This window comes from Glaciihabitans sp. GrIS 2.15, from assembly GCF_035984695.1.
Taxonomy (GTDB): Bacteria; Actinomycetota; Actinomycetes; order Actinomycetales; family Microbacteriaceae; genus Lacisediminihabitans.
In genome coordinates, this window is record NZ_JAXCHU010000012.1 from 1 (window position 1) to 57,671 (window position 57,671).

50 protein-coding genes, 1 tRNA gene and 1 riboswitch (1 of these 52 running past the window's edge) are annotated in these 57,671 nt (G+C 62.0%); of the genes, 22 read left to right on the plus strand and 29 right to left on the minus strand.

All coding sequences use genetic code 11. The annotated features are described in order from the left end of the window. Positions 1 to 562: 562 nt before the first annotated feature. Positions 563 to 727, minus strand: a complete 165-nt coding sequence (locus RCH11_RS15070) for a hypothetical protein (protein ID WP_327057841.1) — start codon at positions 725 to 727, stop codon at positions 563 to 565. 593 nt (positions 728 to 1,320) lie between these two features. Here RCH11_RS15070 and RCH11_RS15075 point away from each other — a divergent pair. Further along, a complete protein-coding gene (locus RCH11_RS15075) occupies positions 1,321 to 1,776 on the plus strand; it encodes an SRPBCC family protein (RefSeq protein ID WP_327057842.1) in 456 nt (151 codons plus the stop codon). Positions 1,777 to 1,912: 136 nt separating this feature from the next. Further along, on the plus strand, positions 1,913 to 4,594 hold the full coding sequence (locus tag RCH11_RS15080; RefSeq protein WP_327057843.1) for an NB-ARC domain-containing protein: 2,682 nt from the start codon (positions 1,913 to 1,915) through the stop codon (positions 4,592 to 4,594). Between the two features lie 573 nt (positions 4,595 to 5,167). On the opposite strand, the gene RCH11_RS15085 is transcribed toward RCH11_RS15080, so the two are convergent. The 6 genes from RCH11_RS15085 to RCH11_RS15110 form a co-directional block, all read right to left on the minus strand. Then, positions 5,168 to 6,466 carry an ATP-dependent nuclease gene (locus RCH11_RS15085; protein ID WP_327057844.1) on the minus strand — a complete coding sequence of 433 codons (1,299 nt, stop codon included), beginning with the start codon at positions 6,464 to 6,466 and terminating at the stop codon, positions 5,168 to 5,170. A 119-nt stretch (positions 6,467 to 6,585) separates the two neighbouring features. Continuing rightward, positions 6,586 to 7,353, minus strand: coding sequence for an ATP-binding protein (locus RCH11_RS15090; protein WP_327057845.1), 768 nt, complete (start codon positions 7,351 to 7,353; stop codon positions 6,586 to 6,588). After that, positions 7,353 to 8,948 (minus strand): IS21 family transposase, encoded by a 1,596-nt coding sequence (gene istA / locus RCH11_RS15095; protein ID WP_327057846.1) that lies wholly within the window; start codon positions 8,946 to 8,948, stop codon positions 7,353 to 7,355. The genes RCH11_RS15090 and istA overlap by 1 nt, the downstream gene beginning before the upstream one ends. Before the next feature lie 131 nt (positions 8,949 to 9,079). Continuing rightward, positions 9,080 to 9,532: an AAA family ATPase gene (locus RCH11_RS15100; protein WP_327057847.1), complete on the minus strand. Its 453-nt coding sequence runs from the start codon at positions 9,530 to 9,532 to the stop codon at positions 9,080 to 9,082. 884 nt (positions 9,533 to 10,416) lie between these two features. After that, positions 10,417 to 10,542, minus strand: coding sequence for a hypothetical protein (locus tag RCH11_RS15105; RefSeq protein WP_327057848.1), 126 nt, complete (start codon positions 10,540 to 10,542; stop codon positions 10,417 to 10,419). 47 nt (positions 10,543 to 10,589) lie between these two features. Then, positions 10,590 to 11,300: a Fic family protein gene (locus RCH11_RS15110; RefSeq protein WP_327057849.1), complete on the minus strand. Its 711-nt coding sequence runs from the start codon at positions 11,298 to 11,300 to the stop codon at positions 10,590 to 10,592. A 323-nt stretch (positions 11,301 to 11,623) separates the two neighbouring features. Here RCH11_RS15110 and RCH11_RS15115 point away from each other — a divergent pair, with 323 nt between their 5' ends. Both RCH11_RS15115 and RCH11_RS15120 read left to right on the plus strand, forming a co-directional pair. Beyond that, entirely contained in the window at positions 11,624 to 12,127 is a 504-nt protein-coding gene (locus RCH11_RS15115; protein ID WP_327057850.1) for a hypothetical protein, read from the plus strand. Between the two features lie 1,144 nt (positions 12,128 to 13,271). Then, complete coding sequence (locus tag RCH11_RS15120; protein WP_327057908.1) at positions 13,272 to 13,859, plus strand: acetyltransferase; 588 nt, start codon at positions 13,272 to 13,274, stop codon at positions 13,857 to 13,859. A 95-nt stretch (positions 13,860 to 13,954) separates the two neighbouring features. Here the strand turns inward: RCH11_RS15120 and RCH11_RS15125 are convergent, their stop codons facing one another. Beyond that, entirely contained in the window at positions 13,955 to 14,953 is a 999-nt protein-coding gene (locus RCH11_RS15125) for a glycosyltransferase (protein WP_327057851.1), read from the minus strand. Positions 14,954 to 16,052: 1,099 nt separating this feature from the next. On the opposite strand from RCH11_RS15125, the gene RCH11_RS15130 reads away from it, so the two are divergent. Beyond that, positions 16,053 to 16,544, plus strand: a complete 492-nt coding sequence (locus tag RCH11_RS15130) for a redoxin domain-containing protein (RefSeq protein WP_327057852.1) — start codon at positions 16,053 to 16,055, stop codon at positions 16,542 to 16,544. A gap of 234 nt (positions 16,545 to 16,778) precedes the next feature. Here RCH11_RS15130 and RCH11_RS15135 read toward each other — a convergent pair whose 3' ends face one another. Then, positions 16,779 to 17,237: a hypothetical protein gene (locus tag RCH11_RS15135; protein ID WP_327057853.1), complete on the minus strand. Its 459-nt coding sequence runs from the start codon at positions 17,235 to 17,237 to the stop codon at positions 16,779 to 16,781. On the opposite strand from RCH11_RS15135, the gene RCH11_RS15140 reads away from it, so the two are divergent. From RCH11_RS15140 to RCH11_RS15165, 6 genes are all read left to right on the plus strand, one after another. Next, the gene (locus RCH11_RS15140; protein ID WP_327057854.1) at positions 17,224 to 17,544 is read left to right on the plus strand and encodes a hypothetical protein; all 321 of its coding nucleotides are present in this window, start codon (positions 17,224 to 17,226) and stop codon (positions 17,542 to 17,544) included. The genes RCH11_RS15135 and RCH11_RS15140 overlap by 14 nt on opposite strands. 240 nt (positions 17,545 to 17,784) lie before the next feature. Next, a complete protein-coding gene (gene fadE16, locus RCH11_RS15145) occupies positions 17,785 to 18,918 on the plus strand; it encodes an Rv1679 family acyl-CoA dehydrogenase (RefSeq protein WP_327057855.1) in 1,134 nt (377 codons plus the stop codon). A gap of 7 nt (positions 18,919 to 18,925) precedes the next feature. Then, the gene (locus RCH11_RS15150) at positions 18,926 to 19,750 is read left to right on the plus strand and encodes an Rv1680 family SBP-like protein (RefSeq protein WP_327057856.1); all 825 of its coding nucleotides are present in this window, start codon (positions 18,926 to 18,928) and stop codon (positions 19,748 to 19,750) included. Between the two features lie 29 nt (positions 19,751 to 19,779). Beyond that, on the plus strand, positions 19,780 to 20,742 hold the full coding sequence (locus tag RCH11_RS15155) for an Rv1681 family radical SAM protein (RefSeq protein ID WP_327057857.1): 963 nt from the start codon (positions 19,780 to 19,782) through the stop codon (positions 20,740 to 20,742). Positions 20,743 to 20,759: 17 nt separating this feature from the next. Then, complete coding sequence (locus tag RCH11_RS15160; protein WP_327057858.1) at positions 20,760 to 21,308, plus strand: DoxX family protein; 549 nt, start codon at positions 20,760 to 20,762, stop codon at positions 21,306 to 21,308. After that, positions 21,305 to 21,697, plus strand: a complete 393-nt coding sequence (locus RCH11_RS15165) for an Rv1678 family membrane protein (RefSeq protein WP_327057859.1) — start codon at positions 21,305 to 21,307, stop codon at positions 21,695 to 21,697. The genes RCH11_RS15160 and RCH11_RS15165 overlap by 4 nt, the downstream gene beginning before the upstream one ends. A gap of 221 nt (positions 21,698 to 21,918) precedes the next feature. On the opposite strand, the gene RCH11_RS15170 is transcribed toward RCH11_RS15165, so the two are convergent. Further along, positions 21,919 to 22,476 carry a putative immunity protein gene (locus tag RCH11_RS15170; RefSeq protein WP_327057860.1) on the minus strand — a complete coding sequence of 186 codons (558 nt, stop codon included), beginning with the start codon at positions 22,474 to 22,476 and terminating at the stop codon, positions 21,919 to 21,921. 746 nt (positions 22,477 to 23,222) lie between these two features. On the opposite strand from RCH11_RS15170, the gene RCH11_RS15175 reads away from it, so the two are divergent. Then, positions 23,223 to 23,429 carry a hypothetical protein gene (locus RCH11_RS15175; protein ID WP_327057861.1) on the plus strand — a complete coding sequence of 69 codons (207 nt, stop codon included), beginning with the start codon at positions 23,223 to 23,225 and terminating at the stop codon, positions 23,427 to 23,429. 32 nt (positions 23,430 to 23,461) lie between these two features. Beyond that, entirely contained in the window at positions 23,462 to 24,172 is a 711-nt protein-coding gene (locus tag RCH11_RS15180; protein WP_327057862.1) for a phosphatase PAP2 family protein, read from the plus strand. Between the two features lie 491 nt (positions 24,173 to 24,663). On the opposite strand, the gene RCH11_RS15185 is transcribed toward RCH11_RS15180, so the two are convergent. Together RCH11_RS15185 and RCH11_RS15190 are read right to left on the minus strand one after the other, a co-directional pair. After that, a complete protein-coding gene (locus tag RCH11_RS15185) occupies positions 24,664 to 24,822 on the minus strand; it encodes a hypothetical protein (RefSeq protein WP_327057863.1) in 159 nt (52 codons plus the stop codon). Between the two features lie 531 nt (positions 24,823 to 25,353). Further along, the gene (locus tag RCH11_RS15190) at positions 25,354 to 26,721 is read right to left on the minus strand and encodes an alpha/beta hydrolase (protein ID WP_327057864.1); all 1,368 of its coding nucleotides are present in this window, start codon (positions 26,719 to 26,721) and stop codon (positions 25,354 to 25,356) included. Between the two features lie 236 nt (positions 26,722 to 26,957). On the opposite strand from RCH11_RS15190, the gene RCH11_RS15195 reads away from it, so the two are divergent. Beyond that, on the plus strand, positions 26,958 to 27,899 hold the full coding sequence (locus RCH11_RS15195; protein ID WP_327057865.1) for an SGNH/GDSL hydrolase family protein: 942 nt from the start codon (positions 26,958 to 26,960) through the stop codon (positions 27,897 to 27,899). A 404-nt stretch (positions 27,900 to 28,303) separates the two neighbouring features. Here the strand turns inward: RCH11_RS15195 and RCH11_RS15200 are convergent, their stop codons facing one another. From RCH11_RS15200 to RCH11_RS15220, 5 genes are all read right to left on the minus strand, one after another. Beyond that, entirely contained in the window at positions 28,304 to 29,773 is a 1,470-nt protein-coding gene (locus RCH11_RS15200) for a multicopper oxidase family protein (protein WP_327057866.1), read from the minus strand. Beyond that, positions 29,773 to 30,006, minus strand: a complete 234-nt coding sequence (locus RCH11_RS15205; RefSeq protein WP_327057867.1) for an SHOCT domain-containing protein — start codon at positions 30,004 to 30,006, stop codon at positions 29,773 to 29,775. The genes RCH11_RS15200 and RCH11_RS15205 overlap by 1 nt, the downstream gene beginning before the upstream one ends. 407 nt (positions 30,007 to 30,413) lie before the next feature. Beyond that, on the minus strand, positions 30,414 to 30,731 hold the full coding sequence (locus RCH11_RS15210) for a hypothetical protein (RefSeq protein WP_327057868.1): 318 nt from the start codon (positions 30,729 to 30,731) through the stop codon (positions 30,414 to 30,416). A 10-nt stretch (positions 30,732 to 30,741) separates the two neighbouring features. Continuing rightward, positions 30,742 to 32,415, minus strand: coding sequence for a SulP family inorganic anion transporter (locus RCH11_RS15215; RefSeq protein WP_327057869.1), 1,674 nt, complete (start codon positions 32,413 to 32,415; stop codon positions 30,742 to 30,744). After that, positions 32,412 to 32,792, minus strand: coding sequence for an ArsR/SmtB family transcription factor (locus RCH11_RS15220; RefSeq protein WP_327057870.1), 381 nt, complete (start codon positions 32,790 to 32,792; stop codon positions 32,412 to 32,414). Before RCH11_RS15220 ends, RCH11_RS15215 begins: the two co-directional genes overlap by 4 nt. A gap of 856 nt (positions 32,793 to 33,648) precedes the next feature. On the opposite strand from RCH11_RS15220, the gene RCH11_RS15225 reads away from it, so the two are divergent. After that, a tRNA-Arg gene (locus tag RCH11_RS15225) sits at positions 33,649 to 33,724 on the plus strand. A gap of 281 nt (positions 33,725 to 34,005) precedes the next feature. Here RCH11_RS15225 and RCH11_RS15230 read toward each other — a convergent pair. From RCH11_RS15230 to RCH11_RS15240, 3 genes are read right to left on the minus strand one after another with little or no spacing between them, the layout of a single operon-like run. Then, positions 34,006 to 34,743, minus strand: coding sequence for a CocE/NonD family hydrolase C-terminal non-catalytic domain-containing protein (locus tag RCH11_RS15230; RefSeq protein WP_327057909.1), 738 nt, complete (start codon positions 34,741 to 34,743; stop codon positions 34,006 to 34,008). A gap of 55 nt (positions 34,744 to 34,798) precedes the next feature. Then, positions 34,799 to 35,215, minus strand: a complete 417-nt coding sequence (locus tag RCH11_RS15235) for a CocE/NonD family hydrolase (RefSeq protein ID WP_327057871.1) — start codon at positions 35,213 to 35,215, stop codon at positions 34,799 to 34,801. Beyond that, positions 35,212 to 35,625 carry a hypothetical protein gene (locus RCH11_RS15240; protein ID WP_327057872.1) on the minus strand — a complete coding sequence of 138 codons (414 nt, stop codon included), beginning with the start codon at positions 35,623 to 35,625 and terminating at the stop codon, positions 35,212 to 35,214. Before RCH11_RS15240 ends, RCH11_RS15235 begins: the two co-directional genes overlap by 4 nt. 117 nt (positions 35,626 to 35,742) lie before the next feature. Between RCH11_RS15240 and RCH11_RS15245 the strand changes: the two genes are divergently transcribed. The 3 genes from RCH11_RS15245 to RCH11_RS15255 all read left to right on the plus strand — a co-directional run bounded on the left by RCH11_RS15245 (position 35,743) and on the right by RCH11_RS15255 (position 38,483). Beyond that, on the plus strand, positions 35,743 to 36,366 hold the full coding sequence (locus tag RCH11_RS15245) for a TetR/AcrR family transcriptional regulator (RefSeq protein ID WP_327057873.1): 624 nt from the start codon (positions 35,743 to 35,745) through the stop codon (positions 36,364 to 36,366). Positions 36,367 to 36,510: 144 nt separating this feature from the next. Beyond that, positions 36,511 to 37,722 carry an FAD-binding domain-containing protein gene (locus RCH11_RS15250; RefSeq protein ID WP_327057874.1) on the plus strand — a complete coding sequence of 404 codons (1,212 nt, stop codon included), beginning with the start codon at positions 36,511 to 36,513 and terminating at the stop codon, positions 37,720 to 37,722. Between the two features lie 350 nt (positions 37,723 to 38,072). Beyond that, positions 38,073 to 38,483, plus strand: coding sequence for an arsenate reductase ArsC (locus tag RCH11_RS15255; protein WP_327057875.1), 411 nt, complete (start codon positions 38,073 to 38,075; stop codon positions 38,481 to 38,483). A gap of 752 nt (positions 38,484 to 39,235) precedes the next feature. Here the strand turns inward: RCH11_RS15255 and RCH11_RS15260 are convergent. The 4 genes from RCH11_RS15260 to RCH11_RS15275 all read right to left on the minus strand — a co-directional run bounded on the left by RCH11_RS15260 (position 39,236) and on the right by RCH11_RS15275 (position 43,261). Next, positions 39,236 to 39,475, minus strand: coding sequence for a hypothetical protein (locus tag RCH11_RS15260; RefSeq protein WP_327057876.1), 240 nt, complete (start codon positions 39,473 to 39,475; stop codon positions 39,236 to 39,238). Between the two features lie 144 nt (positions 39,476 to 39,619). Then, positions 39,620 to 41,329 carry an ABC1 kinase family protein gene (locus tag RCH11_RS15265; protein WP_327057877.1) on the minus strand — a complete coding sequence of 570 codons (1,710 nt, stop codon included), beginning with the start codon at positions 41,327 to 41,329 and terminating at the stop codon, positions 39,620 to 39,622. A gap of 62 nt (positions 41,330 to 41,391) precedes the next feature. Then, complete coding sequence (locus RCH11_RS15270) at positions 41,392 to 41,958, minus strand: PadR family transcriptional regulator (RefSeq protein WP_327057878.1); 567 nt, start codon at positions 41,956 to 41,958, stop codon at positions 41,392 to 41,394. 223 nt (positions 41,959 to 42,181) lie between these two features. Then, positions 42,182 to 43,261, minus strand: coding sequence for a DNA glycosylase AlkZ-like family protein (locus RCH11_RS15275; protein WP_327057879.1), 1,080 nt, complete (start codon positions 43,259 to 43,261; stop codon positions 42,182 to 42,184). A gap of 127 nt (positions 43,262 to 43,388) precedes the next feature. On the opposite strand from RCH11_RS15275, the gene RCH11_RS15280 reads away from it, so the two are divergent. Continuing rightward, a complete protein-coding gene (locus tag RCH11_RS15280) occupies positions 43,389 to 43,925 on the plus strand; it encodes a hypothetical protein (RefSeq protein WP_327057880.1) in 537 nt (178 codons plus the stop codon). 178 nt (positions 43,926 to 44,103) lie between these two features. On the opposite strand, the gene RCH11_RS15285 is transcribed toward RCH11_RS15280, so the two are convergent. The 4 genes from RCH11_RS15285 to RCH11_RS15300 all read right to left on the minus strand — a co-directional run bounded on the left by RCH11_RS15285 (position 44,104) and on the right by RCH11_RS15300 (position 52,636). After that, positions 44,104 to 45,396 carry a magnesium transporter MgtE N-terminal domain-containing protein gene (locus RCH11_RS15285; RefSeq protein WP_327057881.1) on the minus strand — a complete coding sequence of 431 codons (1,293 nt, stop codon included), beginning with the start codon at positions 45,394 to 45,396 and terminating at the stop codon, positions 44,104 to 44,106. A 61-nt stretch (positions 45,397 to 45,457) separates the two neighbouring features. Continuing rightward, entirely contained in the window at positions 45,458 to 47,110 is a 1,653-nt protein-coding gene (locus RCH11_RS15290) for an Nramp family divalent metal transporter (protein WP_327057882.1), read from the minus strand. Between the two features lie 248 nt (positions 47,111 to 47,358). Next, a riboswitch (M-box (ykoK) riboswitch) is annotated at positions 47,359 to 47,532 on the minus strand. 226 nt (positions 47,533 to 47,758) lie between these two features. Next, positions 47,759 to 51,343 carry a hypothetical protein gene (locus RCH11_RS15295; protein WP_327057883.1) on the minus strand — a complete coding sequence of 1,195 codons (3,585 nt, stop codon included), beginning with the start codon at positions 51,341 to 51,343 and terminating at the stop codon, positions 47,759 to 47,761. Between the two features lie 72 nt (positions 51,344 to 51,415). Further along, the gene (locus tag RCH11_RS15300; protein WP_327057884.1) at positions 51,416 to 52,636 is read right to left on the minus strand and encodes a polysaccharide pyruvyl transferase family protein; all 1,221 of its coding nucleotides are present in this window, start codon (positions 52,634 to 52,636) and stop codon (positions 51,416 to 51,418) included. Positions 52,637 to 53,089: 453 nt separating this feature from the next. Here RCH11_RS15300 and RCH11_RS15305 point away from each other — a divergent pair, with 453 nt between their 5' ends. Then, complete coding sequence (locus RCH11_RS15305; protein WP_327057885.1) at positions 53,090 to 55,252, plus strand: glycosyltransferase; 2,163 nt, start codon at positions 53,090 to 53,092, stop codon at positions 55,250 to 55,252. Positions 55,253 to 55,280: 28 nt separating this feature from the next. Continuing rightward, positions 55,281 to 56,585: a glycosyltransferase gene (locus RCH11_RS15310; RefSeq protein ID WP_327057886.1), complete on the plus strand. Its 1,305-nt coding sequence runs from the start codon at positions 55,281 to 55,283 to the stop codon at positions 56,583 to 56,585. On the opposite strand, the gene RCH11_RS15315 is transcribed toward RCH11_RS15310, so the two are convergent. Then, positions 56,528 to 57,223 carry a hypothetical protein gene (locus RCH11_RS15315; protein WP_327057887.1) on the minus strand — a complete coding sequence of 232 codons (696 nt, stop codon included), beginning with the start codon at positions 57,221 to 57,223 and terminating at the stop codon, positions 56,528 to 56,530. The genes RCH11_RS15310 and RCH11_RS15315 overlap by 58 nt on opposite strands. A 284-nt stretch (positions 57,224 to 57,507) precedes the next feature. On the opposite strand from RCH11_RS15315, the gene RCH11_RS15320 reads away from it, so the two are divergent. Continuing rightward, on the plus strand, positions 57,508 to 57,671 hold the start of the coding sequence (locus RCH11_RS15320; protein WP_327057888.1) for a pseudouridine-5'-phosphate glycosidase. It continues 760 nt past the right edge of the window; only the first 164 of its 924 coding nucleotides appear in the window; it begins with the start codon at positions 57,508 to 57,510; its stop codon lies beyond the right edge, outside the window.

Below are 57,671 nucleotides of genomic sequence, written 5' to 3' on the forward strand. Positions count from 1 at the left end.
GCCGAGGACGTTATCGCCGGTCGGATCGACATGCGAAAGCGCGCAACCTCATAGGTCGAAGTTTCACACCGCAAGCCCGCAACGTCACCTCGTCTCAGATGAGCCGTGAGTTGCAGAGCATGTCAAAGGAACCGAAATTGGCGTTCACAACCGCCACGCTGATTGGCTGCACCGTGGCCTTGGTCGTGGTCGTGACGTGTGTCACCACTATTCCCCTTGGGCAACGAAGACGGCAAAGGACCTGACCTATTCAACGCGGATAAGGCCCGTGCAACTGATCGTCGTTTTCCCCGTCAGATACGCGATGTCGCACAGTCGAAGGAAGTGGGGAAGCGGTAACAAGTGCAACGCGTATTTACACGGGACCGTCTGTCTCTGCCGTTCACGCCGTCACTGCTGCCAAACGGCCGACGGTGTTAGACAGAGTTCGCTGAGGGCGGTGCAGCTCACAACTGCGCGCCGAGCGAATATCGCCCGTCGGAGAAGGCAACTATCCGCGTCACAACCTGTAGAAGGTAGGCAACTGGTCACGGTTTGCCGCGGGATCGCCGATTGGCCAGGGTTACACGCTTCGACGCCCTGAAATCATTCGAATCAGGAATGCGATCACGGCGAGAATCAACAGCACCACACCGACCCAGAGCAGGAAGTTGAGAGACTGCACGAAGCCTCCGGTGATTAAGAGCACAATCGCAATAATGGCCACAATTACAAACAAGATGTTCATCGGACCACTCTCCGTCGTCTATTTGTTTGGGTTTACCGTACTCCCCGACGCCGCGCCGGGAAAGAGGCCAATCGCCTGAGAGTGTCAACCTAAGTCGGACCCATGAGGGCAATCTAAGCGGGACCCACCTGGATCGTTTGATTCAGTTTGGCTTGTCGTGTGGCGGTGTCGGAGGACGATCAGGCGGCCCAGAATGCCGATGGCGAAAACGCCAGCCCCGATACCGATCGAGGTGGGTGGGAGAGCGCCGACCAAGACGAGACAACCATCCTTCGGCACGGAGAGCAAACATATCCTCAGACGTTTAGGTCACCCGACGTATGCCAATGATCGTTCGTGAAGACTTTTTGGATAAGTTGTGGCTTTCCCGGCCACTTCAGTTTGCTGACGGAATGAGCGCGGGACCCCGAATTTTTGGTGCCGCCTGACCTGGCCGTCGAGTGCTCGTTCGCACTGCTGAGGTTTCGAGCATGGGTAGCTTTAGGCTACCTGCCAGCTTTTTCTCATCCGGGTTGACCTTTGGTCAGCCCTCGGTAGGGTGAAAAGGGAGTCAGCAACTGGCCCATCCGTTGAATTAGCACTTGGAGATCATCATGCCCAACGCTATCGAGACTGTCGATGTTAACGTTCCCGTCACCGTCGCTTATAACCAGTGGACACAATTCGAGGAGTTTCCGAAGTTCCTGAGCTTCGTCGAATCCATCACGCAGGTGAACGACACCCTCACCGAGTGGAAGGTCAAAATCGGCGGTGTCGAGCGTGAGTTCGAGGCTCAGATAACCGAGCAGCATCCGGACGAACGCGTCGCCTGGAATAGTACCGGCGGCCAGGTCGACCACGGGGGAGTGGTCACGTTCCATAAATTAGCGGAGAACGAAACGCGCGTGACGGTGCAACTCGACTGGGAAGCCGCCGGGCTGATGGAGAAAGTCGGGGCCGCTCTCGGCGTCGATAATCATGCCATCAAGAAAGACCTGGCGAACTTTAAGGAGTTCATCGAAGCGAAGGGAACCGCCGATGGCGGATGGCGCGGAGATGTGCAGGCCTGATGTGCGGGCCTGACGTGCAGGCTTGTCGCTGCCGTCAGATCCACATACGAGTTTTGATGGGCCGTCGAAAAGCGAAGTGCAGAGAAGCGATGTGCCCTGGCGAACAATAGGATTCCTATCAGACCACAGGGGACATATGGAATTGCAGCTTCAAACCAAGGCTCAGGCTTTCGTCCTGTTGGACGCATTCGAGACCGATCTTCGTAAATGCTTCGTAGCCTTCATCGTGGACCATCTTGAGTACTCTGCTGTCCTCGGAGATAGTTACGACGACGTTCTCTCAAGAGCGATCGCAGATGAGCATGGTGACGACGACGATTTGGTCCAGTACCTATTTTTGAGACAGGTCTACGACTTGCTTATCAGGTACAAGAACGACATTCCCAGAGACTTGGGTGACGAGCTAACGACGAATGTCGGCAGCCTGCCGCACTTGGTCGCCGTTCGTAACAGGGTCATGCACGGAAGACCGCTTGAGATCGATGACCTCGAGTCGATAGCGGGGCTGCTTTCGAGATTCAGTTCACGACACTTCGAGCTCACCAGATCAACTCGGGACCGCCTGACATCAGACCCTCTCTGGGACCCGCCGTTCACCCCGCAACCTGTTCGATTCGAGCGCGTTCTCCACAACCTTCCAATGGCTGATTTCGACGAGACGGGCCTCGTTGGTCGGGGACCTGAGTGTCAGTCGATCAAAAAGCTTATAGAGGGCCGCAGGGATCGCATGGTTACAGTGACGGGTGAAGGAGGCATCGGTAAAACGGCACTTGCGTTGCAAATCGCATATTCAATCGTTGATGATCCTTCTACTTCCTTCGATTGTGTGCTGTGGGTTTCTCTGAAGAACGAGATATTGACCGCGGACGGAGTCAGGGCACTCACGGGGGCTATTCAAGATATAGCGGGCGCATCGTTAGCGATGGGGCAGGTGTTCGATACGTCATTTTCGGGATCCATCGCCGAGCTTGCAGAGTACCTAGAAGGCTTCAGCGCCCTAGTTGTGATCGACAACTTAGAGACGGCGCAGGGCACCGAGGTCCTGGAACTTTACGATGCTCTCCCAGGCACTACCTCGTTCCTTTTCACCAGCAGAGTAGGTCTCGGGCAGGTGGAGCGCCGGTACCCGTTAGGTGGACTTGACCCCAAGTCCGCAACGCTCCTCCTTAGGAAGTTCGCTTCGAGACGACGCGTTTCCGATTTAGCCTCCTCGCCCCAGCAAGTTATTGACGCGACGCTCGTGTCGCTTCGTTTCTCTCCATTAGCAATTCGCTGGTACGTCCTAAGCGTGGAAGCAGGCGGTACGCCGACTGACGTCATTCGGAATCAGGGTGAACTGCTGCGCTTTTGTGTGGATAACGTTTACGAAGCGCTGCAGCCCAGCGCGAAGCTGCTCCTAGTGATTCTTCGTTCACTTGATCGACCGATCTCGTTCGATGAATTAGCTGTGATCGCGGAGTTGCCTATTGATGAACTCCGGGCGAGCTCGCAGGCGCTATCCCGCGGGTCCTTGGTTGTTCGCCAGCCTCCTACAGAAGACGTGGGAGAGAAACTTCAAATTAGTGCTACCGCTCGCGCTTATCTCCCGCGTGTCGACTACGCATCGCCCGTCCTTCGGGGCGTTGCGGACAGGGAGGCTGCTTACCTCAGCGACCGAGAACGCCAAAGCCTCGAGGCAAGAACACGCCGCCTAGATGCAAACACAGTCCACGTCCGCAATACGGATGATCAGCCGACTGCTCACCTTCTCCGATTAGCCCTTCGATTCGGGTGGAACGAAGAGTTCACAAAAGCCGACTCGCAAATCGAGCGCGCTCGTAGCTTGAACCCTACGTTCTACGAAGTGGATCGGGTGGCTGCGTTCATTTTCGCCAGCCAGAGAGATCTATATCGTGCTGATCTCACTTACCGTGACGCTCTGTCCCTTGCGCAGCAGCCCGCCGAGAAAGCCATAGTTGCCTATTTCTTCGCGGGATTTCTCGCACGTCAGCAACATGATTTAGAAGCAGCGATTCGACACGCGGAACAAGCTCATCGAACCCTGGAATACCATGACACCGCGCTTCTGTTAGGGAATGTCTATGTCTGGTCGCACCGGTTCGCGGAGGGTCAGGAACTCCTTGAGTTCGCCTTGGACGCGCCCAGCACCAAGATGAAGCGAATTGTCACAACCTCTATCGTCGAAAGTTGGCGGAGGTGGGCTGAAGCCTCTACTGAGAGCAGAAATCCATCCGACGGTTTTAGTAAGGCCCTCGCCGGTGTCGCAGTTGGACGACAAATGATTTCGACGGGTGTGCAGGACCAGAAACTTGCGGCTTCGGTATTGTCAGCTTTGCATCAGGCGCTCAAAGCCATGGAGCGGATTAGCGACATAAGTGCTTTGGACCAAGAGCGGCTCTCGAACGAGCTTCAATTTGTCGCCGAGTGGATATCGCTCTTTCGAACTTCGAGCGGATGGGCGCGTTTCTACGAGCAACTTGTACGCGTGGGTCGAATCCTGCCTGCCGGCAGCTCGGTTTCGACAGTGTTAGCGACGCTAACGCGTGCGGACAGATCCCGCGCGGAATCTGATTCCTTTGCCAGCACGTCCACAAATACAACCTTGGTGCTCCGAGGTACCATTCAGACGATTCGCGACAACTTCGGTTTCATCGGTCATCCGAAGTATCCGCAGGGGATCTTCTTCCATTTTGGCTCCTTACCGCAGGGGTTTATAAGGGAGTCCTTGTCGATCGGTCAGCAGGTGGAGTTCGAACTGCAACTGCAAGAAGACGGTCGATATCGGGGTGTGAAATTGTCTCCGCTTTCGTCGATGTGAAATTAACACAGGTCCGAGACTTGCCTGCTCAACCGGTTCCGCAGAGATTTTCAAGCAAAGCCGTATTGGGGCCGCACAGGCCCGGATACATCTTCGACCGGTCGCGCCGGGCGCTGCAATACCCGAGCCCCGCAGCCGCTCCTGCGTTGGTCCGACTGGAACCGACCTCCGCGCGCACTACAACGCAGCGCTGAAAACCGTCAATCGTCCGTTAGTGAATTCAACGCGAAACTGAGCCTCGCTTCCAAGGCTTTCAAGGCCGCACTGCCTTGATCGGTTTGCCGTAATGACCATCGACGTGTTGATGATCGATACCGCCGTCAGACTAACAACACTTTTCCGACTGCTTCTCGAGACTCGAGAAAACGGCGTGCTTCGGTCTCGTCTTTGGCGGCGAAGATACGAGGCGGCTGAACATTCACCGACCCAGCCTCAATCGAAGTGAATAAATCAGCCGCCCGCGTCTGGCGTTCTCCCGGCATTGTCAGCGCGTTTCGAAGGGTTCTTCCGGGCAGAGTCAGCGAGTGATCCAGGAGAAACGCCGGATCGATCGAGGGGAATGGGCCGCGTCTGCTAGAGCAACCGAGCTTCTAGCCCGGCTATGAAAGCTACGAGTTCAGCATCAAATTCACTCACCCGGATTGTCTCCGCCAGCCGCCTTGCGCTGAAGGTCTGACCGCCCGCGGTTACGACTTGAATATTCACGAGCCGCAGGACTTCTTTTGCTGGCGCGCTACTGAGTCGCCCTTCAAACGTCGACCAACGGGAATCAAACAGCTTGTTGGATATTTCGATTGTCGTCTCGACTCGTTCGCCGCTGTCGCGAGCGCTAATCGCGACCGTGTTCATTTGAGCACGAACATGACCACTCTGCGACAAAAGCGCTGTTTCCAAGAACTCCTCTATCTGATTCTGAGTCAGGCCCGTGAAGCGCGCGATCGCCGCTGGAACGAGAAGATAGCTCTCCAGCTCCTTCTTCCGCCAAACATGAGCAGAGACGGAACTTTCCGCCATCTTCTCCTCTAGATCTGACGCATCTTCAAGAGTACGAAAATCGCGATCGAGCAATAAAGCGAGGTGGACGTCATCGCCCAGGAACTGTCCCTTTAGCCAACCAAATGACTCAACGCTCGGCCAATGGGAATAACCGCCGATGGGCGTCACAGCAATACCCCGCTCGGTTGCGAAATTAGTCGCACCTAGCCTCTTTGCAATAATGCGCAGAATCTTCATATCCTGGCCTTCTACGAATAGCGCCACTCGCGCCTTCAGCGCCCGAGCGATCGAGAGATTGAATGAGCTGCCCAGCCAGTTCGCTAGTTCAGCCAGTTCAGAACTGGTCGCGATCCTTTTCGCCCGTTTCAGACGACGTTCCACCCAGGTTAGGTGCGACTGATCGGACTCAGTTGCTACCTCTGAAGCGTGCGACGACATGATGACCTGATTGCCGCTGCTTTCCAGCACTCGGACAAGCCTGCGCTGCAGGTCAGGGTGAAGAAATACATCGGGCTCGTCGAGAACGATAGATCGACCGTCTTTACTTCGCCAAATGTGGTACAAAATTTGCAACCATATCTGAAGCCCGTCTCCTGCCCAGTAAAGCTCCTTCCGGACGCGGCTTTCGGCGTCTCGAAAGTAGAGGTCCACATATGGCTCTTCTCTCCAGACCTGCTCAAGATGAATTTCAGCCAACTCGGGAGTGCTTTCAAGCGCGAACGAGATGAACTCGGAGTATTGCGCAGGATTAGAGGTTTCGAGAATCCGAAGTGCGTTTCTAAAATGTCTACTCGAAAGTTTCGACTCGACATGTTTAGCGACGTGATCATTCGACAAGACTTTTTCTTCGCTGTCGAGCGGAGTTAGCGTTGGCACCAAGCCAACTGGCGAGTAGCCCTTGGTGGTATCGCTAGTCCACTCAGGTGGTACTCGGTTTCTGGGTAGGTGGTACTGGCAGCGGGTTGCGGATCACGGCCAGCACCACCCGGGTGTGGTTATTCCCAGTGGTTCTTGTCGGCGCGGGCGTTGTCGTCGCGGAGTTTGCGCATGTCGACGCGGCCGCGGTTGATGGTGCGGGAGTGGTTCGCGAGCCGGTTCACGATAGAGTCTGCCGCGACCCGATCGGGAAGCGCTTCGACCCAGTAGGCCGGCCCGGACTGAGACGCGATCACCGTGGGCAGGCGGTGTTCCCTGTTCGCTAATACCGCGAACAGGTCGCTGGCCGCGTCGCTGTCGATGCCGACGGTGAGGAAGTCATCGATGATGAGAAGGTCGACGTCGGAGAGCTCGTTGAGGAGTTTCTGGTGGGCGATGGAGTCGCCTCGACTGATGATCAGCCGGCGGGCGAGGTCGTCCATCCGTGCGTAGGAGACCGAGTGGTCGCTCAGGCAGGCACTGATCCCAATCGCGCAGGCCAGATAGCTTTTGCCGCCCCCGCTGGGCGAGATGATGAGCAGATTCGTGGGATCTGCCCGCCAATCGTGGGCGCCGTATCGTCGCATGCGCACTGGTGTGATGCCGCGGCCGTCGCGGTAGTCGAGTTCGGCGATCGAGGCGTTGGGGATCGGGAACCTGGCCTGCCGGATCAATTTCTCGACGCGGGTGTGTCGGCGCTGCTCGAGCGCGTAATCAATCGCGGTCAAGAACAGCTGTTCCGGGGTGAGGGTGTCGTTGGTCTCATCCTGGATGAGTTCCTCGAATCGGGTCGCGACGTGGGTCACGCGCAGCGCCCGGAATTTGTCGTGATCGATGCTGGTGAACATCAGTTGTTCTCCTCGTCGCGGGTGTAATGGGAAGCATCACGGACATAGACGTCCAGGAGGGTGTCGCGGAAGGTGACAGTGCTCACGGGTTTGCGGGTCGAGGCCGCCGGAGTCACCGGGCCTGGTCTTTTGCTGTCGCTGTCGATGGCGGCCATCATTCGCTTCAGCGTTGAATACGTGGCATAACCATGCTGGTTGATGAGCGTCTGGCAGGTGGCCTCCAGCCGTCCTCGGTTCCTTTTGCCGAGGCCCTCAAGGATGTTTTGGCAGTCCAGATATCCCTGCGCCTCGATGGCCTGCCGGTCGAGGATCTGATCGATCACCGTCACCGTCGCCGGGCCGAAGGATCGGGCCCGATCCACGAACCAGCGTCTGGACCACAGCCCGTCCATATTGCGATGCTGGATGGGGACGTGCTCGGGGAAAGTGGAATACTGACCCTTCCTGCCCTGCTTTCTTGTGTGTTCGCAGACGATGTCCTGGCCGTCGAAGACCGTCACCCGCGACGACGTCAGTCGAATGCGCAGCAGTTTGCCCGCCAGGGCAAAGGGGACGGAGTAGTGCTGCGAGTCGCAGCTGAGATGGTAGTTCCGGGCGACTTTGAGTTCTTTCCATTCCACTTCCTCGAACCGGTCGACCGGCAAGGGAGCGAGTCGAGCGGCTTCCTCGGCCTCGAATACCTCCCACCGAGTGGTGTCATTGGCCCGGCGGATGTCGTGGTTGATCTCCCGCACCCGTCCTTCGATCTCGGCGTTCAGTTCGCTGATGGTGGTGAAGACGTCCTCGGCCAGGTAGCCGATGACGCGTTTGTTGACGACGTTCACCGCCGACTCGACGGCTGCTTTATCGCGGGGACGGCGGACACGGGCGGGGACGACGGCGGTGCCGTAGTGGTCGGCGAGTTGTTGGTAGCGGGCGTTGACGACTCGCTCCGTGTCGCCTTGGGTGCGTCGATGGGTGGCGGTCGTGGGGTTGTCGGGAACAAGGATCTGGGTGACGCCGCCGAAGAATGAGAATGCCCGAACGTGGGCGTCGAGCCAGGCGTCGGACTTCATGTTCGTCGTTGCGTGGCAGAACAGCGCCCCGGAATACGGCAGTACGGCGACGAAAAGATAGGCGCGGGTGATCTCACCGCTGACGCCGTCGACCAGGTCGATCGTGTCGCCGGCCCAGTCGATGAGCATCGCCCGGCCGGGCTCGTGCTGGAGGGTCGCGACCAGATCGTTAACGCGCAGGTGCTCACCGAACAGATGGCAGTACTGCGCATAGCCATACTTCTTGGCTTGCCCACCAGCGCCGACATATTTGTGCCAGCCCTGCTGCAGGGTGAAATGCCGGTTCGCTTTCATCGACCGCAACACCGCCGCGAAGTCCGTGGCCTCGTACTCCTCCGATACCCGTTTGCGGCCGTCAGGAAAAAGCGTCTGAATGTCGGTGTCAGTCATCGACACGACCGACCCAACCGTGATGCCGCGGGCGGTGACGGTTTTCTTCACTACCGAGATGTCTCGCCGGGAACACTCCGCAACCTCGACGATCTCGTTATAACTGCGCCCCTGAAGCACAAGCTCCATGATCTTTCGGTAGTTGGCCATACTGCTCCCTCTGGTTCGAAGCAGCGACACTGATATGTCGCAGCTCCAGCCAGAAGACCGCAATTACGAAGCAGTACCAACTACCCAGAACGAGGGGTACCAACTACGTGGACTGGAGATACCAACAAGGGCTACTCGCCACCCGGCCGCTCCAGCTGTACCTTCGCTCGCGCTGCAGTCGTGACATCACCCGTGGGCGAGCTAACCCAAAAAAACGGTGCATTGTCGACCGGCCAGACAAGGTGAATTAGCGCGCCCGAGCTGTACTCCAATTCAACGCGGCTCTCTTTCTCCTCAAATTCATGCCGGATGTTTTGGGAGACAAATCCATCTTCCGGAATGGATGAGACGTACCAGCCACGTACCGTTCTCGTGCCGTCTCTAAACACGTCTTTTGCGCCAACCCGCATCGCCAATTTCGCAGCCGAATTGCCTATCTTTATGGCGCTGATAATCGTGCTTTTGCCCGCGTTGTTCGGACCTATCAAAAGAGCGCCATTGCCGAAAGCAATATCAAATTTTCGAAAGCCCTTGTACTGAACGAGAGTCATTTTTTTGAGCACGGCTATGTCTACCGCAGACACTTAGCCATAAGAGCGAGGACCGGAGGTGTCTCTTGCGATCTCGTCGACCGAAATAGGCGCCGCCTCTAACGCGATATCTCGGCACTGCGGCAGCTAGCTACATCACAACCTGACCATCCCTCGGGCGGCGTGCTTCTTCTGTAGATCCCCTCCGCGGATCTCGCCACGTCCTCCGACTGCATGGTGTTGAGGTCATCGTTTGGTTCAAAAGCACCTTCGCCAAGCCCAATACGTCGAGTGTGCGATATCGAGATCTGGCCTGGGCCAGCGCCAAGACCTGGCGCTGAATCAAACGAACCGCGAAGGCGCCGCGAACAGTTGTGTGTTGAGTGTGGTCGCGGTTGTCGTCGTCGTTATCGGGCTTGCATAAATTCAAAAGACGCTGAGTCTACCCAGCAGCTTCCATGGGTTCCACGCGATACGGCAGCCTGTTTTCGACGACAAAGCGGCGGCGTTCCGGGGCCCTCAAAACGATCAAATCACGAAAATATGAAGTGCCACTAGTTGATGACGCGATGACAAGACCTGAGATGCAACATTTTGAAAGTGGATAAGGCGCTCGCTCCGCGATCGGCTTAGAGCAGTTTGAAAACTTCTTCGAAGTCAAATCGCCAGCAATAACGCGACAAAAATCTCATGCATTCTTCCGCTCATCGCGAGCGGACCGATCAAGACCCCAAGTTTGTCAGGGGATTTTTCTTATTCCTCAGGGGATTATCACTTTCAGTAGGCGACTCCATCCATGCCACAACTGGGCTGCTGGAGTACTTAGAGGAGCCCGCAAAAATACCTGATCAAAGACCCATTCCGGGATTGTTTCGATTCTGCTTCGGCTGGCTCCAAGGCTGGGTTTTCGGCCGTCGATGTCCGGATTTTTTGACGACTTACTCCGCGGTGGCCAGTTCGTCCGGTAGCGCGAGCGCGCGGAGGCGGTGCGGCGCGACTTCGTGGCCGAGCGTGCTCTGGCCGAGCGCCAGGCGCGCGCCGCACAACTCCACGACTTCACCCACCCGACTACGGGCCGACACCGACCGGCCGAGGGCTCGGGCCGTAAGCCCTACAGACCCATCCCGTCCCGTCGGACGGTATGGCCCGACGGCGCAGTACCGAACTTGCTCAGGTCTGGTAGTGCGGGGCCGAGCCGCGGCTTGCGATCTTTCGTATCGTCGTCGCCGCCCCGGTTGCTCCGCTCCGTCAAAGCCACCAGCGCGAGGTGCCGGTCGGCCGTCCAGCAGACCAGTCGGCCCTTCTCCTTCGCCCGGCCGAGGATGCCCGCCTCAGCCAGCTCGGTCAGTGCGCGGTGCGCACCCGCGGGCGACACGTCCAGCCGGGTACTTGCCGACTCGGCGGTGAGCACCGGGTCGGAGGCGAGGGTGTCGAGGATGCGCAGCACCACCGCGTCCCGGCGCGGCACCACCGGGCTCAGGCCACGGGCGCGGCGCAACCGCACCAGATCCTCGCGCACCTGAACGTCCAGCGCGGCGATGTCCTCAGAGAGCCGAACGGCATTACCGGCGGCGTGCTCGGCGGCCTGCGCGAAGCCGATCACCCATTCGTCCAGCTCGGGCGGGTCGGCCCGGTAGCCGGTGAGCCCGGCGATGTAGGAGTCGGTGTCGCCGGCGAACACGGTGCTGATCGGAATGAGGGTGTTCCGCAGCGCGTCAGCGCGGCGCAGGACGGTGTGGATGAGGGCGCGCCCGGTACGGCCGTTGCCGTCGATGAACGGGTGGATCGTCTCGAACTGCGCGTGCACGATCGCCGCCCGCACCGGGGACCAGCCCGGGCCGCCGACCCAGTTCTGCTCCTGCCGCAGCCCGCTCTCTAGGCCCGGCTCGATTAATTTAGGGCTCCTTCAGGGAGTAGTCAGATGTATTGAGGAAGCACTTTGAGTCTCTCCGACGCAGTGTCGGCGGTCGAGATGTTCGAGATAATTGGCCGCGCTAAACCGGGTAGCGAGCTGGACCGGATTGAGGAATTCTTCATTCGGCAAGAAGGTGGCCCGACTAACCTCAACAACCCGAATGGCGGTTTGGCTAACGTGCGGCACCAGATGAGTGGTCCCAGATACGTCGGAGCAGGAGGTGACCCGTGGTGATCAAGCGCCCTAGGATCGGTGACGTCTTCACGATCCCGACAGGAGATGGTCGGTTCGGCGTCGGCCAAGTCGTCGCGACCTACGGGAAGGACGCCTACTTCTTTGCTGTATTCGGACCCTTAGTGTCAGCCGCCGACTTGCCAACCCGGCTTATCGAGGTACTGGCCGGTCCCGTGGAATTGCTCGCCCTATCCTTGGACGCCAAGATCCACGCAGGCCATTGGAAGGTGGTGGACTGGATCCCCGTTCGTGACGATCTACCGCTTCCCGCGTTTAAAGAGGCGGTGGCGTCGGCCGACCATTTCGATGTAGTGAATTACTCGGGCTCTCAGCGACGGCGAGCAAACAAGGATGAGGTTGCCCGACTGCCCAACCGAAAGATCGTCGGACCCGTGCGATTGGAGCGAGCGCTCCGGGCCAGCGCGGGTATTGAGCCCTGGCTGGATGCGTTTGACGAACTCAGGCCACGTGGGCTGACCTCCAGGGAGGCCTTCCGCTGACGCGCTTCCCAATCCGCCGTCGAGGGGGGAAGCCCCACCGCCTGTTCGTAAAGATCGGGCTCCCTGGATCGGAATGACACGAACGGAGGCGGTACGCAAAACAGATCAAGCAAGAGCTTGCGCTACAAGCGTCGCCAACATCGGCTCTGGCCAAATTCGTTGACGATGGATTGCGGCTCTCAAATCAAGCGAAACGAACTTCTCAACAGCAAGTCCCGGGAAGCGACTGAATCGGTAAATCGCTGAGATGGCCTTCAACTCCACGGTCACTCCGTCAGTTGACGTTCCGCTTACGGGCATTCGATCTGGCTAGAACTCGAAAAGTTCGGTGAAGTATCCTCGTGCTAATCTCACCGCATGAGTTGGGATAATTCCGCCGTCGGATTCGTCTGGTTGACCGTCGCGATCCTCGCCGGTGGATATGCTCGCACGCGAAATCGATCTGCATGGACGTGGTTTCTTCTGACGCTGTTCCTGGGTCCCCTCGCGGCGTTCTTGCTTGTCACGTGGCCAGCCCGTGAACCCAGCACCACGGATATCACAGAGACAACCACTGGGACATCAGCCCGCTGAGGTTCCCGATATGGGAACAGGGCATGAGTTTCGATTGACCGTTTGTGTGTCCCGGCCAAGGCCTATGGCCCGATTGCGTGTCCGTTTACGAACGATCCCATGGGGTGGCTAATCGGCGTATAGTCGGGCAACGCTGGTACTACCGACTGAGCTTCGATCGGACGTTATGTTGGCCTTTATTGTCGGCATCCTTTTTGTCGGTACGGGTCTTGCGTTATCGACGCGTTCGGGGATCTTCGAGGCTCGAGCCGCAGGCGATCGACAAATCCCGCTATGGAGAAGCGATCAAAGTTACCGACGGCCGCGGGCCAGCGTGCTTATGCAAGCAGCGGCGGGACTCCTCGTCGGGATTGGGGCCGTCTTCTTATTCATCGTCTGGGGATCGGGCGCCATTCTCTTGCTCAGTTTGGTGTATGTGCCCCCATTCGTAGTCGTCGCGATTCACAACAAATCCACCCGAGGGGGCAACTAGCACGCGATTCCGTAGGAGTCCCGCTTCTGGCCTTCTGGCCCTCTGGAGAGCCTCTGCTCGGCGTGGGGGTGAACTCCAGGGTGCGAGGATTGGGCGGTGATGGAAGAGAACGCTGTGCTCAGGGGAGATGATGCGCGAGTCGGTGAGCTTCAAGGGCAGGGGTGGCGGGTTGTCGCCCGATCCTGGGGCGCACGGCTGAACGCTGCCGATGTGGATACTGTACTGCTGAGCACCATCCTCGAGCACGTCCGGATGGACGTTCTGGTGCGTGAGCTCGAACCCTCCGACAGGCCGGCAATTATGGCGCTGGACGACACGACGATTGGTGACTATCCGGGAGGTGTTGCCACCATTCACAACGTCCTAAGCCCGCAGCGGGCAACCGTCAGCGGCATCCGCCGAGGATTCGGAGTGATCACACCGGACGGCGAAGTGATTGCGATGACATTCGTCGATGTCGACGGCACACAGGTCGAGACCGACTTCACGGTCGTCGCCAAAGAATGGCGTGGGTGCGGCCTGGCCACGGCAGTCAAGGCCGCCTCGGTGCTGGCTCTGCTGCTCGACGGTGCCAAGTGTTTCCGCACAGGCGGATCGCATGACAACGTCGCAAGTTTGGCTGCTAACACCTCGTTGGGGTACACGATCGACGAGGCCTGGCTCACTCTGGCGGCACCCGCCTTGTAGCGGGTTCGACCATCGCATCCTGGTAGAAAGACCATCGTGCGTCTCGCCGTAGTGAGAAACGGTGCTCACGACCGACGGAGACTGAGTAACTGCTCTTAGACGAGTTCGATGAGACGGTTCGCAATCGACTCGGGGCTGGGCATCTCTCTGAAGGCGCGAGCAAGTGCTCGGCCACGATCTCTAAACGAACCGTCTTCCAGCAGCAACCTCAGTCGATCAGCGATCGTGGTCGGGTCCAGCTCATCCTCTTCGAGCGCCACAGCTACCCCAGCACCGACAAACGCATCAGAATTTTCGAACTGATCCGCGGCAACGGGCAGTGCGATCTGTGGCACGCCGGCGACTCCAGCAGCCAGCATGGTTCCCGCGCCTCCGTGGGAGATCACGACGGCTGCCCGCTCCATCAGAATGGCCTGAGGCACGTAGGGCTCAATCCGGATCCGACCCGGTGTGAGATCTGCGAGCATCGCCCGTAGTGGATCGAGATCTATACCGCGACCGACCGTGACGACGGCATCCACATCCACTGAAGCGAGTGCGCCGACAATCGCCCTCCAGGGGGCCTGTGGACCATTCTCCGTGCCGTACGTCGCGTAGACAAATGGCCGCTCAGTCCCGGTGGACTCCAGCCAATCCGGAAGATCACTCGACTGGCCAGCGGCCGTAAATGGCTGCATGTCGTGGATGGTTGCGCCCAGCGGGCGTTGGCCAAGCGGAGGGGCAAACGGGTGAAGGTAGGCGTGAGCGTACATTCCCAGGTCACGAGGGACATCGAGTCCGAAGCGCGACCACAGTGGCGCAACCGCCACCACACCAGCCGCAACGACCGGCCCTGGCAATTCACCGCTGAAAGCAACCGTCACGCTCGGAATACCTTTCGACGTCGCAATTGGCGAAGACGCAAGTTCTGAGGTCTCGTGCACGACCAGATCGGGCCTGAACTCCTCGAACAGAGGCACGAGGGCTTCCATCATGACTGGACCTGCAGTGGTTGCGAAGAAGCCAGCGAATGCCACCGGTCGGCGCTCACGCGGTGGGATGGCGAAGGCGTTGGGGCTGTTCTGGAGGAAGCGCCGTGCACGTTCCGCTGGCATTAGTCCGGCCGGACTGGTGGCTATCCCCACTCCTTCGACAATCGAACATGAGGCCGGTGCCGTTGCCCAAAGGACTTCGTGACCTTGACGCTGCAGTTCGAGTGCGAGCGGAATCACGGGAAAAATGTGCCCTACGCCGCCAGTGGTGCTCACCAGTACGCGCACGGCAGTCCTCTATTCCCATCGATCTAAGGTCTCAGTCATGAGATGAAATGAACCATCAGTACCAAACGGTGTCAGTACGGGCATCCGCACATACCGGCACACTCGCACCGTCGCGGACACTCACGCGTACTCTTCGGAAACAGGGCCTTCTGTTGCGGAGCAATATTGATGGTGTTCGCGATCAACGATCAAACTATGGGCGCAAAGTCGTGACCTGTCAAATGAGTACTTGAACCGATCCTTCTCGGTTGTCGTCGCGGGCGAACACGCCCATCTGTGACGATGGGCCGACACGGGCCTCCTCACCGAGAGGCCGCAACCGAACGCTATATCCGTGGTGGTTGCCCACCCGCTTCACCCAGTCGGCAAACTCGTTTTACATCCACTCGAACCGACGGCCCCGGTGGGAAACGTTGAGCAAAGGATGCCCAAGGACGACCAGTCCTTCATGATCTCCCAGTGTGATGTGCAGCCCGCCGTGATGCCGTCCGGCCAACGACCGGCTAGCGGGACGATCAACACCGGTGGTGAACAAGATCGTCAAGCGTTCCGCTGACCGTCCCCGTCTGACACAGCATCATCAGGCTCGGCAGTCGCGCGGATAAGCCCCGAATCGGTCGCGTTCACCGTCCGGCTTGCGGGCACGTGCTGCAAGTTGGCCGGAACGCGCAGCGCGGATTCCCTCATATACCTGACGCAAAATATGGCCACAAGAGCGGATCGAGGTCACGCTTGACACGGTCGAGTACACGCCGAAGACCGCGTGGGCGGCGATGAGGTCCCCGCCGTGGTGGGGCGTGCGCATAGATACGCACAGAGTCGCCGGGAGCGCGGCGGGGTGACCGGGTCGGCCTCCTGCCTGGTCCGGAATGTTTGTGCATTCCCGAAGGTTGCTGGTCTTATGGGAACTAAACCGGGAAAGCTTCCGCCTCAATTGTCACTTTCTCTGACCGGAGCAGGCTCGACGGACGACCTCTATCTGGGTACGGGCGAGGGCGGCCGTTTCACGCTTGTGGTCTTCTATCGCGGGCTGCATTGCCCGGTCTGCCGACGACAGCTGAAGGAACTGGACGAACGGCTGGCCGAGCTTCGAGCGGTCGGAGTCGGTCGAGTCGTTGCCGTGAGCATGGAGTCTGAGGAGCAAAGTGAACAGGTCGTCGCTCGCTGGGGGCTGAGCTCGTTGCCAGTGGCGTGGGGGCTCACGGAACAACAAGCGCGGGAGTGGGGGCTGTTCATCTCCACTGCGATCAAGGAGGGGGAGCCGTCCGTGTTTAGCGAACCGGGAATGTTCATCCTTGATTCCGATGGCACCGTGTATTGGAGCAACGTAGCGAGCATGCCGTTCGGGCGCCCGCCCCTCGACGACATCATCGCCGGAATCGTCTACGCCAACGATCACGACTATCCCGCCCGCGGCTCGGCCTGATCATGCGTCCTCTGCCTTCCAAATGGGATCATCGCTTCGCCCAGGGGGACACACTTGCCCCGCTTCACCGGGTCGGGGCGATCGGGGCAGCGTGACGATCCCGACCCCGCTCACGCCAACAGGCGCAAAACTCGCGAGCCCTGCGGTGGTCTTGGCAACAGTCGCGGATCGTCGTTGCGGTGAAGCATGGCTCGCATGCGGGCGATCAATTATCGGTCGATCGTCGCATTAGATTCACTGGTCTTGGAGGCGTCGCCGGAGAGCGTCCTCAATATCACCCTGTAATGGAATGCCCGCAAAATGAGCGCCGGCTCGATAGATCCGGCAAGCAAGGTCCGTTGTGCGGCCGTCACTCGGGAACAGGTCGGTTCCGTCCACCAAAATCGTCGGCGAGCCAGCGAACGGTACCTGTGAGGCATCTTCTGGTGTGCGCAATTCCACGAAGCTCACCTCCGTGTTGGATACGCCGAGGTCTTTTAGCGCGGTGCGAATCCGGGAGCCTGTCTCTGCCCAGTTCGGGCAGTCCTCAATGTGAAGTACTGAAATGTCCATGAGGTCAGTGTGCGCCGAAGCGGGACCAATCAGCGGTATCGCCCGAGGCCTGATCTTCGGAATGCTGATGGGGGTCATGGGAATGTTGGCCATGATCGCCAGCATGGTCGGTTCGAATGCTCTGTAGGTGGGCTTCGCCATCCAGATGACGATGTCCGTAGTGATTGGCATGGGACTTACCGTTCCTTTCGGCAACCGCCTGCTGACCGGCTACCTCAGAGGAGCGGTTGTGGAAATCGTCTACGGCGTTATCCGCTGGATCCTCGGACTTCTGCTAACCATCCCGATGATTTTCGAAATGCCACCGTTCAGCGTCAGTGCGACCAGCCTTGCCTGCCTGATGGGTCGCATGCTCTACGGGCTTACCCTCGGAATGCTTGCAACACGAGTACTGAGGGGGCGAGATGACCGAGGAGGTGAACATCCTCCCCAACTCGTCTCCGCCTGAGCTTAATCCGCACAATGTTGAGAAACTCCACCACTCAGCGGGACGTGACTAAGGACATACCGCGATCCCGCTGGAATCGCCCGGCCGCCAATGCGATTTCAGTTAGCGATGCGCCCACGGTGGAGTTAGAGACCTGTAACGAAATCCCCTATTGCGCTGGCATCCCTGAGGGGGATACTGGTGTGGTCGGTCCCGCGACAGCGGTGTCGAGAAACTTGAGCAACGATGCCAGGAGACCGGATGACCATGATGCAGTCGACTCTCGAAGAAGCTGTAGCGCAGGTAACGGCGATAGCCGCCGCCCACGCCGAACAGGTGGATATCGATGGCGCCTACCCCGTTGATTCAGTCGCGGCCCTCAGGTCGAGCGGGCTGCTCGGCCTGGTGATCAGCGAGGATGTCGGCGGCATGGGGGCCGGTCCAGTCGAGTTCACGGAGGTGCTGGGCGCAATCGCGGCGGCGTGCGGCTCGACCGCGATGATTTATCTGATGCATGTCGCGGCCGCGGTGACGGTCGCATCCGCCCCGCCGACCGCGATGCCGGACCTCCTTTCGCGAATGGCATCGGGCGAGGTCCTCGGCACCCTGGCGTTCAGCGAGAAAGGGTCGCGCTCACACTTCTGGGCTCCCGTGTCTGAATCTGTCGCCGACGGGGACGATCTCCGCTTCACCGCCTACAAAAGCTGGGTGACCTCGGCCGGCTACGCCGATGTGTACGTGATGTCGTCGCAAAGCGCGGTCGACCCGGAGACCGTCGACCTGTATGCGATCCCGGCTTCAACGCCAGGTTTGGACATCGCTGGTCCTTGGAGCGGACTGGGGCTGCGCGGCAACGCGTCGAGCCCGATGACAGTAGCGGTAACTATTCCGTCCAGCTATCGCCTCGGTGAGCCGGGCAGCGGGTTCGGCACGATGATGGCCACCGTGCTTCCCTGGTTCAACCTGGGCAACTCCGCAGTGTCGCTCGGGCTCTCCACCGCAGCCGTTGATGGCGCTGTCGCACACGTGACCGGCGCCCGGCTGGAGCATCTGGACCAGGCGCTGTCCGCGTTACCGACGATCCGGGCACAAATTGCGAAGATGAGCATCGCGTTGATGGCGCAGAAGTCGTACCTCGCCCAAGCAGCCGCGAAAGTGGCGAGCCCAGCTGACGACACTCCACTGTTCGTGCTGGGAGTGAAGGCCTCCGCTAATGACGCCGCGCTGACGATCACCGAATCGGCGATGCGGGTGTGTGGCGGGGCGGCGTTCTCGAAACACCTGCCCATCGAGCGGGCTTTCCGGGATGCGCGCGCCGGCTCCGTCATGGCACCGACCGCAGATGTGCTTTACGACTTCTACGGCAAGGCCCTCACCGGCCTTCCGCTGTTCTGAGTTTCGGATGTCGAAGCTCGTCGGAGCACCCCTGCTCATCGGAGCGGTCGCCTACACGCCGAACGTCGTTCCCATCTGGGAAGGTATCCGCGAGTACTTCGACGAACCCGCCACGGCAATGGATTTCGTGTTGTTCTCGAACTATGGCCGCTTGGTCGACGCACTGCAGGCGGAGATGATCGATATCGCCTGGAATACGAACCTCGCGTATGCACGTTCAGTGCTGCAGACCGATGGGCACGTGCGGGCGCTGGCCATGCGCGACACGGACGCCACCTTTTCGACGGTGTTCGTGGCGGCCGCGGGAAGCGGCTGGTCCGGGCCTGGCGACATCGCGACCCGGCGCCTGGCACTCGGGTCGGCGGACTCAGCGCATGCCGCGATCCTGCCGTTGCATTATCTGCGCGAAGCCGGGGTGGATGTCGATCACATGCAAATTCAACGCTTCAACAGTGACATCGGTAAACACGGTGACACCGGTCGCAGCGAGCTGGACGCGATCGACGCGGTGCTCGCCGGCGATGCTGATGTTGCCGCGATCGGCATCACAGTGTGGGAGAACATTGGCCGCGGTGACCTGATGCCCGGGATGCTCGAGCCGGTCTGGCAGACCGAGACCTACTCGCATTGCATGTTCACGGCACTCGACACCCTGCCCGAAGCGGTCTATGCACCGTGGGTGGCGAAGCTACTCGCCATGGACTGGGAGGTACCAGCGCACCGGCGCATCCTCGAACTGGAGGGACTCACCCAATGGGTCGAACCCCACCTCGAGGGCTACAACGGACTGTTTACGGCGATTGCGGAACAGGGCGTCGACTCCCGATGGTAGTCATGGCGCTGATGCGCACCGTAGAACAGATGGCCGAAGGCGATACGGCCGAGTTTGCGGTGGCGTCGGCAAGCGAACTGGACCTCGTACGCCGCTGGTGCGAAAAAACGGGAAACACCCTCGTCAGCACTCTGATGGTCGAACAGGACACCGGGCAGGTGACCGTGGGCCGCGGACGACCGCGCAACCCCGGCAGCATGATCCCCGCCGATCGGATGCCCGGGGCGAGGCTCTGGCTCTACACCAACTTCCACTGCAATCTGGCGTGCGACTATTGCTGCGTTGCCTCATCGCCGAAGACCGACCCGCGTCTGCTTGGCATCGACAACATCCAGGCACTCGTCACCGAAGCCGCCGACTGGGGCGTGCGCGAGCTGTATCTCACCGGCGGCGAACCGTTCCTGCTCCCCGACATCGACGTCATCGTGCGGGCCTGCGTCGACAGGCTGCCGACCACACTGCTGACCAACGGGATGCTGTTCCGCGGCCAGGGGCTTCGCAAACTTCAGGCGATGCCACGCCAAGGCTTCGCGCTGCAAATCAGTGTTGACTCGCCAACCCCCGAGGTACACGACTCGCACCGCGGCGCTGGGAGCTGGAAACGGGCACTTACCGGCATCAGGGTCGCACTCGACGAAGGATTCACCGTGCGCGTCGCCGCGACCATCTCAGCCCACGACGACCCGGCCCTCGATGAGCTGCACGCGCTATTCGACGGGCTCGGGATCCCGCGAGCCGACCAGGTTATCCGCCCCATCGCGCACCAGGGGGTCGCGGAGGAAGGGGTGGCTTTTACGCGGGAATCGCTGATCCCCGAGGTGACCGTGACGGCGGACGGTATCTACTGGCATCCCGTCGCCGCCCTTGACGAGAACGCGCTCGTGAGTCGCCAGATACTGCCCCTTGCCCCCGCGCTCGACCGGGTCAGCGAACTTTTCACCCAACAGTGGTCGTCAGTAACGGCCACCACCTCGATGTTCGCCTGTGCCTGAAACGAAACGGGAACGCCATGACTACGACCACCCGAACAACCAGAGCGTCAGTCGTCAACCAGATCGAGACCGGGCGTCCCACTCGTGCGGTGCTCGCCGCTGTGCGGATCGCAGTGGGACTGATGTGGCTGCAGAACGTAAACTGGAAACGACCACCCGACTTCGGGCAAGCCGCGCACAACAGCCTGTACCAGTACACCGCTGACGCGGTGAAGCATCCGGTGCTCGGAGCTTTCAGCTGGCTGGTACAGCATGTCATCTTCCCCAACTTCGTGCTCTTCGGCTGGGGAGTGCTGATAGCGGAATTCTGCCTCGGCGCGTTCCTGCTCGTCGGATTCTTGACACGCTTCTGGGCGACCATCGGCATCCTCCAGACCATCGCCATCACCCTCTCGGTGCTGAACACCCCCGGAGAGTGGCAGTGGAGCTACTACCTGCTGTTCGCAGCGCAATTCGTCATTCTGGGAACCGCCGCCGGGCGGATCGCCGGTGTCGATGGAGTGCTGAGACCCCGGTGGTCGCTCGGCTCAGGTCGGCCGGCTCGGATGGCGATGGTTCTCTCATGAGCGCCACCACACCTACCGGTAGTACAGGTTCCCCATCAGCGGTCTGGCGCACCCGGGGCCTGATAGTCGCAGGTTTCACCGCGCTCTGCTCGCTGTTCTCGCTGCTTCATTACACGCCGCTACAGTTCGTCTCAGTCAACCTGGTGCAAGCACTCGTCCTGGTCGTACTCGGTGCCCTCCCCGCGCTCGGCTGTGCGCTGCGGTTGCCCGTGCTCCTCATGGCAGCCGGCGCGATCCTCATCGTCGTCGGGCTGGTGCGCCTCGTCACCTACGCCGCGACTATCGGTATCATCTCCGGCTCTGTCAACGCCGCCGCCCTAATGATCGGACTCGGCACCGCCCTGATCTCAATATGGATCACCTCGCGGCCGATGCCAAAGCGTGGTTGATAACACCAAGGTTGATTGGCCGGGTCCAACATGCCCGTCGTCAAGACCACAAGCGCACTCCGCACCCTAAACGGTGCGAGCTACGCTTTGCCCCTCGGAAGCACAGGGCGGTGGGTGGGCAGGCCACGAACAACCCTCCATAGTGTTGCAACGCGGTGCAGCATCAGCATGCTCGGAAGCTAAATAATTCGGCCTCCGCGCTGTTGCACAAGACGTTCCGCTTACCGGACGCCCTCCTCTGGCGAGATAGTGCCTATCGCGGCCTGAATCGTCCGAATATTCGACCCAAGGATGCCTGACGAGAGAAGACCGGAACCGAGCGGGCCCGCGGAGTTCGCTCCAAGTGGTGGCAACTGCTGAAGCGTTGCCCGGACTTCTGCATTCATATGCTCGAGTTGCCAGGAGATCTCGTCGGAAGCGGCCGTGGGTTGGTCCGAGGCGGCCAGCCCGGCCGCTTTCGCGGCGTAGGCGGCTGCGCCGAGAGCGTGCGCACCCATGTGAGCGACTCCGGAAGCTTGTCCAGCAGCCCGGGCGGCTGCCACTGCCGCGGGAGAGCTCACTGCGTGCGCGGCTCGACCAGCAACGAAGCGCTGACGAATTTCACCGGCGGCATCACGTTCACCCTGAGCAAATGCCCGAGCGCGAGCGATGGCATCGCGTGGTCGATGGTCTGTCGGAGCCTCGGTCTCGAACAAGACCAGGACTCGCTCAGCGCAGTCCGCCGCCCACATTGCGACGAGGCGGCGGTCAGCTTCGCTCAGTGACTGTGGGGAAAGCATCCCAGCATTCTCGCATCCCGTCCCACTGGGCATCCGGCTTGCAAGAATGTTTCCCGCAGGGTCCATGGCCTGCATGAGCGTGAAATTGCTACCTCCGTAAGCGAAGTAGGAATGCTCATCGATTCGCTCACCAGCAAGAGCGATCGCCTATGCCACTGAGCGAGTTGCGGACTATGCGTCTGGATGGACCGCTTCGTGTGGGCGCAGCTGGGGGCCATGGGCTTGGAATACCGTGAGGAACGAGAGAGCCGAGGAATGAACGGCAATGCACTCACCGCGTAAACAACGCCGGATGATGGGGCAATTACGGTTACAGAACCGGTAGCACTTACATCTACACGTCTGAATTGGTGACATGCCCGCAACTGGGGCAATGGTGGAACGTGGTGGTCGGTCTCTACGTGAACGGTAGTTGCAAATATGGCGCATCGGCGGGAGCCTTGTCACTTTGATAAACGCAAACTTCCCAGCGCTATTCATGATTGGGAGAATTTTCGAGCCCGATAACAATGGCGTTTTGGCGACGGTATTCGAAAGTTAGGAGGGCTGTTGACGCCGACTGAATTCACCGTTTGAGTTCGCCGGACGGGTGGTGCGTTCGTTGAGCGGAAGGGTCCATCCAATACGCTGCCACGATGTGGAGAAAGGCAATACAAGTCCGACTACCTCGGACAGATCGTGTGCTGATTACCGGGTTCTTACCTGCGACACTGGCGGGACGAGGACGACCCGTTAAAATTCACTCTATGACCAACACCACCATTGACGAGATTGCACCAATAGAGGACGACAAGCACGCAACTTGCTTGGTCCCTCTCGCCGACAGACCCGGGGTCACCGCCGTGATCCCCCAACCAGATCTTGGTGATAGTGTCCTCTCGCTGGCTGGCGGCCTTGTCCGCGACGCCATGCGTCTAGCCTCCGACCCAACCACGACGGGAGACACGGCGTGAGCTTTGCACCAAACCCATCGGAGGAATCGCGATTGAGTGCCGGGCGAGAGTTGTTGGGAGCACTTCTCGCTCCGACAACTCATCGGGCACGGATCATTTGGACCGCGGGGGTTGGCATTGTCATCATCCTCGTCGTCGGGCTGGTTATTCGAACCGGCCACTTTGACTTTGCTGTCGTGAAGTTTTTCAACGGCTTCCACAACGGAGCGGTCGGCTCACTGACAAACGCCGTCTACATAATCTTCGAACCGGTATCGGCCATCGTCGGAACAGTGGTGTTCACTGGCATCATCCTTGCGCTGACGCGAAATCTCCGGGTGGCGTCTACCTTCGCTGCCACTATTGCCGCAACCTGGCTTTCTCTGGCAGTCGTGAAGCTGGTCGTGCACCGACTCCGTCCGGATGCCTCTCTCCTACCGTTCCCGTTCAAGCCGGCGCAAATCGACGCTTCCTACCCGAGCGGTCACGCGGCCTTTATAACTGCTCTCGTGGTCACGATTGTGCTCGGGCTTGGCGCGGGTCGCAGCCGCTGGTTGGCCGGAATCATCGGTGGGCTTTTCATCCTCGGAGCGAGTACAGCGCTAGTCATCGATGGGGTCCACTTCCCGAGCGATGTCATCGCCTCCATCATCTGGGGGATCGTAGTCGCACCATTCGTCCGAATGATCTGGGTGTCAGGTGTGCTTCGCGGCGTTGATGACGCCAGGTCGCGACGCAGGCGAGACGTTGGACAACCCGAGTAGTAGCCATCGCCAGACGAGTGATCGAGGGCTAAGAGAAACTCCAGGCAGTCGACTCCCGCAACAGCCAGAAGGTCCCACTTCGCTGAGGCAGTATCGATTCTTAGCCACGACGCGGTCGGATGGCCGCTCGGGCAGTTGATAACGTGCGGGTCTCTGGAGGGATAAGTCGTCAGAAGATAGCTATTGCGCTCGGCAGTGCAGCTGTTGCTGCACTCAGCGTGTGGGTTGTTGAGCAGTTTTCGAGCAACCAGCCCTGTCGTGCCTCGGTGCGTATCCAGGAGTGATCCTGGGGACGGACGCAGGATGCCCGGTAGCACCGAGATCCGCCAGCTTTGCAGGATCTCGTGCACCTCATTGCGGGCGAATACCGTGAAACCGTTCATCGCGGATCACCCCATTTCGCCGGGAAGATTCTCACGGTTGGTCATTGCTGGGCTCCTTTTCCAGGAGGTTGTCCATCGCATCTTTCCTGTCCTTCCGCGTAGAGGTGATCACTCCAGCCTTCGTGAGCCGAGAGAGCAGCGGTAGGCGGTGCCCGCAGTGATGGCCAATCCGCGATACTCGCCGAGACGAATCTCAGGAGTGATCTCATCCGTGGCCAGGATCGGAGGCCAGTGCCGCGGTCCATCCAGTTCGATGCGAGTGGTCACGGCAAGCCAGATTCCAGGATTTCCACCGACGGGTCAATTCATTGACAACGATGCACCGCACCAGCGGGTGAATCACTATTCAGCGCAATTTAGCGAACCTCAGGTGGGCTGGTCAGTGCACCCGATTATGGAGCGCTCGTGACCGCGCGACTTCAGGTCCCAGCTGCCCGCTGCCGAGGAGAAGTCCAGCGTGGTGCGCTTGCGCCACAACGAGGGCACGCTCGTCGCGGTCCGCGGTCCGCGTGCTCGAAGCCGAGTTTTTGCTCCAAGGGTCCCGAACGGAGCGAAAACAACCGCCCGCGGGATGCGCGCAACCGGGCAGCGTCCGATAGGGCACACCCCTCGAATCGGGAACTTCAGCCTGTGTGCCAGGACCGATCGCGACCGCACCGCTGAGGATGAGCGCATGACATCCGGAGGGAGGGGGTGGAGGATTCAAGAAATCGAACTTGACAAGGCGCCCCGATAGGCGCATCCCCCCGGTAGGTGTCATACCAATGACACGCGGATAACCCAGTCTACTGGGTCGGCCTACTGGGTCGGCGCCGACAGCTCCCATCGCGGGTAAAGTATCGGGAGCCCTGCGGGAACGCCGAAGACGATCGCGTCCGAGCGATGACCAACTCCCTGTCCGATGATCCGGTGTGTGGTCATCCCGGATGCTTGTGCAGCAGCGTTTGCGGTGTCGGCCTCAGCACCGTAGTAGTGGTCATTCGATCCGCTGGTGAAAATCGCGAGCATATCCGCGTATCGGGTGTTCCCCATGATTGTGAGCGGGAGCTCGGCGTCATACTGGCTCCGGTTTCCTCCGAATCCAAGGTTTACGGTCGAATCTATCGAGCCAAGCGAGGGGCTTATCTCACCAGAGACGTCGAGGATCGAACCAAAAACCTCGGGATGTTTCGCCCCGAACGAGAGAGCGCATTCCCCTCCGTTCGAGTACCCGCCGATTGCCCAGTTCAGTCGACCATCCGCCACATGAAGGTTCTGCCGAACATAATTGACCACATCGGTCATCACGTAGGTGTGCACGTTTCCACGAGGCGAGTCGATGCACAGCGGGTTCTGTGTTGGGCTCCCGATCTGGTCGATTGTGAGCACAATCGGACCAAGACCCCGGTTGGCTGCGGCCAGCGAATTGAGGGTTGCGAGGAACTTGCCGCTGCTGTCGGGCCCGCCGGGCTGTCCCATCATCATTATCAAGATAGGCAATGGGGGAGGATCGGCGACAAGAGCCGCAGGCGGAAGGTACAGGTAAGCCAGTCTGGCCACGAACCCGGACGCAGTGCTGGGGATGGCGACAGTTCCGTACTGCCCCGTCGCGGGCATTCCCGCTGGTGCACTCCACCTTTGCCAGAGTGGTTTCGGCGGAATGGGCACAGCGGTCGGTGACGGGGTCGCCTTCGGGGTGGGGTCTGCCCGGGGAACTGACAGCGGATCCGCGATATTTATGCCCATCAACGACGCCGGGGTCGAATTGAGTCCGTAGCTGGCGTTGATGCCCAGGGTTGCCGTGGCGAGGAACAGAATAACGGCTGCACTCGCGATCGCCTTACGCCACCACCGGGAGGTCCAGATGTTCGCGACTGCGACGCCGACCGCAGCAAAGGAGCCCACAACCCACGCGTGAGTGTCGAGTTCCAGCGGCGTACCGAACAGATTGAGGAAGACTTCGCAGATGACGATGACCAGCACACCAGCTGCTGCGCCCCCGAGCGCTGAGAATGCGATCACCATGATCCATCGGCGTCTCCGGACCCAGGTGCTCGGCAATCCGTCGTCCGCTCGTCGCGCGGGTACACGGTGCGATGCAAGGTAGACCAACATCGCAAAACTCGCGACACCGAAAATGGCAACGATTGTCCCGTCTACGATGTTGAGCGAAAGCAACGAACCCATAGTGCAACGGTCTCCCAGTGAGCGGACAAATTTAGCCGTGCAAATCATACGATGCAGCGATGAAAATTCCCGTCACCGAAAGTTGTCTCTGCGGCGGCAGCGAATTTACCTCCCCCGAACTTTCTTCTGACGTCGTGCGTACCGTCATATATGATTCTGATTCGTATGGAAGTTCTTAACGAAATCCGGCGCGAGAATTCGCGAGTCGAAGAAATTACCGTTCAGTGATTCGTCGAATGAAGCACTTCAGGTCCAAGCCCCGTCACCGGAGTGCCCGCACCGGCGATCGAGGGCCCGCCGCGGACGCCGGCTCCATCAGCCTGCGGCCAAGTCGAGGACGACTGACCGCTGCCCTGTCGGTCATCGCTATCGGAGTGATCGGCGCGTCTATCTTGGCCTACAACTTCCCGATTTCGAGCCAACTCTCCGCGGCGGCGGGATCATCCACGGCATTGCGACGGGCAGTCCCAGGACCGGCGACATCCACCCCCCGTGACATCCACGAGGCCCAAACCAAACCAAGCGTCACGGGGACCCCGGGAGTCAGTGCAACGCCGGCAGCGATTGCCCCGAGCGTTTTACCGGCCGTCCCCTTGCGCGTGCTGACCATTGGTGACTCGATCATGAAGGGGTTTGGATTGGAGCCCGGCCAAGCGTGGCCCGAGTTGATTTCGCAACAGGATGGATGGTCCCTCAGCGCCCTCGCCTGTAATGGAGCTGGCTTTCTCGCGATCGGTGCCGCTGACGATTGCGATAGTAATTTCTCGTCGATCGTGAAGGGGGCGAGTGCGCTGCAACCGGATCTTGTAATTATCGAGGGCAGCAGTAACGATTTTGGAATGTCGAATTCCGCGCTCCTCGAATCGACCGTAAGCGCAGTATCCGATTTGCAAGCGGAGTTTCCGCGGGCGAAGATCGTGGGGCTGAGCGCAGTATGGGGTGACACGACGGTGCCGGATGAGATCGCTGAGATCAATTCGCAAGTGCAGCAGGCAATGGCGCAGGTCGGCGGCACTTACGTCGATCTCGGGCAACCACTGAGTGGTCACCCCGAGCTTATGCAGGGTGATGATGTTCACCCGACGGCTGCCGGGCAACGCGTGTTGGCAGCTGCGGTCAAGGAAGCTCTCATCCCGGCCACCCAGGCCGCCACAGTTGCGGCGGCCGGTCAACCGTAACCGGCAGGCCGGTCTGTTAGGGAAACTCGCCAGTCGCAGTCGGCGGCACCCCGCCGATCACCTCTTGTAGTCGCCGTTTAGCGCGCTGGGCTCGTCACGCTCTCCTCGCCTCCCCATCGTCTCCGCTGATGAACTGGCGACCATGAAAACTTCGGGCGAGACTATCGAGGTCGAGATTGTGCCGCCCGTGTTGGCCTGGGCCCAGGCGGGGACCACCGACCCGAACTGCAAACACCTCACGCAGTGAAAGGTCGCAATCCGGTTACAGGCCGCGGGTACCGGGCAGATAAGGGAAATTCTGAGTTTGCTCTGACCCCGTGGACTACTTGGCAGAAGGGTTTGCCCCTCCGCTGGAACGATGTATGCCAGCGTGGCATCGAATCCCGGAGAGCTCGAAACCGACATCATTGAACGGAAATGACGCCCATCATCCCATTGTCCTCGTGGTCGAGGATGTGGCAATGGTAGACGGCAGTACCCGTGAAGTCCTCGAAAGCGATGCGCACCCGCGATTGGCTGTGGGCCGGCACGTTCACCACGTCCTGCCAGGTCGGCGTCTCCACAGAGTGACCGCCGATCTCGATCACCTGCATGGGCCAGACATGCAGGTGGAAGGGGTGATCCATCGGGCTCGTGTTGACGATGGTCCACTCCTCAATCGCGCCGGCCGCCACGGACTGGTCGACGCGGGCTGCATCGAAGCCCCTACCGTCGATGGTGAATCGCATCATTCCGGAGCCCATCCCATCCCCGCCCATCCCGGCTCCGCCCATGGCAAGGATGAGGGTTCTCTTCCGGGCTATCGCGTCCGACCGGAGGTCCCGGGGAGTGGAGACCGGCGGGCTTGGCAGCGGGGATGCCGCGGTCCCGGAAACGCGAAGCGTGGCAAGTCTGATTGTCTCGCTCGACTGTGAGGTTCCGCCCATCATGCCTGCAGGGGAACCGCGATCCACGGGCAGCGCCTGGAGTACCGAGGAACCCGCCACCATGGTGACGAGAACATCGGCTCGGTTTCCGGGCGCCAGCGCGAGGGCATTCACCGGGCGGGGCATCCCGAACCGGCCGGAGTCGTTGCCGAGCAGCTGCAAGGATTGCCCGTCAAGCCGGAGATCGAGATAACGCGACGTGCAGGCGTTGACAATCCGCCAGCGTTCCCGATCTCCCGGGTGCGCCGTCATGGTCGCGTCGAGCTGGCCGTTCACCAGCACGGTAGAACCTTCCCGCCCACGCATCCGATCCATCTGCGATGTCGCCGCGATATTCCCGAACGCATCGAACGACAGGTCCGAGATGATCATGACTCTCTCGACTGTCGCGGGGATCGGCGTGATGTCGTCAACGATGATCGCACCATAGAGGCCCCCGAACACCTGCTGAGCAGCCAGTCCATGGTGGTGCGGGTGGTACCAGAAGACCCCGGGAGGGTGGTCCTTCGGGATCTCGTAACGGTACTCCGCGGTTGTTCCCGAATCGATTCGGCGAAACACGTTGTCGCCCGAGCCCCTTGGGGACACGTGAAGCCCGTGGGTGTGGAGGTTCGTTGGATCATTCAGCCGGTTGGCGAGCGACACCGTCACCGTGTCTCCCGGGCCTACCCAGAGGGTCGGCCCCGGAAGGGAGCCGTTGTAAGTGAGGGCATTGACCGTCGTGTCGCCGATTTTCACCGGTGATTGGCTCGCGGAGAGATTTACTTCGAGACGGCCGTTCGCGCTGTGGAGCAGCTTCGGTTGCACGAGCTCTGCGCCGTTCGAAGAACGGGCGATCGATCCAGCGTTCGTCGTCCATTCCCAGGCCAGCCCCGCGCATCCGGCGACCACGAACGCGGCTCCGACTCCGCCAAGGGTGAGGGCAGACCGCCGACTCAGCGGCTCCATCAGGAGTCAAGTCCGAGAGCCGTCATACGCTCTCGATACTCCTCAGTGGTGAGTTCCCCCCGGGCGTAGCGCTCGTCCAGAATCTGCTTTGGTGACGGCGCACTGCCCGCAGGAGTAGAGCGAGTCAATGGCGTGTCGGTTCGAGGAGGGGTTTGCCTGCGCACGAGAACGATGATGAGGATCACCACGCCGATGACGACCAGGACGCCGAAACCCCATGACCAACCGCTCATTCCGTAATTTCCCCACATCATCGTTTTGCCTCATTCCTGAATTGGTCTAATCGTGTTGGCGGTACCCGTTCCTACAGCCTTGTCGGGGGGCACGCGCACGCACAGGGCAGAAGGTCCTGATACTGAAGGGCCCATGCGTCGGAGTCGACGAGCGCCTGCTCAGTATTTGGCTGCAGGTGAGAGGAGCATGGCTTCCCTCGGTAGTGCGCTGCTGTGAGCGACCGGCACTCGTCGATAGGTTTTACGGCCGTGCAGCGAGGCCAGATCGTCGTGTGCCCTGCTCGTGAGGAGGCGCGACCGACGTCAATAACTTACCCATCGAGGTCGTTGTCATCATGAGCGCGGTCCATCATCGCGTCGATGAGATCACGTGTGGGATTCTGATCGGTGAGGAATACCCAGGGGGCCTACGGCTTCGGGGCGTCATCATCCGAAGAAAAAGTGCTCTGGCGGATCGTGTAACGCGTGACATCACCGTTGAGGATCCGGCCGTGGTACTCGATCAGGTTGCTCGTGCGCAGATTGTCCGGCGAGGGGGCCAGGACGACGCTGTAGTTCGGCACCAGGCGAGTCTGAACGACCGGGCACCACCGGTACACCTTTTTGCCCGTCGCCCAGTCCGTTTCGGTTGCGGGGGCGTTGCCGATGAGGATGCTGTAGGAACCCGACGGATCGAGCTCGATCGCTTGGTCGATCATCCGGTCTATCAACAATTGAAGTTGCACTGGTGGACTCCTATCGTGAATTGTTTTCGGTCCTGGCCTCGGAGCTGGACGCCGCTGAGATGCGGGAGACGTGGCTGCGAGCGTGACTGACGGCCTTGTCGAGATCAGTGAAGAGGTGGTTCTGGTGTCGGAGGGAGGTGATCACGCCCACCCGCGTGGCCACTCTCAGGTGTTTGGCTTGAATGCCTTTGATGAGGACGGTGATGCCGCGACGTTCCAGCCCGTGAATCATTTCGGTGATGACACGCGCACCGGTCGCGTCGAGCACTTGGAGTTCGGACATGCGGATGATGACGACGGAGACATTGTCGATTCTCGTAACCCGTTCGAGCATGCGGTCTGCCGCTCCGAAGAAGAGTGCACCGTCGAGGCGGAATAGGGCGATGTGCTCGTCCTCGGGTTGAGTCGGAGTGGGCAGTTCCTCCCGATGAACCCCTCCGGACCTTGCCAGGTTTCGCAACGCGAAAAATGCGGCGACGGCGATGCCGATTCCGACAGCGACGATGAGGTCGACCGAGACGGTGATGATCGCGGTGACGATGAACACGACCGTATCGGAACGGGTTGATCCGATGACGCTGCGCACCGTAGAGACCGAGACCATTCGCGTTGCGGTCACCATCAGCACTCCGGAGAGGGCGGCGAGGGGGATCTGGGAGACGACCCCGGTTGCGAGGTATACGACGCCGAGGAGCACGATGGCGTGAACGATTGCAGCAAGTCGGGTGCGTCCTCCGGAGCGCAGGTTTACGGCGGTTCGAGCTATCGCACCCGTGGCCGGCATGCCGCCGAAGAATCCTGACGCGATCGATGCCAGACCCTGGCCGACGAGCTCACGATCAGCGTCGTAGGGGCCAGTGTCGGATATCGAGGCGGCCACCCGTGCGGAGAGAAGTGATTCGATAGAAGCCAGAGCCGCTACCGCCAACGCGGGTCCGACCAGTGCTTGCAGGGCGCCAGGGTCGAACGAGGGGAGCCGGGGGGTGGGTAGGGAACTCGGAAGTAGGCCGATTTTCGCCAGGGGAAGGGCGGTGACTGCAGCGATCACGGACACGACGATTATGGCGATGATCGACCCGGGAAGCTTCTTATGAATGCGTGGGGCGAAGACCATGATCAGCGCGACGAGCGCGACCGAGGCCAGTGGCCAGGCCACCGTAGCGACATCCACGTGAGTCAACGATTGGACAGCCGAAATAAACGCGTTGCTGCTCGACCCTGGGTGGGAGCCCACGGCCGCGGGAACTTGCTGGAGAAAGATAATCACAGCAATCCCGAGTGTGAACCCCTCGATCACCGGCCAGGGAATGTAGGAGACGATGCGGCCGAGTTTCGCGGCACCGGCCCCGAGAACAACGATGCCGGCCATCAGGCTGACTGTGGCAACCGCGCCGACTCCGTGGGAGGCGACAATCGGTCCGAGAACGACCACCATTGCTCCGGTCGGCCCGGAGACCTGAATGTTCGAACCGCCAAAGACGGCGGCGACAATTCCGGCGACGATCGCGGTGATCAAGCCAGCTTCTGCGCCCGCGCCGGAGCTGACACCGAACGCGAGAGCCAACGGCAATGCAACAATGCCAACGGTGATCCCAGCAATGATGTCGCCGCGCCAGGTGCGGGTGACTGAGCGATAGTCCGCCCAGCTGGGGAGGAGGGATCGGACGTATCCCGCGATCCTCATGCTGTGCTCGAGGTCGGGTCTTGGAGCTCGGCGTGTGGTGCGACGTCGGCCATGCTCACCGTCGACGCCAGCTGCTGCTGGGTTGTTTGGAGTATTTCGACCAGCAAGGCGCGAGAGATAGAGAGCAAGTCGGCGACCTTGGGGTAGGCGAGCCGGTAGAAGACCTGGCTCGCACGCCGTTCCGCAACGACGAGGTTATGGCGGCGAAGGACCGAGAGGTGCTGCGAGAGGTGGGAGGCTTCCAGGCCCGTGTCGGAAAGCAAATCTGTCACGGACACGTCACCCGCCCCGGCGAGAACCTCTAGCACTCGAACACGCACCGGGTGGGCCAGGCCCTTGAACAGGTTGGCCTTTACCTCGTAGAGCGGACGATGCACATCGGAGTATTCAGACAGGGGTCCACGACTCCCCGGGCTGACAGCATCATTTAGCCGCCCGGCTTCCCGCGAAGAGCTCCTCGTAATCAATGAATTCATCAATTTATCATATCGTAAATTATGGGCGGTGCCCCTTAGCGGCCGAATCTGTCACTGCCAATGCGCCGCTTCCGATCGGCGCAAGGCGCAGGCGTGCCGGGCGGGTGAAGCCCGGTGGCAGGACGGGTAGCCAGATCGCTGCGTGCGACGGGAGCAGGTTCCATGGCTTTGGCGGTGGAGTCGCGCGCTCCGGCTTCTCTTCGGGGCATCCGGATCCCGTGTCCTTCCTGCCTCGGCCTACGTGGAGCATCGGATGCCAGTGCCTCAGGTCTTTCGCGCCGTTCGCCGCGGCACCGCGCCGTTGAATGTGTTCGATCTTGACGAGGTAGCGGGCCACTTTGCTGGCTTTGGAGCACTTGCTCGCCGTCGCTCCCGCCAGCTCGCTCGCCCAGAGCGTGCCGTGCAGCCGCTGCGTGTGGCTCGCGGCATCAACGGTGGCAGCCTGAGGTCGGCCTGTATTGGGGGCTGCAAGGGAACCTTCACGAGCACGTCATCGTGCACCACTCGGTACTCTCTGATTAGATTTCAACCGAACGCGGATCGGACTTGCGCGCCTCCCATGCCCGTATTTCTTCAGCTTGTCTTCGGGGGATCGGCTGGCTGCGCATCGCCTTCGACTCGCCGGAAACGCGCTGTTTCGAACTCGCCGACACCTCATCCTTAGTCCGGCTAGCATTCGGCCGCAGGCTCACGCCGCTCGATTCGCCGCGAGCGGCTCGGCTGGTATAGTCGTCAAGTTGGGTTCTACCCGACGCATGCGCCCGTAGCTCAGCGGATAGAGCAATTGACTACGGATCAATAGGTCGGGGGTTCAAATCCCTCCGGGCGCACCACATAACATGGGTTTGACCGGCAGTTGTTCTGAAATCCGGTCGGACCGCCGTGCTCGGTGCCCACATCCTGCCTACACTTCAAAAAGTCCTGGCTCGAAGTTCGGGCAGATCGCCGAGCTGGCAGTGCGCACTGGCCGCGCATCTGTCTGGCTTCTGTCGTTATTCAGGATTTTTACCTATTGACCTCAAAGCAGAAGGTCACGGGATGAATCCGATTGGTCACGCCCTCCGCGTAGGAGATTTCTCGTATGCCCGTTGAATCCGGCACCCCTTGGCGCGAGTTACACGTTCTGAATCGGGAGCTGTAGGTACGACGCGTGCTCGCCTCCCGTGTGAATCATGTGCTGGCCGGCATTGGCGCCGACGTACTCGCGGATGCCGGGCATCAATGTTCCGAGGAGGTTCGCGGCGCTGATGATGAAGCGCAGCTGCTCCCCGGAGTGGAACGCGAGGCCGATCGGCAATAGGTCGATCTCGATATTCACGATCTGTTCCGGGGCGAGCTTCTCGACGCGATCGAAAGTGTGGGCGGGCACATCCTCGCTTGACAGGTTCTCGTCCAGGTTGCGGGCAGACACTCGCAGCCGACCGTCCGAGCCCTTGTACCGCAGGATTGTGGCCCCGTGATCCGTGAGATCGTGCGCAATGGCACTCTGGTTGGGGACGGTGACGGCTTGCAGCGGCGTCCCCCAGGCGTCGAGCTTCTGCACGAGTACGAAGAGGTCCATATCGTCGGACCCACGCGCTTCAACCCAGAGGTGCGCTTTCGGGTAGCCGACCATCACGGTCTCCTCATCGAACCGCGTGATGAACGACACGGCGTTGGGATTCGACGCCACATCGTAGGCGGCGGATACCTGCGCGCGGGGCACCTCGGTGGTAAGTGTGCGGGTGAGGCCGTCGAGGTAGTACTTCGTGGACGTTACGTCCTTCGGCGGGAAGGAGTCAGCGGTCAGCCCGACTTGATCGCCGCCCTGCAGATCGAGAACCGAGTACCGCACGCGCGGCGTCTCCTCCAGCCGTTCTCCTCATCCTTGAGGTATTGGTCGAAGAATCGGCGCAGGTCCTCGACGTTCACTTCGTCGTAGTAGTCGGGCCATTCCTGGCTGTTGTGGATACGCAGCCACTTGCTCTCGGATGCGATCCGGCGCCAAATGAGGAAGGGCCCGCGGTGTGCAGCGTGTTCGAGTAACTGGCCACGACGTACGCCGGCACGGTGATCTTCTCGAACTCCGGGATCTTGTTCTCCCACAGCTCAGTGATCTGTGGGTAGCGCTCCACCTCGGTGAGAATGTCCTCTTTCTGGTTCTTTCCGAAGAAGCTGCCGTCCTGAAGCTGCTGGGCGAACCCCGTGTCAGGCATCCCGCCGCGCATCACGAGATCGCGGTAGACGTCACTGACGCCCTCCCACGGGTTGATCGCTGCGAGGTGCGGGGGCTGCTCCGCGGCGGTGAACCACTGCGCCACTGCGAGGTAGGAAGTTCCGCTCATCCCGACCTTGCCGCTGCACCACTCCTGCTCGGTAAGCCATTCGACCCGTCGTAACAGTCCCGGCCTTCCTGCCGGTCCCACAACACACTGTTGCCGTCGGAATCGATGACACCGCGGATGTCAGGGTTGCAGATCGCATACCCCTGAGCGCACCAATAGGCGGGGTCGGGTGCCTCGAACTTTTTACTGCCGACGGGACGGAATACGTCGAGGTAGATCGTCACTCCGTCTCGGAGCGTGATGGCGACATCCTTCTCGAAGACGATGTCGACGGGCACCGGCAGGAACTGTGGCGCGATCTGGAAGCCGGCCTCAAGAGTTCGGGTTCCCGGCTCGAATGCCGTCAGTATTCCCGTTCGGCCGGGCGGCAGCGGCTGCGATGCACTGTAGATCCTCAGGTCTTCGCTCATGATGAGTTCCTTCCCTTCGTGGCTCAGGAGCCAACTCTCCGAACGCTGCGATCGAACGCTGATAACGCGTAAAACTGGACGCTTGTTAAAAGGATTTTTCCTCACGGAATTCGGCTCATGGCCAAGGACACAATCTCCCTGTCCGCTCCGAAACGGCCGGGACGACGACCGGGCTCCAACCGGACTCGCCAGCTCATCCTCAGTGCTGCCCGCGGCCGCTTCTCCGAGGACGGTTACGCCGGAACCACTATCCGAGCAATTGCCTCGGACGCCGGAGTCGACTCGTCGCTCGTCATGCGGTTCTTCGGGTCCAAAGAAGATCTGTTCGGGGCCGTCATGTCGATCACTCCACACGCGCTGTCCCGCTTCGCTGAAGCCTTCGACGGCCCCGAAGCCGGTGTCGGTGAACGAGTGGCTCGCGCCTTCCTCGGCATCTGGGAGGGCAATCCTGTTGACTCCGAGCCGCTACTCGCAATGCTGCGCGGCGCCATGGGCAACGAGCAGGCCGCGACTCAACTGCGCGAGTTTCTTGAGGCTCGAATCACCGAGTCGCCGGTTGCGCGACGCGACAACATGGGGGAGACCGCCCTTCGAATCGCACTCGCGTCGTCGATGCTCGTGGGTGTCACGGTCGGGCGTCGCATCGTGCGTGTTCCCGCTCTCGCCAACGGGAGTGCTGAGGCGCTCATCCACCTACTCGCACCGGCCCTCCAGTCGATCCTCGGTGACCCTGATCGGTAACCGTCGTTTTCCCGAGCAGGAGCGAACCGGTCGAGAGTGGTGATTTCAGCGACGCTGTGCGGCTGCTCGCCGGCCATCAGCCGCCCATAGTTCTCCGCGGTCGGCCGGGCCCTACTCAAAAGCAGATGATGCATGATGAGGGAGATGTTTACTCCCACCCGAGCTGCCGGCCTTGAAACCCTCGCCCTGTTTGTCCCTCATGCAGGGACGGATTACACGCGAGACCGCAACCACGACACTGGACCCTCCCGCGACAACGTCTCCGGTCTCTCCCCGTACCTCCGCCACAGGCTCCTGACCGAGCGCGAAGTGGTTTCGGCTGTGCTCGAGAAGCATCGGTTCGGCGCCTGCGAGAAATTCGTCCAGGAAGTCTTCTGGCGTACCTACTGGAAGGGGTGGCTGGAGCAGAATCCCGAGGTGTGGCGGCGGTATCGCCGTGATGTGGCAGAGCTCGGGCTCGCCAGCGGTACGCAGTCCGGTAGCTACCGCGAAGCCATCGCTGGGCGCACCGGGATTGATGCGATAGATGCGTGGGTACACGAGCTTGTAAATACCGGGTACCTGCACAACCACACCCGCATGTGGTTTGCGAGCATCTGGATCTTCACGCTCGGCCTGCCCTGGCAACTCGGCGCGGACTTTTTCTACCGCCACCTTCTTGATGGGGATGCCGCCTCCAACACGCTTTCCTGGCGGTGGGTTGCCGGGCTCCAGACCGCCGGAAAGACCTATCTGGCGACGGCATCGAACATTTCCCGTTACACCGAGGGCCGGTTCTCGCCATCGGGACTCGCCACGTCGGCACGAGCGCTCGTCGAGGAGCCACTGCCGTCGCGGGCATCGATTGCTCCCGCCGAACCGACCCCCTCAGGCGCCCGTGTGGGGCTGCTGCTGCACGAAGAGGATCTGGAAGCGGCGAGCCTGCGCGCCGAGAATTCCTGGTTCGATTCGGACAGCCGACTCGTCGCTATCGCCGGATCCGCCGACCCCGACGAGCGCTCGCCCTCCGGCGCCTCGGATGCAGTCCGTCGATTCACGGCATCAGCCCTCGATGACGCCGCCATTCGGGCGTTGGACTCTCTCGGGCGACCGGCGAGAGTGCTGCCCGACGCACTTCCCTCTACGGTTCTGCAGTGGGCCGAATCTGAGCGTCTCGATGCGGTGGTTATGCCGTACGCTCCGGTTGGCCCGGTGCAGGAACGGATGCTGACGCTCGGGGCCGTTCTTGCCTCGGAGGGAGTGACGCCCACGACCGTCAGGCGGCGCTGGGACACACTCGCTTGGCCACACGCCTCGCGCGGGTTCTTCCCTTTCCGTGAGCGCATTCCTGAACTGCTGCGTCAGCAGGGCTTGTAAACCCGGCAAATTTATCTCGGGCGACAGGATCGTCGTGTCGTGCGTCGGAGGCAATGAGATGAAGTTCGGCAGACTCACGCAGATGCCGACGGGTTAGCAAGAGGCCTCGGTGTGGCCTCCCGATCTTCGAGACACTCCATGGGTTGAGCTTTAGCGTCGGGGTTGATTGTGCAGCCCGAAGAACTCCGGAGGGCCGCGTCAGGGCCCGGTCTGGAGCAGTCGGAATGACATCGAATCGCGGGTGTGAGCTCTCGTTTGGTCACTCACGGTGAACGTCATCTGAATTCGCGTTCGATCGTTCCGACAACCCAGAGATGACAATCTATGCTTGCAACATCGTCAGGAGTCAAATGAGTGAAAAGCCCACTGTCCTGTTCGTGTGTATCCATAACGCGGGTCGCTCGCAAATGGCCGCTGGCTATCTGCAGGAACTCTCTCGGGGCGCCGTCGAGGTGCGCTCCGGTGGGTCCGAGCCGGGGGATCAGATCAACCCGATGGCGATCCAGGCGATGGCCGAGGAGGGCATCGACATCTCGCAGGCGGTGCCCCAGCTCATGACGACCGAGCAGGTCGAGGACTCAGACGTGGTCATCACGATGGGTTGCGGTGACGTGTGCCCGATCTTCCCCGGAAAGCGCTACGAGGACTGGGAGCTGACTGACCCGAAGGGCAAGTCGATCGACGAGGTCCGCCCGATCCGCGACGACATCAAGGCGCGTGTTCAGGCACTGCTGGCCGAACTGCTGCCCGCCACGATCTGATCGGCCTCGCCGCGACTGACTTCAGCGACCTGCGAGCACTCCGCGGTCACACCCATCTCGCCAGCAAGCCGACCCGTTTCGCGACGGATCGACTGGCTTCGCTTGCGCAATCGAAGGGTTCCATCGACCACTCTGTGCCCGAGGTTCTGTTCGTGTGTGAGCAGAATGCTGGTCGCTCTCAGATGGATGCGGTGCTGACGAACCTGCTCTGAGACGGTGCCGCGCAGGTTCGCCAGCCGGTTTGAGCCAAGGTCCTCACGATCCGGACAGGCTCTCCGTGATTCCGGGCGGATCTTGGAGAAACCGCATAGCCGTCTCAACAGCAACCAGAGCCGCCACAGCAACCGGTCTCGCAACAGGAGCAGGTTCCTAAATGCGGATCGTGGGCATGGTGTTCTCCTTCTCGGTCAGGCAGAACCTGATTGGAGTGGGAGATTGGCAGGGGGGTCCAGCTGGATTGCGACAGCGGCGCGCGGCAGTCGGACGAGACATCATCCGGCACGGGGAGAGCTTTGGGCACGCTCACAGCACGACAGTTATTTGATGTCTATCGAATATGCATCGTGAAACGCACTGAGGTCGTCACATGATGTCCTGGCGGCACAGTGCCTAATTGTTCTTCCCAGGGAGGGCACATCCGGCGTAAGTTCTGCACGCTAGCGACAATGATCTTCGCGCCCGCCTGCGGACCGGACCATCAGCGGGCGACAACTTAGACCGTTGTGTCGAACACTGGGAGATTACAATTCGATTCAGCTCGTTGCTGCCCTCGCTCCTCGCCACGCAGCGACGGCGGACCACCCCAGGAACAGAAATAAGAGCACGATGCACGCGGTCGTGGCTCCCGGCGTGAACTGGGCTACCCCCGCAGAGATCGCGACAACAACGAAGCCAATGCGGCGGATCTTTCCCGACGCGGCACACTGGGTCACGACGACGACGAGGATTGCGGCAGCAATGGTGTACGCAGCGAAATTTGCTTCATAAGTCATACTCAAAAATATCGACAGTGCACATCTTCAGCTGACAATCCATAGCCGAATCGACATCGCGTACTTCTGCCGGTCGCGCAGCTGTTCAACCGCGATGACTTCCGATTCCGAATCGACAGGCCGCCATATGCATCCCACGAGCACTCAGGGCAGGGGGCCACGCCGCGCTAGTGCCCCAGCGAAGAGGACGTGAAGCAAGGGGAGCGCAGACACGCTCATGAGGACGGTTCCAAACACAACATCCTCGGCACGAAGCAGGATGCCGCCGATCAGCAGGGCAGCGAACACGATCGCCGAGATGAGTTGCCGTCCGGTTCGCGCGAGTCCGCTCAGCCGGCGCTCGAGCCGTGGGGATTGCACCGAGATCTCGCCCGCCTCGATGCGCGTCGTCAGGGTGTCGAGTCGCTGGGGTAGCCGGGCGATGAGGCCGCCGACCGACACGACCTGCTTCCCGACCTGCTGGAGCAGGTTGCCGCCCTCCGCGCGGATCAGCTTGCTCGAGTACGGCTCGACGGCATCCCAGATATTGAAAGTGGGGTCGAGAGAGCTGCACATTCCCGAGGTCAGCGACATCGCGCGCACGATGAGAAGGAAGTTTTCCGGAAGCTGGAACGGTAGCGAGCGCACCAGATCACCGAACTCCAGGGCGAACGCGCGGAACTCGCGCGGGTCGACCTCCTGCAACTCGGCGAAGCCCATCCCGCCGAATCGGGCGAACAGCTTTGTCATCGCTCGCTCGAGTTCTGCGGTGTCGGCGGACGGTAGCAGCACACCCACCTCGCGGATGCTATCCACCATTCCCTTGCCGTCGCGGGATGCGGCCGCGATGACCAGTTTGCGAAGACCCTGGCGCAGAGCTTTGGGTACTTCGCCCATCATCCCGAAGTCGATAAAGGTGAACTTCCAGGCCCTGGATCCGTTCGCCTCCACCACGCCGGCGCCGCTGAGCGGCGTCACGAAGATGTTGCCGGGGTGCGGGTCGGCGTGGAAGTAGCCAGAGAGGAAAAGCTGGTCGAACATGACGGCCGCGAATTCAGTGGCAACGTCGGAAGGATCGATGCCGGCTGCCCTCAGCCCGTCGACATCGTTGATCTTGATGGCGGTCACGTCTTGCAGGGTCAACACCCGCCGAGTTGTGCGCTCCCACACAAGTTCGGGAACGCTCACTCGAGAGTCGTCTGCAAAGTCCTGCGCAAAGCGCTCTGCGCTCGTCGCTTCGTGCAGATAGTCAATCTCCTCGAGGCTGGTGAATGCAAACTCCTCGACCAGGGCGGGCATGTCAACGCGATCCGAGACGACGCGCACATGACTGAGCCAGCCGGCGACCCGGCGGAGAGCACTGAGGTCGACATCGACGATCATGCCGATGCCAGGCCGCTGTACCTTCACGACGACGTCGAGCAGGCCCGTCTCGGCGGCATCCGCTTCCGATAGCCGAGCGCGGTGGACCTGACCGAGGGATGCCGCCGCCACCGGTGTCGGGTCGACGAAGGAAAACGCACGCTCAAGGGTCACACCCAGTTCAGCTTCGGCGAGGGCTCGGATCGCCGGAAAGGGCACCTGGGGAACTTCGTCTTGCAGGCCCTCGAGTTCCCTGGTGATCTCCGGCGGCAGCACATCGAGCCGTGACGACATGAACTGGCCGACCTTGATCATGAGGCCCCCGAGGTCGACCGCGAGCACGTGAAAGTGCTGCGCAATGCGCTTAAGTCGCACCGACCTACCCCGCGCTGCGACGCGCGCGAGCCCGATCCGCGGCAGAAACAACTCGTACCACCACGCCTGCGCTAGATACCGGGCAGCGAACCGCAGGATCCTTCGGGAGCGGGCACGCATGTTTGCAACGTCGGTCATCTAATCTCGGTCATCTGATTTCGGTCATCTGATCTCAGCGGCGCCGACGTGCGGGTGGCAAGTCAGTCCTGGGCAAGGATCGCGTAGAGCTTACGTCGCGCTTCTTCAAGAACTGCGACAGCCTGTTTCACCTGCTCCGGGTTGCCGGAGCGCCCAACCTGAGCGGCTGCCTGAGCCAAGTCGATGCCCGCCCGCGGTAGCGCGGTCGCGCGAGCGCCATCCCGACCATTCTGCGCTTCCCACGGCGCGGGGTGATCTGCCGCGGCGTCTGCTACCTGTCGTCCCTCATCCGTGAGCGAGTATGTCTTGCGACCGTTGGACTCCTCGGCAACGATGAAGCCCTCGTCAGCAAGGAGTTGAAGGGTGGGATAGACCGAGCCGGGACTTGGCTTCCACGCGCCGCCGCTGCGTTCCTCGATCTCGTGGATGATTTGATAGCCGTGCATCGGCTTCTCGGCGAGAAGGGCAAGCACCGCCGCGCGCACGTCGCCGCGTCCCATTCTCTGCCCGGACTTCCGATCGAACTGTCCGCGGAGCTGGTCCATTGCGTCCCACACCGCGCCGCCTGGCCAACCCTCGCCGCCGCCGCGGCGTCCCGTAAACCCTTCACCCATAAATGAACTGCTCATGATGTCCTCCTCAGCGTCATGGCCACTCTGGCTCGACGATACTCAACGATATATCGTCAGCCTGGGGAGTGCCCGTGCGCAACATCCGGCCATAACTCCTGCTGTACCCGCACCCCTCACCGGGAAGCAGCACCATCCACCTCCCGTTTTTGCGACCACCGTCGTGTGTGAACACGGAGGTGGTCGCAAAAACGGGAGGTGGATGGTGCACTGCCCGCGGGCGTCACCCGCGTGTCATCCGCAACCGCAGCCACCCCGCCAATGACTCGATCTCGGCGTCGACGGCAGCCCGCGTCGACCGATCGAATGGCTCATCCTCGTGAATCGCGTGCACGAGGAAGCGTCCGGAGTCACGATCCGAGCGGGCGCCCACCTTGCCGACCAGGCGGTCGCCGTGCAGGATCGGCAGCGCGAACTGTCCCCAGACGCGTGCGCTGGCCGGCTTGTACATCTCGAGCGAGTAATGGAACTCGGACAGCTTGGTGACGCGCTGGTGGTCAGTCATCAGCCGGTCGAAGGGGGAGAGCAGCGCCGTGCGCCCCTCGAACGGACGGTCGAGCTGAGCGGGATCGACCCTCCATTTGCCTGGAACCCCCTCGATAGTCGCGGGCTCGCCCACCGGAACGATCCCGTGCAACTCAGTCGGCGATACGGCGATGCTGTCCCGCATGATGCCGCAGGCACCGAGCAACCGCTCGCTGCGGATGAAACGGGCTTCATCGGCCGGCACTTCCGGCACTTTTGCGAAGACCCGCTCGGCAAGATCCCACAGACGAAGCCGCCCGGCCCGGCCAACGACCGCGAGCTCGCCGGCCATGTGCAAGCACTCCAGCATCTGCGTCACATTGCGGTTATTGTTCCATCCGGTCGACGGCCAGGGCGCCACCGCCTCGTCCGGGATATCGCGGGATGTCTTCGGCCCCTCGTCGCCGATGCGATCGAGGATGCTTCGCGCGAACTGCGCGTTGTCCCGCATCCAGCCGCGAGCGCCGGTGCGGTCCGCCCAGGTGCGCATCCCGGCGAGGTAAAGCCCCAGGTCTGACATTGGACGCAGCATCCACCCGCGCTCGAACAGCAGCCCCTGGCTGAGGGCACGTTCGGTGTCGACCGCTCTATAGGAAGACCCAAGGCGGGACCAGCAGATGTGGTCTGCGGCAGGCGCCACAGTGTTCGTGAGCTCAACCCGGATCATGGCGATCCTGTGTACCAGGCCCACCACATCATCCGGTCGGTCTGCGGTCAGAAGTGCGGCGCGCACGGCGATCCGCCGGGCTTCCTGCCTGGTCACCTGGAGGGCGGTCATGCCCAAAGATATTCGGTGCAAGCGAGAATTCGGAAGAAGAAACCGGGTAACTGACCGATTGTCGAAGTTAAGAACCCTCTCATAATCGCCTCTCGACCTTCTCATCTGTGCCTTTCAGACTGAACACGTGGCCGATCAGCCACACACCCTCATCGCCTGGAGCGGTGATTCTGAAAGGCCAGAAATGTTCACCACCAAGAAGACGGTCACCATTGTTGCGCTCGCTCTCGCCGGTGCCCTGTCGGTCGGCGCCGTCGCGTCGGCCCAGGCCCAGAGCGGTTCGACGAGCCACTCCGATGACCGCACCCCTGCCACATCCGTCTCTCCCACGCCCTTCGGCGAAGACAACGGACTCCGCGGCGGCGGTTCGGTCAATGACGATGTGAGCACTGCGGCGACGCCGACTCCCGCGCCGACACCGTCGACCGGACTGCCGACGGATGTCGACCACCCGCAGGGTGACGACAGCATCGGGCGCGGGGATGGCGAACACGCCGGTGAAGAAGTTGGTGAAGACGTCGGCGACGCCAACGAGGTTAGCGACGCCGGAGTGTTGGACGACGCGGCAGGACACGATGTCAGCGACAACCACGGCGCAAAGTCCGGTGACAACGCCGGCCATGACTCGGGAGACAGCGCAGAAAACGGCGACTCAGGCCACTGATCGAACGATCGGCGCGCACTTACCGCCTAATCTGAACGGGCTGTCGACTCGCCAGGGTCGGTGGCCCGTTTCATAGGTCGATGAGGGCACCCGTCGCGCGACAAGGGTTCCTTGTGTAATTCACCCGAATCACAGCGATTTAGTGTGACCCGTCATCCTTTGCTCGGTCTTGGCCAAACTACTGTTCAGCGCGGGGCTGGTCTCCCTGCGTGGTGGCGTGGTGGTGCCGGTCCCGGCGTCGCCAGTCTTCCGGGATTGTTGCTTCCAGCGCATCGTCAACCGTAATGACGCCGAGGATGTGCCTTTCATCGTCGAGAATGGGAAGGCTGAGGAGGTTGTAGTCGGCCATGAGGTTCGCGATGTCGATGGTGTCATCGCGCGGGTCGGCGTGGACGGGCTCTGGGTCGCAGATGTCCTGGAGTCGGTCGCTCGGATCTGCTTGGATTGCTTTCACCAGGCTGAGGGTTCCGACGAGCCGATTCTCGGTGTCGACGCTGTAGATCGTCGTGAGCGCTTCCGGTTGTTGGGAGGTGGCCATCCGAACAATTTGCAGCACGTCGGCAACGGTGCGCTGCTGTTCGATAGCGAGATACTCGACTCCCATGAGTCCGCCGGCACTACCGTCCTGGTAGCGCATGAGCCGCAACACGTCGGCACGCTTTGTGTCAGGAAGAGCGTCGACGACGGGGCGTCGCCTGTCTTGTGGGAGGTCGAGGATAGCGTCCACAGCGTCATCGGTGCGCATCCGGCTGAGCACGTCCGCGATTTCTTCGGTGCTGCGGGTTTTGAGGACTTGGGTTTGATGGTTTTCTTCGAGTTCCTCAAAGACGTCGGCCTCGAGATCGGGATTGTTGTGGAGGTGGTCGAGGAGGTCGTTTCGCTCTTTGGTCGATGCGCTTTCGATCAGGTCAGCGATTTGCGCGGGCCGAAGTCCACGAAGCCTGCGGAAACCGGACCGAACATTGATGGATGCTTCATGCCCGATGAGCGCTTCGAAGGATTTCCAGTCCCGGACGAGATGATCCTGATGGTTGGAGCGTCCCAGCCATCCCCGTTTGTGAACATCCAACCCGATCGCAACCCATCCCTCGGGGCTGGCGGTGATGGCGACGTCGTAGGCGCGCACAAGTGCAGCCCGGTCGACGTCGATGAGGCGGTGGCCGAGGACTGCTTCTTTGAGGAGAACTTCGCCGTCGCGTCGCTCGAACGGGCGCAAATCCAGCTTGGCCGTGCCGAGGCTGATCCGGTTGTTGTCGATTCTCGTGATGTCGGTAATGGGAACGAACACGTTGTTGGGTCCGACCCGCATGACCAGCCCGGTCAGCGGCGGATAGTGGTCCGGATGAAGACGCACGATCACGTCTGCGAGGGTACCGATGGTTTTTCCATCGACGTCGAGGACGGCGTCCCGCAGCAGGGCGGAAAGGTACAGCGGGGGGAGGGTCTCCGGCACGCTAGTTGTATTGCTCATGGGGCTCCTTTCGGGAGCTTGACTCATTCTGCACCGAACGCGCAGCAGCTGACTATGGGAATTAGTGGGTGGTCGCCAGTTGCACGACCCGGACGATGACGAGGACCATGGCCAGCAGGAGGTAGGTGCGAAGCACGGTCAGGCCAAGGCGTCGACCGCCGGAGAGTTTCGGTGTGCTGAGCAACGCGATGGGGGGCATCCGCCAGGTGGGCCGTTCCCGCCTGTCGACGGTGTCAGCGGAGGGGGCCGCGGGCCGCACGGTTCGGATGATGGCGAACGTTATCCCGGCGAGTATGGCGATCGTTCCTCCGCCGATCAGGATTCCGATGATCGCGGCTGAGCCGATCGCCGGGAATAGAACACTGGCGGTGAGAACAATGGACAGGATCACCAAGACTGCGATGACCGCAGCGGTAAAGATGTTCAGTGCTTTCCCGTTCACCCACGGTCCGAGCACTGCTTTGTCGTTGCAGAGCAGGAGGAGGAAGACGGTCGCGGAGGGCAGCAGCACGCCAGCCAAAACCTGCACACCGACCGTGATGAGTCCGAGTGGGCTACCCGGAATGAGCACGACGGTGGCAGAGATGACGAGGATGCCGGCGAAGGCGGCATAGAACCCTTTCGCCTCCGACACTTTTCGGTGCAGGGAGTGCTTAAGGCCCAACACATCACCGAGTGCATAGGAGGTGGAGAGCCCCACCGCTGCGGCGCCGATCACGGACGCATCGATGAGGGCGACGGCGAACAGGATCCCGGCTGCCTTACTCACATACTTCTCAAGGCCGCTGGCGACCCCGCCGGCATCAGTGAAGTTGCCGAAGCCGTGAGTACCACCGAACGCCCCCGCGGTCACCGACATAATCGCTGTGCCCCCGACAACGACGATCACGATCCCGATCCACAGGTCCACTTTTTCGTAGTTCATGAAACGGGGAGTGATTCGCTTGTCAATGACATAGGACTGCTGGAAGAACAGCTGCCAGGGGGCGACCGTTGTTCCTACGATCCCGATGATCAACAGGGTGACGGTCGATAGTTCAGCCCCGGGTGGGAAGCCGGGGATCAAGAATCCGTGAGCGATCTGTCCGATCGGGGCGTGCACGATAATCACCAGGGGGATGAGTAGCAGGGAGCCGGCGATGAGAATCATGCACAGCCGTTCGAACCGGCGGAAGGATCCAGTGCTGACCGCGCCGATCACGAACACGGCGGCGACGATGATTCCGGGAATTCGCGGGATGCCGAGGTAGGTCAGTCCGAGGCTGATTCCGATGAACTCCGTCACGATCGTCAGCGCATTCAGGATGAACAGGTCAATGACGCTGAACGCGCCCCAGAATTTCCCGAACCGTTCCAGAATCAGACGCGCATGACCCACTCCGGCCACGGCCCCCAACCGCACCACCATCTCCTGGTTCACATAGAGCACGGGCACCAACAGGAGCAGGACCCAGAGCAGACTCGTTCCGTAATTCTGGCCGGCCTGGGCGTAGGTGCCGAACGCGCCGGCATCGTTATCGCCCACCATCACAATCAGGCCAGGTCCGACGATGGCGACGAGGGTGCGCAGCTTCGCGGACATTTTGGTGCGTGGGGCTTCGTCCCCCACTTGGATGGTGCCGAAGGCACCCTCGATGTTGCCGAGGTGCGCTGAATCGAGCGCTGCGGACTCGTGCGAAGCCGGTATTGATTTGGTGTTGGGTGTCGAGGTCATGAGGGACCATTTCTTTCCGCGGACGCGGGGTTCAGGAACGGGTGGGAGGGTCCGCAGCTGCGATACAAGCTCGGTGCGGGAGAGGCGCCACGCACACACAAGTGCTCGCCACGCTCACCAGCTCAGTGAACGGCCGGAAGCGTTTAGGCGCGCGGGAGGGTGCGGGGCGTGGGTTCATGACCGTCGCTCATCGACTACCTCCCGTAGTGCAGCGCCGCGTCCGGAGAGCGCCGATCGGGATGAACGGGTTCGTCTCTCCTCGTAAGACCTTTGGCACTCCACGGCGTCAACCCCAACAAATATGGGGAGCCAATCGGGGCCACCCCTTAGGCCGGGGCGGCCTGTCCTAACCCGGGGCGTCTCTCGACGTTTGGGGTCGCTGGCATGTTTCCGCGAAGGAGCCTCAGCTAACGAGCGACACCTTGCTCTCCTAATATATACGCACCGGTGTCCGTACATGCAAAGCCATCCTGTGAGTAACGATCGTGCAGGTGTCACGCCGCTCACATCGCCGTGTTCGGCTGAATTGACTGGCTCGACGAAACGATCAGCGACACCGTGGAAAATGACATCCTCCTGGTCGAGGCCGCACGCCGCATCAGCGCGGTGCTCCTCTAACGCCAGGAGCAACCGCGCCGAGCGGATGACTCAGAACTTCGCCGTTATGGTGCCGAACTGTGCCGCCACAAAGGCCGACAGTTTGGTCTCCATTGTTTTGATCGGCTGGCCCCAGGTCCAGTAATCGAAGATGATCGAGTCGGCCACCTCATTGATCACGAAAGGCGTCTCTAGCGTGATCATGTGCGTCGTATTCGAGCCGGGAGCCACCAGGTCTGCGGTGATCCAAAGCGCGATGTGGTTGCTCGCCGTCTTCTTGATGGCCTTCACCGCGGGGATGCCGGTCGAGTCGCTGAATGACACTCCCGTTAAGAACCCGGTGGATTCGTACCATCCGCTCAGCTCCTTGGCCGAGGCGGCCATGGCACTGTTCTCATCGGGTGCACCCTCGAAGTCGAAGAACCAGTTAGCCGAGTCGCGAAGCGCCGACATCACCATCCAGTCGGCCTGGGGCGGAAGGGAGGGGAACTTGGTGAGAAGGGCGGCATAGTCCACATTGCGCAGGTCGGATCCGGGAGAGACCTTGAGCTCCCCGACGTAGCCGACCCCCGCGCCGAACAGCGCGTTGGCGAAGCTCTGGAACTGTGGACCCTTTCGCTGCAGCACATGGTGGAAGAACGCGGCAGAGGTGCAGAGCCCGAGGGCGCCCTGATTGAACAGGTTGGGATTCGCGATCAGGTCGTGCACCCGCGTCGTGACCAGCGTGGGATCCAGATGAGGCCATGCCTTGCGGGTTGTGAGCGCGCCCCCGGCCGGAGTGCTCGGGTCGGTGGACCCGAGCCCGACCTTGTCGACGATCTTGTCGATCATGCCGGAGGGGGACTGCGTGTCTCCCCACACCGATTGCAGCGCGGCCGGGTTCTGCGAGTAAAGGGGAGTGGATGCCGAGGCACCCCCGCCGCCGGACGACCCGGAACCCCCGCTCGAGCCGCCAGAACTCACGCCGCCCGAGGTGGAGCCGGAGCCCGCTGCCGCCGCACCGCCGGATCCCGCCGGCGTCGAGTTCTTGTCGAAGTAGTTGATCTTCGCGCCCTGCTGGGATGCCCCACCGGGGCTGATGCCGCCGCCAGCCGACACCGCACCGCCGGTATAGGCGCTCGCCGCGGTCTTGGCGAGGCTCGTGATCATCTCGGCGGCGATGCGCTGCCGTTCGGTATTGGCCTTCAGCAGGTTGTTCATGTTGTCTCCCGCCTGCTGGCCGGCGGTGGATGCTCCGGCTGCGGTGGCCTGGAGGCTGGCCTGCGCCACGCCGATGGTCGCCTGCAGCCCGCTCATGTCGCGGAACATCGAGCCGTTCTGCACGACCTGCAGGATGGCGGCGGTACCGACGGGGTCTGGCATCGACTGCGGCGAGGTGATGTTGATGATCGGGGTGCTGAGCTGGCCGGGCTTCACGTCTTCCGACATCGCCCGCGACCCGGTCTGGATCGCGGCGATCTCGGTGGGCTGCAGCGGGATCGGGGAGTCCTGCCAGTCCCAGAAGCGGGTGATGTCGAGCTTCTCGGCGGAGTTGGAGCGGCCGAGCACCGCCTCGGCGAAGGTGCCGCCCGTGCCGAGCGGAACAACATCGAATTTGGCGTCCCCGACCACGACGTCGTGGTCGTCGAGCCACTTCTTCCACACGCCGTCCTTCTCGGCGTTCGACGACATGGTGAACGCGAGGTAGTTGCCCACGTAGCGGATGGGCAGGGGATCGATCACCTGCGCGACCGGTACCACTGTGCCATCCACGTCCACTCCGAGACCGGCGAGCAGCAGTGCGATCTGGGCAGCATCGAGCGACCGGAGGGCGGCCTGGCTGTAGTGCAGGCGGTTCTCCGCGAGGTGCCGCTTCAGGTTCGCGTTCACCCCTCCCGGCTCCACCGTCACGAGCGGAGTCTCCGCGGTGCGTGCCTTGGCCACCGTGACCGCGGGTAGTTCGATCGGAAAGCGCACCCCGTTGCGGTTGACCGTGAGGGTGACCCGCACCGTGGCATCCCGCTCGGGGCTCGAGCCCGTGAGCGCGATTCGGGTGACGTCGTTCAGGGGAAGTGGATCGGCGGCGCTCACGCTCGTATCCACGCCCCCGCCTCGCAGGCCGAAGACCACGGTGACCGGCGCGCCGCCGGCATCCACCAACACGCCCTCGATCGAGACATCGGTGGGGAGATAGATGGAGGCGGAGTCCTGGCGGAGCACGGCGCGGTTGAGCAGGCCGGAGAGACGGGCGGACTGCCCGGCCGACCAGAGCTGGTCATTGACCCGCTGCACGATCGGGATGGCGGTCGCTGCGCGCACGCGGATGACCGCGGACTCGGCGACTGCGGCGAGGGCTGCCGCCGGTGCCGCGGCATCCATCGCGGTCGGGGCGACGGCCTCGCGGATCGCCAGGAGAGGCTGCACGCGAGTGGCGATGACGACGGCCGAACGTAGCCAGTCGGTGATACCGGTGTCGAGCGAGGTGAAGCGAGTCGTGCGGTCCGGGCGGATCTCCACGACATCCAGGTTGTCCAGCGCTTCGCGGATCTCGTAACTGATGGCGGCACGTGAGAGTGCGCCGCGGAACCGGCGGATCATGTCGTCGGCGGTGAAGTCGAGCAGCTTGATCGGGATGAAGATCACCCGCTCGGCCTTGGCGAGTGCCACCTCTACGCGGTAGATCTGCACGACCTCGTAGTACTGGATGGTGAGCGCATGCATATGGTTATAGTTGGCGATTACACGGGTTGAGACGCCCTCGTGCTCGCTCTGTGACACCTCCTTCACGACGGATGCGCGGCGGCTGCGTGAGGAGTGCGCATGCTGGTGGGTGCGATCATTCACGTTCTGCATCATCGAGCTCGAGACATCCCTCCTCCCGAAGGAGCTCGTATAGCTGTCGGCGGACGCGTCGGTGGTCGCGCTGGACGAGGTCCCCTCCTGTCGTGAGGTGCTGTTGGTCTTCGCATGCGAGAAGCCGCTCTGCGCCTCGGTGGCGACGGCGTTGGTAACCTCCGAGAAAGCGCGATTCTGTGAGGTGTCGTTGGTGAGGTCGTCGGTCTCTGAGATCACCTCGGTCTCGCCGGCGCGGCTCCGACGCGACCAGTCGATGACGGCGATGCGGGTGCTCTCCCCGGGGGCGAGGCTCATGGAGTGGAGCAGTTGTCCGAGTGTGACCCCCTGCGCGAACCAGGACTGGTTGAACGTGAGCAGTGCGCCGAATGCCACGGTCTGGAAACCCGAGTCGCCTGCCGCGAGGGCGGCGAGGGCGGCGAGGTCGGCAAGGTCGGTCGGCCGCTCGGAATCGAAATTGGCTGTGTTCTCGGGAAAGTAGAGAGTGGTGAGCAGCTCGGTCGCCGTGCGGAAGGGTCGGTACAGGGCAAGGTCGGCGGTCGGGGCGTCGAAGATCGCGTGGGCGGAGTGCAGGTCGGTTCCCGCCTCGAGTATGCGCACCGCGCTCGTAAAGGCGGCGGATGTCGCGAGATCAAACACCGTGACTATCTCGAGCTTGGCGAGGGCTTTCTCCGCGTCTTCGGTCACCCCGAGGAGTGCTCTCGGTGACCTGTGCAGGATCTCATGCAGTGGCAGTTCGCGGAACTCCGGCCGGATGGCGTCGCTCAGCTGGGAATTGCTGCGCAGTACGGTACTGGTGGACATGGGGGCTCCCTCGTTTGGTGACGATGGCTCGTCGACCTTAAGGAGCGGGGAATGCCGCCGAAAATACTCGGATCAGGATGTCGGGCGCAGAACCTGCGCCACGCGGTCCCACCAGGCGGCAGTCGCCGCGCGCTGGGAATCCGCGATGGTGCGCCCGGCGGTGGCCGTGGCATCCCGCTCCCCCCAGACCCGGGCGAGCAGCGCGGGGCCGTCGCCGGCGAGCAGTCCGCGCACCGGCAGGATGCCGTCCTGCCCGAAGTTCTTCAGCGCACCGGTGAGTTTGACGGTGGTGTAGTCGTCGACCGGGATGCCGATGGTCGCGACTCCTGCCGGTACTGCGAAGACCGCGGGGTGGTACCGACTGGTGACTACGAGCGAGGCCGAGCGGGCGATGCGGGCCGCGGCCGGGGCATCCGCTGGTACTGCTGCCATCACGCGTTTGGACTCCATCCGAGCCATCACGCGCTCGTGTACCACGGAGTCGCCGCGCACACGGGAGTCGTCGAGAGAGCCGAAGTGAGCGAGGAAGACAATGTCGAGATCGGTGGTCTCGACGACCTCGTCGAGGAGGTCGGCGAGGGACGCGATCACCGCGTCACGATCGGCATCCCCGACATGATTCGCGAGCGTGACCACGCAATACGGAAGTGTCGCAAGCGCGTCATCGAGCAGGAAGCTGGCGTCATCGGCGCCCAGTTCCAGCCGATCGGGCAGCACACCGAGGCGTTCAGCGACCGCGAGCGAGGCGGACTCGCGCACGCTCACCAGCCGGGCGAGACCGAGCAGTCGGGCGACCAGTGCGGAGTCATCGTCCGTGAGCTGCGGGCCGAGGGTCTGGCCGCTCACGACGAGCGGAATGCCGAAAGCATCCGCAATTTCCGCGATCGCGAGGCGTTCGAAAATGTGGGAGGGCCAAGTGGAGGCGAGATTGCCGCCCCCGGTGACCGCAACACCGTCGCTGCCTTTGATGGCGTCGATCACGGCGTGGGCGGAGTCGTCGTCGGGCAGGAGGCCGGTCTCGCCGGCGGCGGTGCGGCGCACCCGGTCGAGGCGATCCTCCTGGGCGGCGCGACCTCCGGCCGTGGGGGCAAATCCGATCCCAGGCACGGCCTCGACGCTGAAATCTTCGGTGCCGTATCGTTCGCTCGTCTCGGCCGGGTTCGCCGAGACCGCGACTACGGACTCGAGGCCGCGAGCCCGCATCGCGTCCACGAAAGCCTCGAACATCGCTTCGTCGCCGATGTGGATCATCTTGTCGATTACGCCGACATCGCCGATTGCTACTACGCGCACGTGCATCTCCGAAATATCGAGGGCGGCATCGCACCGCGCGAGCCCTCACCACGCTAGCCGAACTAGCGACCGCATCCGCTCCACCGGTGAGGTGCGCGGGCAGGGGCCCGGTCGCTGTGCAGCACGGTCGTGGCGGGGGATACGCGTGCTCGCGGAGTTGCAGGATCGTCGCGGCGGGAGTCACGTCCCCCGCCGCGAGGTCAGCTGGCCGCCGGGACCTTCTGAGGGGGCAGCATCCCGCCGCGAGGTCAGCTGGCCGCCGCGACCTTCTGAGGGGGCAGCATCCCGCCGCGAGGTCAGCTGGCCGCCGCGACCTTCTGAGGGGGCGGTACCCCGCCGCGGCCGTGCTGACAGCACGAGACCAAGTGATCCCCACGCCGCCGAATAGCACGCTACCAACTCACAGCGCAAGCCCATCGTTTCATCAGGCTCGGGCCGCCTATCATCGGGGTTGTGGGCATCCAGACATCTCTCGACGCAGTGTTACAGGCGGACCGGCTTGTCGATTCGATGCGCCTCGCCGACGAGCTTGCCTTCGAAGCGAGTCGCGACGGTGGGCCTCGCACCGTCCGGGTACTCACCTCGGCCCTGAATAGCGAAGATCAGGTCGCCGCCATCGCCGCGACTCATGCCCTCGCGCAGATCTTCGACGAGCAGGCCGACATTGCGCTCTCGCGTCTCCTCTCGAGCAGCCGCGGCTTCATGCGCGAGCACGCGGCCTGGGCCCTCAGCCTGCGACTCCCGCGATTCGACACCGTCGGTCGCCTCATCGGCCTCGTCTCCCAGGGCGGCTTCGGCGGCATGCTCGCTCAGCGCACGCTCGAGCAGTGGGGTTCGCCGGTGGCGGAGCACGTGGCTATTGGCCTCGAATCGGCCCTGCTCGGAATCGACGAGCCTGGCGCCCGCTACCGACTCGTGGAGACCCTCGGCCTCGTGCGAAAGTCCGTCGCGACACCGGCTCTCCTGCGGATCGCGGCCGATATTCTCGAGGAGGAGACGGTGCGGGTCGCGGCGGTCTCCGCCCTCGGCCAGCGGCGTGGGGATCGCGAGATCGTGGCCGTGCTCGACAACCTGGCCCGGTCCGAGGGCTACCTCGCGGATGTCGCGCGCCTCTCTCTCGTCGACCTCGAACCCGAATCCACTCGTGTCCGTGACTCGAGCCACGGGCTCACCATCGCCCAGCTCTTCCTCCACGCCGACCTCGATGCCGGCCTCACCCTGGCCGGCAGCGGTGACAACGGCGGCATCGCCACCCTGCTGGTGCGACTCGGGGATGCCCTCGTCGCAGGCGAGAACGCGTCACCACGGGTTGATCGCGTCATCACCCTCTCGCGGGGATCGGTCGCAGATGCACTGCAGAGTGTCGTCGACATTGGTGCCGGCGAGTGGGGTCACGACTACGGGCGGGTGCCGTTGCTGAGCGAGCCGGTGCAATCCGCCAGCGCCTGGCCGCTGCGGGTAGCCGCACGCCGGGGTATCCGTCGTATGCTGCGCGCCGCCGGCGGCGTCGACCTGCTGCATCTGCGCATGGCGGATGTCGGCAGCCTGGCCGCCGCGGACGTCGCGCGCGAACTCGATATCCCGGTCGTCTTCACGGTGGCACCCGACCCGCATGCCGTCATCCACTCGCTCGACCTCTCCGGTCGGCTCACCCGGCAAAATTTCGGCGAGATTGACGAGGTCGAACACTTCTGGTTCCGCACGCATTTGGTGCAGCAGCTCGCCGCGAACGCCGCGCACACCGTGCTGTTTCCCCGTCCCTCGCTCGAACGCGATATGCGTGAGCTCGTGGGCATCGACATCACTGCCCATCCGGAGCGGCACTCGACTGTGCCAGAGGGCATCGATCTCGAAGTCGTTGACCGGGCCGTGATCGAGGGCGCCAACCACGCAGCTGGCCAGCCCGCGACACCCGCACTCGAGGAGCTGCGTGACCTGCTCGTCAAACTGCCCGAGCACCGTCGCACCCTGCCGCTGCTGGTGAGTGTCGGCCGCTTCCATCGCGTCAAGGGTATGGCCACGATCGTGGATGCCTGGGCGAACGGTTCGCTGGCCGACCGAGCCAACCTGCTGCTGATCGGCGGAAATCTCGTCGACCCCTCTGCTGACGAACGCGAACAGCTCGAGCTGATGGACGCGATCATTTCTCCCGAAAGTCGTTTCGAGGCCGGTCTGGTGCTCTCGGGGCACCGCCGCAACGACACCGTCGCCCGATGGGTGGCGGCCGCCCGATTCGGTGTGCCTGGCCTTGCGGCACCACGCGGCATCTATGTCTGCGGCAGCCTGAAGGAGGAGTTTGGCATCGCACTGCTCGAAGCCATGGGCTCCGGGCTTCTCGTCGTCGCCCCCGATGGCGGCGGTCCCGCCACATACGTGGAGGAGGGTGTCACCGGCTTCCTGGCGCCGACCTGGGACGTGGTACCCCTTCGTTGCGCGATGACCGAGGCTCTCGGTGCCTCTCTCGCCGAAGACACCGCCGATCGGGCCGCGGCTTCGCGCGCCACGGTTGAGGTGAGCTACACGATCCAGGCCATGGCTCGCGCCCTGTCGAACGTCTATCAGGGCGTGCAAGACGAGGAGAGCGAATCGCGTGGCTGGTCGTTCGCGGCCCTGTGAGAGACAGTCCGGTTAGGAAGGCGGCGCAGTGACCCTCCTCATCATCAGTCCTGACTATGCGTCCCACCTTCTGCCGCTCGCGTCCCTCGGCACAGCATGGCGTGACGCCGGCGAACGTGTAATCGTGGCGACCGGCCCGGCGACGGCCGATATCGTCGAGTCGTTCGGGTTCGAACGCGTCAACCTTTCACTCGGCAAGGGCTCCAATCCCGGCGTGATCCGGGCCGAACAGCAGCCAACCGGTGAGGACGACGCCCTGCGCGGCTTCTTCGACGCGACCCGTCGTGGCATGGTTGAGACCCTCGCATTCCAGGCCGAGGCGCGTCTCAGTGATCTCATGTGGGAGCCCGTGCGGGTCGCCCGCGAGGTGCAGGCGGTCGTCGCACACATCCAGCCCGACGCGATCATCGTCGACCACCTCGCGTTCAGCGCGCGGCTGGCCCTGGTGGCTGCGGGCGTGCCGTACGCGGATGTGGTGCTCGGGCATCCGTCGGCCCTTCCTGTCGGCGACGAGGTGTACGGCTTTCCGCCGGCCTGGCCCGCCGCGTTCGACCCCTCGGCCGATGAATTACGGATGCTTCGCGAGCTCTGTGATCGAGTAAGCAAATCGTTCACCGCCGAGTGGAATGCCGCCCTCGCCGAGCTCGCCCCGAAAGCGCCGCGGTCGGTCAGCGCCTTCGGCGAGCATGGCGATCTGCTTCTGCTCAACTACCCTGCCGAACTCTCTGCGCCCGCGCGCACTGCGATCCTGCCGCCCCACCGATTTCTGGGCTCAGCCGTGCGCGAAGAAGCGCGAGATGCAGAGGTGGATGCCTGGCTCGCCGGGAGCAACGAACCCTTCGTCTACGTGAGTTTCGGCAGTTTTCTCTCCGTGCGGGCGGATGTGATTGCACGCGTCTGCGCGGCGCTCAAGCGGGTGGGAATCCGAGGTGCAATCGCCATCGGATCGGCGGACCGCGCCGAGCTTGGCGAGCTGCCGGCCGACTGGCTCGTTCGCGAGTTCCTTCCGCAGGTGACCCTGCTCGAGCGGGCGGCGGCGGCGGTGACCCACGGAGGCAACAACAGCGTCACCGAGTCGATGACGATGGGGGTTCCGCTGGTGGTGTTGCCGTTCTCGACCGACCAGTTTGCCGGGGCAGCGGCCCTTGAGGATGCGGGGTTCGGCGTCTCACTCGCTCCGAACACCGCGACGGTCGCCGAGCTGACGGATGCTGTGCTGCGGTCGCTCGACCTGCCAGCGAAAGCGGCACTCGCGACGCTATCGGCGGGGCTGCGTCAGGATGCGGGAAGCCGCCGGGCCTTCTCGGCGGTAGCGTCGGTGCCAACGAGCTGACGCATCGCGTCGCGGCTCGACCGGGCCTCGCGGTACTGCTCCATGAGGGCGGCGTTCGCGTCGTACTGGTCGCCCTCGCGGGCCTGAGCGGTGTGGTTGAGCGCGTAGACGACCCCCTCGTGACGGCGGGGAACCTCGTCGAGCAGCGTTTCGTGGGCCACATACCAGGCCGCATCTTCGAAACCCCAGCCGCGGAAGCGCTCGTCCTGGCCGCCATGGCTCCACCAGCTCCGCGGGGTGGTGACGTATACGCCTGAGCAGGCTCCGTGCACCAGTTCAAAGTCGCACTGGTCGAGCGGGGTGCCAACGGTGAACTGGGCGGTACCCGGCGTGCCGAGCCAGTGGTACCGAGTGTAGGGCAGGTGCACCAGTCCCGACGCGGCGGCAGCGGCGATCGCCTCCAGCAGTGGTTCGAGCTGGGGGATCGTATCGGCGTCGTTGATCACAACGACCTCGTCGGAGTCATCGATCGAGTCGATTCCGAGGTTGCGGCAGCGTGCAAGGTTGAAGATCTCGTCGTTGGAATCGATGGTGCGGATGTCGACATTCCCGAGATTTTGCCCGTACCAGTCCACGACGGCGCTCAAAGCCGCCAGCCGGGAGGGCTGGGGGCGCCAGGGGATCAGTACAGTGAGCACCGATCAAGCATAAGTGTGTCGTGCTGGCCGGATTCTCCACCCTCGAAATGCCTATTTCTGTCCCACTGCCGGGTGAGAGCAACAGAGATCGGCATGTCGATGCGTTACGCCGGCTGAACGCCCGGGAGGTAAGCCCTCCGGCACGACCCGGCGAGGCATCGCATCTTATTTCCTGGCGGGGTTCGGGGGTCAGGTTCGAGTTTCTCCTGTGATTTGCGAGGAGCCAACAGGCCAATGACCGCGGCGGATGTCGTGTGCCACGCCCGCCGATAGTCTGAGGCTCTATGACAACAGCACCCCACTCCGCGTTCGCCGTCTCGGCCGAAGTCGCTGATGCCCTCGAGAACGGGCGTCCCGTTGTGGCGCTCGAATCCACAATCATTGCCCATGGGCTCCCCCGTCCGCGCAACTACGAGGCGGCGAAGGAGTTCGAGCAGATCCTGCGCGA

What these genes read in the sequence shown, in the direction of transcription:
- RCH11_RS15070 (WP_327057841.1), bottom strand. Translation starts at nt 727, where the DNA reads ATGAACATCTTGTTTGTAATTGTGGCCATTATTGCGATTGTGCTCTTA.
- RCH11_RS15075 (WP_327057842.1), top strand. Translation starts at nt 1,321, where the DNA reads ATGCCCAACGCTATCGAGACTGTCGATGTTAACGTTCCCGTCACCGTC.
- RCH11_RS15080 (WP_327057843.1), top strand. Translation starts at nt 1,913, where the DNA reads ATGGAATTGCAGCTTCAAACCAAGGCTCAGGCTTTCGTCCTGTTGGAC.
- RCH11_RS15090 (WP_327057845.1), bottom strand. Translation starts at nt 7,353, where the DNA reads ATGTTCACCAGCATCGATCACGACAAATTCCGGGCGCTGCGCGTGACC.
- istA (WP_327057846.1), bottom strand. Translation starts at nt 8,948, where the DNA reads ATGGCCAACTACCGAAAGATCATGGAGCTTGTGCTTCAGGGGCGCAGT.
- RCH11_RS15120 (WP_327057908.1), top strand. Translation starts at nt 13,272, where the DNA reads ATGGAAGAGAACGCTGTGCTCAGGGGAGATGATGCGCGAGTCGGTGAG.
- RCH11_RS15125 (WP_327057851.1), bottom strand. Translation starts at nt 14,953, where the DNA reads ATGCCAGCGGAACGTGCACGGCGCTTCCTCCAGAACAGCCCCAACGCC.
- RCH11_RS15135 (WP_327057853.1), bottom strand. Translation starts at nt 17,237, where the DNA reads ATGGCGAAGCCCACCTACAGAGCATTCGAACCGACCATGCTGGCGATC.
- fadE16 (WP_327057855.1), top strand. Translation starts at nt 17,785, where the DNA reads ATGACCATGATGCAGTCGACTCTCGAAGAAGCTGTAGCGCAGGTAACG.
- RCH11_RS15150 (WP_327057856.1), top strand. Translation starts at nt 18,926, where the DNA reads ATGTCGAAGCTCGTCGGAGCACCCCTGCTCATCGGAGCGGTCGCCTAC.
- RCH11_RS15155 (WP_327057857.1), top strand. Translation starts at nt 19,780, where the DNA reads ATGGCCGAAGGCGATACGGCCGAGTTTGCGGTGGCGTCGGCAAGCGAA.
- RCH11_RS15160 (WP_327057858.1), top strand. Translation starts at nt 20,760, where the DNA reads ATGACTACGACCACCCGAACAACCAGAGCGTCAGTCGTCAACCAGATC.
- RCH11_RS15165 (WP_327057859.1), top strand. Translation starts at nt 21,305, where the DNA reads ATGAGCGCCACCACACCTACCGGTAGTACAGGTTCCCCATCAGCGGTC.
- RCH11_RS15170 (WP_327057860.1), bottom strand. Translation starts at nt 22,476, where the DNA reads ATGCTTTCCCCACAGTCACTGAGCGAAGCTGACCGCCGCCTCGTCGCA.
- RCH11_RS15175 (WP_327057861.1), top strand. Translation starts at nt 23,223, where the DNA reads ATGACCAACACCACCATTGACGAGATTGCACCAATAGAGGACGACAAG.
- RCH11_RS15190 (WP_327057864.1), bottom strand. Translation starts at nt 26,721, where the DNA reads ATGGGTTCGTTGCTTTCGCTCAACATCGTAGACGGGACAATCGTTGCC.
- RCH11_RS15195 (WP_327057865.1), top strand. Translation starts at nt 26,958, where the DNA reads ATGAAGCACTTCAGGTCCAAGCCCCGTCACCGGAGTGCCCGCACCGGC.
- RCH11_RS15200 (WP_327057866.1), bottom strand. Translation starts at nt 29,773, where the DNA reads ATGGAGCCGCTGAGTCGGCGGTCTGCCCTCACCCTTGGCGGAGTCGGA.
- RCH11_RS15205 (WP_327057867.1), bottom strand. Translation starts at nt 30,006, where the DNA reads ATGAGCGGTTGGTCATGGGGTTTCGGCGTCCTGGTCGTCATCGGCGTG.
- RCH11_RS15215 (WP_327057869.1), bottom strand. Translation starts at nt 32,415, where the DNA reads ATGAGGATCGCGGGATACGTCCGATCCCTCCTCCCCAGCTGGGCGGAC.
- RCH11_RS15235 (WP_327057871.1), bottom strand. Translation starts at nt 35,215, where the DNA reads ATGAGCGGAACTTCCTACCTCGCAGTGGCGCAGTGGTTCACCGCCGCG.
- RCH11_RS15240 (WP_327057872.1), bottom strand. Translation starts at nt 35,625, where the DNA reads ATGAGCGAAGACCTGAGGATCTACAGTGCATCGCAGCCGCTGCCGCCC.
- RCH11_RS15245 (WP_327057873.1), top strand. Translation starts at nt 35,743, where the DNA reads ATGGCCAAGGACACAATCTCCCTGTCCGCTCCGAAACGGCCGGGACGA.
- RCH11_RS15250 (WP_327057874.1), top strand. Translation starts at nt 36,511, where the DNA reads ATGTTTACTCCCACCCGAGCTGCCGGCCTTGAAACCCTCGCCCTGTTT.
- RCH11_RS15255 (WP_327057875.1), top strand. Translation starts at nt 38,073, where the DNA reads ATGAGTGAAAAGCCCACTGTCCTGTTCGTGTGTATCCATAACGCGGGT.
- RCH11_RS15260 (WP_327057876.1), bottom strand. Translation starts at nt 39,475, where the DNA reads ATGACTTATGAAGCAAATTTCGCTGCGTACACCATTGCTGCCGCAATC.
- RCH11_RS15265 (WP_327057877.1), bottom strand. Translation starts at nt 41,329, where the DNA reads ATGACCGACGTTGCAAACATGCGTGCCCGCTCCCGAAGGATCCTGCGG.
- RCH11_RS15270 (WP_327057878.1), bottom strand. Translation starts at nt 41,958, where the DNA reads ATGAGCAGTTCATTTATGGGTGAAGGGTTTACGGGACGCCGCGGCGGC.
- RCH11_RS15275 (WP_327057879.1), bottom strand. Translation starts at nt 43,261, where the DNA reads ATGACCGCCCTCCAGGTGACCAGGCAGGAAGCCCGGCGGATCGCCGTG.
- RCH11_RS15285 (WP_327057881.1), bottom strand. Translation starts at nt 45,396, where the DNA reads ATGAGCAATACAACTAGCGTGCCGGAGACCCTCCCCCCGCTGTACCTT.
- RCH11_RS15290 (WP_327057882.1), bottom strand. Translation starts at nt 47,110, where the DNA reads ATGACCTCGACACCCAACACCAAATCAATACCGGCTTCGCACGAGTCC.
- RCH11_RS15295 (WP_327057883.1), bottom strand. Translation starts at nt 51,343, where the DNA reads ATGTCCACCAGTACCGTACTGCGCAGCAATTCCCAGCTGAGCGACGCC.